Here is a 57,671-nt window from a genome sequence, read left to right as displayed (position 1 = left end):
TATCAGATTTTTTCTTTATAGAATAAAGATTAAACTTATAAGAGCCTGTAGAATCTGCCATCTCGATGATTAATCCGGGTAAATTTCGAAAAATATAAGGTCCGGCCTGAATGGGGACATCTTGAGTATACCATGCTTCCCAGGTTCTTCCTTTATATTTTAAAATTGCTTTTCTACACAGGTAAGTGCTTATTTTTTTAGTCTCTGGTTTAAGTTCCCAGTTTAGATTTACCAATTCTTTTATTTTGTATGTATCTCTGAAAAAGAAATAATATTTAAAACTTATGTTTTCTTCATCGTTAATTACTAAAAAGCTGTTATCTCCTATCGCAGATCCTTTAAATCCTGTACTTCTAAGTGAATCTACCTGATATTGTTTTTCAGTCATAAATTTAGATTTTCCACCCTGAACAAAAAGCAGCATGCTTTTATTTGTTGTTTCGGAGCTTAAAGAGTCTTCTTTATAAGTAAGTTGGTAATCAATCCGGAAATTCTGGGCAAAAAAATTAGAGGATAGAAAAATGAGGACTAGGTTTATTAAAATTTTATAATTCATAATAAATATGGATTTATCATTTAATTGAATTCTGCTGCGTAGGGATTATAATTGCAGTTTACTTTATATCCGATGTTAGCTTTCTCCGGAATATAGGTCGTTGTACAACAATATCTGAATTCACAGACATTACAAGGCTCAATCTCATCTCTTTTAATATTCCATAATTTCGATAATTTTTTTACAGTACTGGTTTTTATTTCTTCAAAATTATCCAAAATATTTCCGTAGCTGTTTTTATCTGAAAAATTATGTTTTATATTTCCGTTTCCATCAATAAATATAGTCTTGAATAATGCTAAATTATAATTTTTTGCCACATTATACGCATTAATACTTATGGCAATATCGTACAGATTAAATCGGGTTAAAAATAATTTAGAATCATCACTGGTGATATAATTTTTAATAATATCATTACTTTTTACAGATCGTTTTCTTGGAGAATTAAATAACGTAATAGAAGTAATCCGTTTATTATCATACACTTTTTTATTTATTTTTTGGTTGGGGAAAGAAAGTGATAAATTAATAACCCTAGAATATTTCAGGGCTGATAATATCCCCAGTAGCTGCTCCATACAGCTTTCACTATCTATATGAAGATGTAGTCTTCTGATACCCAATTGCTGAATATTTTTCGCAAACATATCCATATTATCATAAATATGCTGTGATAAAACAACCGTTGCAAAAAGGATTTCTGAGGTGTCCTCATTGATACTGATTTTAGATAGCTCTGGGAAAGATGGGCTGCTGGAATAAAAAATAAATTCTTTTTTTTCTAAAAAAATCAGATATTCTTTGGCTATTTTATTGGATTTATATTCTTCCAAAACATCGCCGACTTTTCTCCCTCTGATATCTTCAACAAAATCTATTAAAGTATTGGGTATGAATTCTATAGTTTCTCTTTGGATATCATATATTGTACTTCTTTCAAAACCTCTTACCAATATACAACAGGAAAAGAAGTTGACATATTTGTCTTTATTGCTCTGTATATAAATTGATCCCATCTTTGTATATTCTTAAACAGTGTATTTCCGATTGATGAATGGATGTTGTGACTTGTCTGCTCAGATTATTCCTTCTTGCCTTTTTAGTATCTGGAAAAGGAAAAATATGTGAAAAAACAATAGGAAATAATTCCTTATTATGCTTTAATTCTTGTATTAAACTTTTTTTCATGTGTTCATGGTTTTTAGACAATGAGCGACTTCGTAATGAAGATTATAATTACATGGCAAAGATGTCATTCTGAACTGGCCGGAAGGATTTACTTCCAAAAAATAATATTCGCCGTCATCAGCTTTTATCATGTCTACAGAACCCGTATTCAATCCTATTTTTTTCATCAGAGCAGATATTTTTTTATCCACAGCATCCGGGAGAGTATAAGATACATATCTGTTAGGACTCTCGTAGTTGACTTGTCTGTAATCTGTTTTTGTCTGGGCATCATTTTGAGAAAATATAGCCATACTGTAATTCTTTCCGTTCAGGTGGAAGATCCTAAGCTCATATTCTTTGTTGATCATTTCCTGAAATAAACTCGGAAAGAAGTTTTTATAGCTTTTAATTCTTTTCTCGCTCAATTGAGTAGTGAAAAAAAAGAACGCTTTATCATCAATACCGATGACCGATCCTTCATTTATAGATTTAGTAATATACGGCTGGTCATAGTTTAAGTTATCCGAATTGTTAGTTATATACGTTTTAGGAATTTTAATGCCTGTCTCATGAGCAGCCATTAAAGTTCCTATTTTAGTCATGGATTCCAGTTTCTGATAATGATTAAGCCATTTTTTATCTTTTAAAAATTCAAAAAATATATTTAATGTAGAAATATATTCTGATTCTAAGTAATTTAATAATTCTATATTTTTTTCAGTCTTTATATTTTCTTTATACCTGTTAAAAAATCCGAATTTCCTAAACCAAACACATTTGATTTCTGACATATCCACTTTTCCAAAAAAATGATTTTCTACAATCAATTTAGGATGTGGCTGTAATTCAACATACATTTTGGTTTTTCCAGTAAATAAATCCAGGTCGTTAATTCTTATATACTTTTCGCCAAGAATTGACAAGTGTTCCATTACCCAATTCGTATCATCATCTTTGGGGGTAGATAAAATTAAAATCATGCTATAATAATTTGAAAAAATTATTTGGAAGTAAGTGATAGAGATTGAAATTTGCCTATTCTAAAGGCTTCTTTCTCTATGGAATTACAAAAAAAGACAAAAAAAGTCACCTCAATACAATTGAGGTGACCATTTTTAGCTTGTAATTACTTACGATCCCAAGATGAGTCATCAGCTGTACCTCCATTATAAATAAGGGTAATACAGTTGCCCATTTCAGCATCTAACACCAATTGATTTTGTTGATTTTGTAATCCTGCATAAACAGTTTTTAAATCACCTAATTTTTTACCTTTTAAGGATTCTAGTGACTTTTTAGAATTTTGATTTTCTTTTTTCATGGTTAAAATGTTAAAGATTAGATTTCAAAAGTATAGAAAAAAAATAATGTTAACTCTAATAATTTGTGGTTTTTTTATTATGTTAAATCCTTTATACAAAGGGTTTTATAGCGTAATTCAATATTGTGTGAGTATTTTTCACCACACAAACAAGTAGTTTTAGACACCAAATAGTGTTCTATTATAGATAGTTAGCACATGAATTTTATCATGTAATAATGTTCATTTTTATAGATTAATTTTATAGTAATGGAAGCTAAAAACTAGGAAAAAAAATTTATGAAACAGTAATTTTTTTTCATTTTGTTGTCTTTTGTATAGTAAATACCTAAAATTTTGAATGTATAATTGTACATATTGGAAAATTTCAGACAGTTATCAGCGAATATGGAATACTATTATTGAAAGAAATAATAAAAAACCAGTTTAAAAAAACTAAAAAATGGGTTTTAAGACAGACATGAAATAATCTGGATTGATACCTTTTCATATTAATTGAAGAACAGAAAAGTTATGAAGTTGTCTCCCATGAAGGAAGCTCTCGTGATGTTATATTAACCGCTTAAATCTTAAAAGTTATAAATAGAAAGGTTCTCTTTAAGATTCAGCTCAAATTTTTCTGATGGAATTATGCAATACACGATGATTAAAATTAAATAGGTTATTTATTTAATTTTTAAAATAAAAAAGAGACTGTCTAATAAGACAGCCTCATAATTTTTTACATGTAATGCTTACTGACTAGCAAGTAGAACCACACTCAAGTAATTTGATGTGGATTACACCATTAACAACACATTGTGTCTGGCATAAAGCGTTAGTTACAACAGTGCTTACACCTCCTAATACGCCACCAACTGTAGATCCTACGCCAGTAACTACGCCACCAACGATAGTACCTACTCCGCCTACTACTCCACCTACAACACCTCCTAGTCCACCTAGAAGTCCGCCGATTGGATCTAGTAATCCGTTACCTGAAATAGCTTTTAATTCGTTTCTGTCTAATTTTTTTAAGTTTTTCATAACTATAATTTTATATGATTATTACATCACGAATATATGAATAATAATATTACAATTGCAAATTATTTTCAATAAATTAAGTATATGTTTTTATTATTTAATATTTCATTAATATATATGTATTTTAATAAAAATATGGTTTTCACTTATATGTGATTGATTTACTAAATGTTAAAAATAATAACTCAATTTGTGAAATTTAGAGTTATTATTTCGGTACTAAATTTCGTTTATTAATGATTATTATTTAACTTATGCAAAGCCTTCTATATTTGTTTAGAAATCACGCTTTCGCACAATAAAATTGAATATTTGGGTATGAAAATTTCCTCGTTTTAGTAAAAATGGACAGGAGACCAGTCAAATTTCCTTATATCTTATAGTAAAACCTACTCCGGTGGTTGGTGGCGCATTCAAATTTTGTATTTTTGCTTACATATTTTTATCAATGTCAATTTTTTCAAATAATATACGCTTCTTAAGAGCCAAGAGAAAGCTCTCCCAACAAAATGTAGCCGATGAACTGATGATCTCCAGAGTCCGGTATTCAAAATATGAGAACGGAATATCTGAACCTCCTATCGAACTGCTTGTAAAAATCTCCAAATACTTTCATGTAAGCATTGATCTTATGCTGTCAGTAGATATTCAGAAATATCCTATGGATGATATGCTGAAACTTCCGGATAACAGAATTGTTCTTCCGGTAGCGGTAGATGCGCAAGGAAATGATACAATAGAAATTATTCCTCAAAAAGCTTCTATGGGATATCTGGAAGGTTACAGTGATGTAGATTATATTGAAAGTCTTCAGCGTATTGCTCTTCCCTTTCTTACCAACGGAAAATACAGAGCATTCCCGGCAGATGGAGATTCTATGCCTCCATTTAGAAATGGTTCCTATATTGTAGGAAAATATGTAGAAGGAATCAATGATTTGAAACAAGGGAAAACCTATGTTTTCGTTACGTTGAATGATGGTATTACCTATAAACGTTTTAAGGAAAGAAAAGAAAATGCAATCTGTGTAAGTGCTGACAATTCTTTTTATGAGCCTTATGAGATTCCGTTTGAAGAAGTTGTAGAAATCTGGCAGTATGCTTCAGGAATATTTCCGGAGGATTTTGAGCCTGGAGACTATGAAAGCTACAATTTTAAAGAAATGTTCCGTGAGCTGAGACAGGACATCAGGGATCTTGATAAAAAGGTTTCCGGTCGCCGCCGTAAACAGCCTTAATATTCAATTATCCTTATTATATAGTATACTCCTGATTTTATAAACCGGGAGTATACTATATATGATTTTGTTATTCTTGAGTTATAGTTCGTCTGCGAGCTCAATCCATACCGGAGCATGATCGCTGCTTTTTTCCCATCCACGTACATGGCTGTCTACTCCACCAGACTGCAGCCGTTTCTGGAGATAAGGACTCAGTAAAATATGGTCCAGCCTCATGCCTGCATTCCTGTCGTAAGCTTTATATAAGTAATCCCAGAAGGTATATTTTTTTCTTCAGGATAAAGGCTTCGTATTGAATCAAGCCATCCTTTCTTCTGAAGCATCTTTACCATTGCGGGTGAGGATCACTTCGTGCCCTTCTTTTAATAATTTGTGCTCTATCGTTTTTAGAATCAGTTCGTCGTCTTCAGCGATTAGAATCAACATAGTTTTATTTTTTTATTGTATTAAATTGTTAATTAATTGTAATCCTATTGTTATTTCTTGGATAATTTCTTTTTCCATGGAGATAAAATCCATGTCTGGCTCTGCTTTATTTTCCCAACTGGCCGTATTTTTTGTAAGCTGTAACAATCCTGCTGTTCCTGCTGTTCCTTTGAGCTTGTGAAGGATCAATTTCAGGTTGGTACTGTCTTTTTCAGCTGCGCTTTTTTTAATATCTTCTTCAGCTTGGGTAAGTTGCTGTATGACGATACCCAAAAATACTTTTCTGAAATCATCATCATCATCATCGCCTATTTGTTCATTCAAAAGATTAATGTCCAGATATTTTGTCTGATCCAGAGCATCCTCAGAAACCGTATGATTTTTATTCATGATGTATTTCTTCAGCATTTCCAGCAGATCGGCCTGTCTTAAAGGTTTCGGCAGGAAGTCATTCATCCCGGAATTCATACATTTTTCTTTTTCACCCAATACATTTCCGGCGGTGACTCCAATAATCGGAACATCGGCATAACCAGGAAGTAAACGGATTTGTTTTGTAGCTTCAATACCATCCATTACCGGCATCTGAACATCCATTAAAATAATATTGAATGCTTTTTCTTTGCATTGTTCCCAAGCCTGAAGACCATCTGTAGCTTCTGTGAGCTCTGCATCGGGAATTAATGAACGTACCATTTTGTGGTTCAGGACCATATTTACAGGGTTGTCATCTACCAGTAAAACCTGAGGAGCCTGCATCAATATTGAAGCTTCTGTTTCCGGCTGTGGAATTTGGCTGGTTTCTTTTTCTGTGTATTTTACAGCCTGTTTCAATGTTTTATACAGTTCTTCAGATTTGATAGGTTTCAGCAGGAAGTATGAATTGTTTTCCTGGCGGAAAGAATTGATGACATCATGCTCTTCAGAAGAGGTATGAAGGATAACCAGAGGTGAAAGTTCATTTTGTTTGTTAAACATTTCCTTGATTTTTTCTATCGTTTCCAGCCCTGAAATGATCGGCATATGGTAATCCATAAGAATTACATCGAAACGCTCTCCTGCAAGAAGTATCTGAAGGGCTTCCATACCATTGGCAGCAAGCTTTGAATCTATATTTTTATAGGCAAGCATATGCTGAAGAATCACTCTGTTGGCTTCGTTATCGTCAACAATAAGAACTTTTTTTATTTTCAGGTCTTCATCTTCAGGTCGTTCTGTCATTTCACAAGGAATCTTAATGTCAAAATAGAAAACAGAACCTTTATCAACTTCGCTCATCAGTGACAGGCTGCTTCCCATATATTTCAGAATATTGTTTGAAATGGTTAGTCCAAGTCCTGTTCCTCCATAACGTTTGCTGATAGAGCTGTTTTCCTGTGTGAAGGCATCAAAAATAAACTGCTGTTTCTCTTTAGGAATACCAATTCCGGTGTCCCGCACTGAAAATCTTAATGTAATATCTTTATGGTCAATCTTCAGTTTTTCTACTTTAAGTTCTATTTCTCCCTGTGCTGTAAACTTGACAGCGTTTCCAAGAAGGTTGATCAGAATCTGCTTCAGCCTGGATTCGTCCACCCAGATTGTTTCAGGAAGTCCCTGTTCTATATTCAACAGTAATTCTATATTTTTTTTCTGCGATTGATAGAGGATCACGTTGATCACCTGGCTTACAATGTCATACACATTAGATTTTTCAATGGAAAGATCCAATTTTCCGGATTCTATTTTAGAGAAATCAAGAATGTCGTTGATGATGTTTAACAGGTTTTCTCCGGATTCATTAATATAATTTAGGTATTGAGTCTGTATCTCATTCAATGGAGTTTTTAGCAGAAGATCAGAGAAGCCGATGACACCATTCAGCGGAGTCCTGATTTCATGGCTCATATTAGCCAAAAATTCTGATTTTGCTTTATTGGCAATATCAGCCATTTTTTTTGCATTTTTAAGCTCTTTATTGATTCTTACCGATGCTGTAATATTTTGAGCAGAAACAATGATCCCACCTATTATATTAGTGGAAAGATACCATGGGGTAACTTCTATATTGTAATGCTGAATGACTTCTTTATCAGGGATTTCTATGGCCATGTCTTCATTTTTATAGGCAATTCCTGCCAAGGCATTCTGATAAATTTTTATTCTGTCATCCGGAACATTAGGAGAAATTTTGAACATATTTTCTCCTATCAGTCTGATGTCATTCATCTGGAATTCTTCTTTCCAGCTGCTGCTTACCGAAAGATAATTAAGTTCTTTGTCAAACATAGCCACTGTTGCAGGAACATAGGCGACAAATGACTGCAGCATCGCCTCTTTTTTGGCCAGTTCAAGGTAGATGTTTTTGAAATTATCAATATCCTGGATGATCCCATATACTCTGATACAGGTCTCTTCTTCAAACTCAGGTATTCCTTTTACCCTTACCCAGATCGTCACACCGTCATTCCGGACAAGCTGTAATTCTTCATCGTAAGGAACACCTTCTTTTACAGCTCTTTCGAATAAGAATTTTAATTTTTCCCGGCTGTCTTCGCTATAGAAGCCTAGTGCATTTTCCAGATCAGGCTGGAATGTTTTGTCTATTTTATGTATTTCTTTGGTAGATTGTGACCAAAATACAGTATTCTTTTTAAGATTCACTTCCCATCCTCCCACCTGGGCTACAGCACTTGTCTGTTCCAGCATTTTTTTGGTATGAACAAGATCTTTTTCCAATGTCATTCTTTCGGTAACATTCAGTGCGGTACTTACTACATAAGGTTTTCCTTCTTTGTTGATTTCCACCAGATTGTGGTACATCCAGATCACTTCTTCACCTCCTTTGGTTTTCAGAATCATGGTTCCGAAATCTTCCTGGTTGTTGTTGATTCTTTCCAGATACTGTTCCAGTAAGGGCCAGTTTTTTTCAGGAACAAGATCTTTCAGGTTGAGTCCTTCTACTTCTTCTGCGGAATACTGCAGGGTTTCTCTTCCTTTTTCGTTTACGGCAGTAATATTCCCTTCCATATCATGCATACTCATCAGGCCTATTGCATTTTCGAAGAAGCTTCTGAAACGGCGTTCAGAACTTTCAAGTTTGAGTTTCTCTTCGATACGCTGGGTAATATTGATTCCAAAACAGAAAATTTCAGAATGATCCTGATTCAGTTTAAGATACCATTCTGTAATAATAGTCTGTGTATCATCTATGTTTGTAGAAGTGGTAAATGTTACTTCTTCATCTGTAGTGGGCAGGTTTTTGGTAAGTAATTGCAGTTGGGAGTTGTGGCTGCCTAAAATATTGAGGAAATTCTGGTCGATAACCTGAGACTTCTCCAATTGAAATACGCTTTCAAAAGCCGGATTGACATCTTTTATAGAGAAATTTTTATCCAAAACACAGATCAGGTTATTAGAAATACTGAAGGTCTGTTGAAAATATTCAGCCTGAATATTTTTCCTCTTCCCCATCAGAACTTTTGTGATGGCCTCTCCTATTTTTTTCAGGGTTGAAATTTGATCATTTGTAATCGTTTTAGGTTTATAATCGATAACGCAGATGGTTCCTAATACGAAACCTTCATCATCAATCAAGGGTACTCCTGCATAGAACCTGATTCCTCCCGCCAGAATTATTGCGTTTTCCGAAGACCTTTCGTCTAATAAAGTATCATTGATAATTACAACATCCCCGCTTGCAATAGAATACTGGCATACCGTATTTTTCCGGTCTACAAAATCGAGGGCAAGCCCTACACAGCTTTGAATGGTCTGGGTTTCGCTTTCCATCATTGCAATAAGCCCTGCGGGACAGTCGGTCACCAGGCATGCCGTCTCTGCAAAAATGTCTAACTGGGGATCTTTTTCAAGGTTTAAAAGATCAAAAAACTCCAGTTTCCTCATTCGGGCTTCTTCATTCCCAGGAATTGGATACTTCTTCATATGTTATTTCAATGATTAGAGATTTTTCTTTTTTGATTATTAAAAAATGATAATCAGAACCTTAAAGTTTATATTTTAAACATTTTTAGGTGCTTTAAATTATTATTTTAATAAGTAAACCAAAATACGAAATTATTCGTATTCCATTGTAGTCAATTTGACAATAAAGGTATATATCTATTTATTTCAAATGAATTGGAGTATATTCTGGATTTTAAAAGAAGTAATAGGTATTATGAAAATAAAAAGTACCACATCTAATGATAGGGTACTTATATTTGAAACCGTTAAATAAATTGAACTACTCAATTATTGTTGGTTTCTTTTAAATTGAACTGTATTTATATTGTATTTGAGTGTTTTATGAATTAACTGTGATATTTTGCTTTGAAACGGCAAATGCAACGGCAGCATCTACATGAATCTGGATGGTATCAAATACCGGAACAGCAACATCTTCCTGCTTGATCAGCAGTGGAATTTCTGTACATCCTAAAATAATTCCCTCTGCCCCACGGTCTATAAGCTCCTGAATAATCTTCAGATAATTTTTTTTAGTTTCAGGATTAATAATTCCTCTGCTCAATTCATTTCTTAAAATATCCTCAATATAATCTCTGTCTTCACTTTTCTCTGGAATAAGAGGTTCCAGACCGCCTTCTATCAGCTTATCTTTATAAAAATCAAGTTCCATCGTATAGCTTGTCCCCAATAAACCGATTTTTTTTAATCCTTTCTGTTTAACAGCATTGGCTGTAGCAGTTGTAATATGAATAAGCGGCAACCCTATTCGTTCTTCAATCTTGTCAGCAACAATATGGGCTGTGTTGGCACAAAGTACAATAGCTTCTGCTCCTGATTTTTTTAAATTTTCGGCAGCATTGTACAGAAGTTCAAAGGTAGAACCCCAGTCATACTCTGCATTAAATTGCTGAAAATGATTAAAGTTAACGGAGTAAATAATGCATTCCGCAAAATTCAATCCGCCCAGTTGCTGATTAATTCCTTCATTCAGAAGACGGTAGTAATCCAAAGTTGAAGCCCAGCTGATGCCTCCTACCAATCCTAATTTTTTCATATTCTTCTTATTTTTTTGTTCAGTAAAAGTAGATATCTTTGTCGTATTGTAACAGATACAAAAAATGAATATATTAGTATAACAGATGAAAGATTTTCAATACATAGCATTGGCGGATAAGTTTGAACTTTCTATTAATAATGGAACATATCCTATTGGAGCCAAACTTCCTTCATTACGCAGTATCCGGCAACAGTTTAATATAAGTGTTGGGACTATTTTGAAAGCTTTCACTCTATTGGAAGATAAGGGTTTGGTGGCAGGAAAAGAAAGGTCAGGATTTGTGGTGCTCCGTACCTCAGTTTCTTCGGTAAGTCTGCCAAAGCAGGCTGAAAACAATACACTTGCTCAAAAAATAGCGATCGGAAAAGTGTTGCAGGAAGTTTCATTTCCAGATTCGGAAAACAAATTATATGTTTCATTTTTTAACGCTGTTTTACATCCAGATTATCTGCCTTTTAATGCTTTGCGGAGAAGTTTGCAGCAGGCTTCCAGAGATTTAACAGGCCAGCATTTACAGTATGAACCTGCTGCTGGAAATAGTGAGTTGAGAACCGAAATTGCCCGAAGATCTTTTCTTTGGCAGGGTAATCTTGCGGCTGATGATGTGGTGATCACCAATGGTGCGTTGGAAGCAGTCAGTCTATGTCTGCGTGCTGTAGCAAAAACGGGTGATACCGTACTTGTACAATCCCCCATCTACCATGGTATATTGCAGACAATAGAAAGCCTTGATCTCAAAGTCATTGAATTCTCCGGCTGTCCTTTGACCGGAATCCATATTCAGGAATTAGAAGAAATCTGCAGCAAGCAAAAAATTGCTGCATGTCTGTTAATTTCAAATTTTAATAATCCAAATGGTATTACTTTAAATGATGAGAAAAAATCAGCAATAGCCGCTTTTGCGGAAAGAATGCAGGTTCCGGTCATAGAAGATGATATTTATGGAGATTTGCATTTCCAGGCACAGCGCCCAACAACTATAAAAAGCTATGATGAACATGGTTGGGTGATGCTTTGCTCCTCTTTTTCCAAATCGGCTGCACCCGGTTACAGAATCGGCTGGTGTGCTGCAGGACGGTTTACAGAACAGGTGGCCAAATTGAAAGCAGTTACTAATGTTGCTACAGCAAGTATTGTACAGTCCTCTATGCTACAGTTGCTTAAAACAGGGGCTTATGATCGTCATTTGCGTAAGCTTCGGCCTGAACTGCATAGACTGATGTTGTTGACGATTCAGACGATAGAAAAATATTTTCCAACCGATATCCGGATGAGCCGGCCTGAAGGAGGTTTGGTTTTGTGGATAGAGCTGCCTGCCCATATTGATGCATTTGAACTTCAGAAAAAAGCTATTAACCAGTTTGTAAATTTTGCTCCCGGACCGCTGTTTTCCAATAATGGAGAGTATAGAAACTATATCCGGATCAGCTGCAACAATGTTTGGAATGATAAAGTAGAAAATGCCCTGAAAAGATTAGGTGATATTATAAAAAGTATGTAAATAAATCATTACTGACAAGATCTGATAATAAATCACAAAAAAACAAGGCGGACACAATCAATCCGCCTTGCACTCTCCCAAATAATTAAATATGAAAAAATATGAATGTCTATATCAAACAGGCTTTCAGCATCAGACCATGCAGATCTGTATTTTTAATAAAAGGCTGTAGAAATTCATTTCCGGGACCATAGGCTGCCACTTCCACATAATCTCCGGAATGATCCATGCTGATCCATCCCACAGAATTCCTGCTTTTCTGAATTTCCGAATACAGCTTGAAAGGCAGTTTTTTATAATTATAGAGCCCTTCTTCCTCTTTCTCCAACCCGTTGTAAAAACTCAGAAGATGTTTGGCTTCATCATCGTTCAGAATGATTTTGTTGCTTTCATAGATCCAATCTTTAATATCTTTTGCAGAATCATCTTTCTGAATTTTGTTCAGAATATATTCGTTGGTGTACTGATAATCTGAAATGCTGTTAAAGTTCTTAGTGGCATCTGTTCCGTAAATGGTTCCGGGATTGGCATTTCCATGATCTGTAGTGATAATGACTAATGTATTTCCGTCTTTTTCGGCAAAATCCATTACAGTTTTTACCGCTTCATCAAATGCCAGCTGATCGTGAATGAGCGCTGCGACATCATTGGCATGGGCTGACCAGTCTACTTTTCCGGCTTCCACCTGAAGAACAAAACCGTTGGAATGATCTTTCATCTGATCAATAGCAGTCTTTGCCATTTCAGCAAGAGTTGGTGTATTGTTGAATTCCTGAAGATTTGCTCTGTCAATGCTGTAAGGCAATGCTCCTGTACTGAATATGCCTAATAATTTCTCTCCTTTTTTGATTTCTTTCAGATCGTTTTGTGTTTTTAGAATCCTGTATCCTTTTTTGCTGTATAGGGAATAAAGATCTTTTTTGTCTTCTCTTTTTACTGGATTGAAAAATTCGTCTCCACCTCCTAACAGTACATCCAGTTCCAGCTCGGCATACATTTCAGCGATTTGGGGTTCTGCATTTCTTTTTGAAGAATTTATACAAAATCCTGCAGGAGTGGCATGCGTAATGGTAACAGTTGTCACACAGCCTGCTTTCTTCCCTGCTTTTTTATATTGCTGCCATATGGGAAGATGTTTTTCACCATTGGCTCCTATGTTCAGGGTCCCGTTTTTAACTCTTATTCCACCTCCAAAGGCTGAACTTGCGGCAGCGGAATCTGTAACAATAGAACTTGCTGAAGCAGTATCCATCAAAGCACGGCTCACTTTTTTGTCGTGATACAGATTGAGCCAGTTACTCCCCTTTCCCAAAATATTCCGGGAATACAGGTCTGCCATGGAAAGTGTTCCGAGACTCATCCCATCACTTACCATAAAGATGATGTTCTTTGCTTTTCCTGCCTGGGGATTTTCAATCGTTTTCCCGAAGCTCCAGAGATCAGACGGTGATAAGGTCAATAATCCTGAAAGTAATGCTGAACCTTTTAGAAATTTTCTTCTGTCCATATTGTTTTGAAATAATGTGGTAAGTTATTCTATTTAGTTTATTATCGACACTAAGTTGCATTAATTAAAGGTTAATTTTAAATGTTCTTTGGAAAAGGATCTTCGAAAGGTATTTTTTGTTCAAGCAATTTTTTTTCCTGCTCATTAATAAGGCATTGCTGAAGGTCAGATACCATCTGATCTTTATCCAGGTTCTGCCCGATGAATACAAGCTCATTGATTCTGTCGCCCCAGTTTTTGTCCCATCTACTTTCTATAAATTCCTGATTTTCTATAAATGAGGAATATTGTACCCGTTGGTTCATAGGCATACTGCCCCACCAGACTCCCGCCTTTTCAAGTCGGAAAGAGCCGCCAGCCTGAGAAAAGTTCAATGCATCACCTGGTCTTGAGGCCAGCCAGAACAGTCCTTTTGCCCGTATTGTTCCTTCAGGATAATGATAATTCAGATATTCCCAGAGTCTTACAGGATGAAACGGTTTTTTATCTCTGAACACCATTGAGCTTATTCCATATTCTTCGGTTTCAGGAGTATGATGCTCAGATTGTAACTCTTTTTGCCAGCCCGCTGAAGATTGTGCTTTATCAAAGTCAAAAAGCTGAGTATTTAAAATCTGCTTAGGTTCAACTTTTCCAAATTCTGAATGCAGGATAACCGCATCAGGGTTTAATTTATTTATGGCAGCCTTTAAAAAACCAAGTGTTTCAGCATCTATAAGATCTGTTTTATTTAAAATAATAACGTTCGCAAACTCAATCTGATCGGTAAGAAGATTGACAATTGTTCTGTAATCTCCTTCCATATCAGTGAGATCACGATCCATAAGCAATTCATTGGAGCCGAAATCTTTCATAAAATTGAAGCAATCCACCACAGTTACCATCGTATCTACATAGCTGAAGCGGGAAAGGTCTATTCCACTCTCTTCATCAATATAGGTAAAGGTCTGGGCAACCGGAATAGGCTCACCGATTCCCGTACTTTCTATCAATAAGTAATCAAACCGATTTTCGTGAGCAAGACGTTCTACTTCTACCATCAGGTCTTCGCGGAGTGTACAGCAGATACAACCGTTGCTCATTTCTACCAATCTTTCTTCTGTTCTTGAAAGGGTATTTTGATTTTCAACAAGGCGGGCGTCAATATTAACTTCACTCATATCATTCACAATGACAGCTACTTTCAAGCCTTGTTTATTGTGCAGAATATGATTCAGCAATGTGGTTTTTCCAGCTCCCAAAAAGCCGCTGAGTACCGTTACAGGAAGTTTCTTCGTCATGTATTTTAATGTTTATGATTTTTAAAATTGATGATATGGCCAGTGATTAATCCCGCAGTTCCAAGATAGATCAGAGGAACATGAATATCAAATATCAGATCTGTGAGTACAGAAATAAAAATGAGGGAGACAGATATCCAGAATAAAATTTTCAACCATCGGTTGGTTATTTTTTTAGTAATTCTGAACACGACAACGGCACCAATACAAAGGAAAGCTAAATCGATATAGGGATTATGGGATATGCCCAAAGGGACAATCAGTAATAATGGAAAGACTATACAATGAATCAGGCATAAAACAGCAGCGGAGATTCCTACAGCATCAAGAATTTTTGACTTCATAATAGTATGGATTAATTTTCTTATTGTAACTTTGTTGCAAAAGTATAGATAAAAATTTAAATAACGCAACTTTGTTGCATTAAAATATGAAACAGGTCAGAAATACCCATGCCAAAACGGAAATTTTAAATCTTATCAATGACTCAGATATCGCTCTTACCCATTCTGATATTCAGAAAAAACTGGGAGATCTATGCAATAGAGTGACGATTTACAGAGTTTTGGAAAGGCTTGAAAATGAAGGCGCTATCCACAAGATCGTCAATATTGACGGCGTGGTGAATTTTGCAAAGTGCAGTGGAAAATGTACTCATGAACAGCATTTTCACAATCATGTTCACTTCAACTGCAAAGAATGTCATTCTGTAACGTGTATTGAAAACGCGATTCCAGAAATCAGTTTGCCGGAACATTTTATCGCACAGGAATATAATTTTATTATCAGTGGGATCTGTCCGAAATGTGCTGATGCTTAGTTAATATATAATAAACAGGCAGATTCGCTAGTCTGCAAATCTGCCTATGCTTTTATCACAATGAAATCTCTGCTATAAAGAAGAGATATAGACTTCTATTTTGGTACCATCATAATTGAAAGTGCCGTCAGCATTTTTTTTGCCTAATACCCATTTCATATCTACAGGTACAGACCATGCAGAACCTAATGAGAATCCGTTAACAGATCTAATTTCATTTCCTTTTCCTGTTGTAACAGCTGAATGAAAGAAAGTTTTATCAATAAGCCTGTAAAAACCAATCGCTTTTCCTGCGGGAATAGGTGTATATCCGTCCCACTTTTCTCCTAAAGGATAGTTGAATACAGTTAACCATTTTTGTCCGGCTGATTCTGCCAGCTGAGCAGGACTTATGGAGGCACCACGCATATATAAAGCATAGGCTACCACATCATGACATACTCCACTGTTGTATTTCGAAATATTCTCTGCTCCTGAGAGAATAGCATGAGCAACGGGTGCTCTTTCGGATAGGGATAGCTGAGCCTTCCTGGCTCCTTCCGGTGTAATAAATGACATATAATATTTTGTTTGGTAGGGTAAAGATACAGCTTTAAATTTAATCACTCTTGTTGGAGAATAAATGTGGTTTGAAGAATGAAGAAACCGTTTTTAAGTTTTGGCTAAAGCCGATAAATTTCATGTTTAAATTATTAAAACGGGCTAAAGCCCGTTCCTATTGAATGCTTATGAGATTGATGTTCATATCAATAGAAGTGGGCTTTAGCCCGCTTATTTTATTGGTAATGATCAATAGGTTTTAGCCAAAACTTACTACTTTTTTGAGACTTATGACTAAAAATAATTTAACAATAGTACATATATTCGTAGCTGAACAGTTTCCCGTCTTTAAAAGTAAAAATATGGAGCCCTGCATCACCATCCTGAATGTGGTATTCATGTGGGGAAGAAATCCAGCGTGCAGAAAGCATATCGCCAAAACGGGTCACAAAATTTCTTTCATCATAATTGGAATCCATACGTTCATTTCCTAAAACCAAAGCTTCACCATTACTGAAAGACATTTTGTAGATACTTCCGGAAACTTTTCCTTTATATTCTTCAAAAGCAATAATGATATTGGGTGTTTTATAAAAATATTGAGGATCCCAGCCGCATTCAGGTGTATTGGGAATATCTTTAACCTTTTGCATCTCCAGTTGTTTCATCTGTGCATCTGTGATTTTTCCATCAAAAAGGGCTGTTTCTTTCCATATAAAATGCAGATTCAAAGCTTTCAGTTTTTTTTCATAGGCTTTTGTTTCTGGTTTTTTCGCGAATTGATCTGCCAGAAGGAGTTCAAAATCGATATCTATCTTTGGATTTTCTATGCCAGTATTAGATTCTTTCCAATATTGTAACGCTTGTTTAAGGTTTTTATCTTCGATCCATGCTATTTCACGTAATCTTCCAACCTGGGCCAGCTCTTTTTCCCTGTCTTTGCCTTTTGCAGCCAGATAATCTTTCAGAACTTTGTCGTAGGTAAGTTCAGTACCCAGATATTTCATTTGAATATATTCGGGATTTTCGTGAAAATGATCACCAATGTAGATCCAGCCGTCCTGATATAGAGGCACATAATCTATACACACCAGTTCATTTAAAGAAGCTCTCCGGATGGCGATGCTTTCTGTGGTAGGAGCTTTTCGTACACGCAGTTCCGATACCTGTACATAAAAATGTGGACATTGGTGTCCTTGCGACCCCCGATCGAAATACTGGGCTGGTTCTCCGGCAGATTTTTTTCCACGCATACTTTTTTGTAAAGGCTGACGGTCTATAAAACCAATATCACCATTGCTTACCTGTACTTTATATTGTGTCTTGGTAGAATCCAGAAGGTAAACGGGTGCCTCTGTAGAAAATATTCCCAAAAGATCTTTATTATTTCCATTTTCACGAAAGAGATGTCCCCATTCGGATGTATAAACCGGGTGCTGGCCAGGACTTTGAGCCATGGTATTGTAAAAGCAACAGTGAATGATGCTGGCTCCTAATAGTATCTTTTTCAACATATAATAATTTGTAAAAGGTGTAAATCCTAAGTTTTTACAGGTGGATTGGTTATTGTTATTGAGTTATTTCCTCCAAAAATACTGAAAAATGAAGGGTTGTCCTATACTTATTGTTATTCAGAATGGGTATAAATTCCATCCTATTCACCTACTTCCATTGGGTAACGTAAATAAAAATACTATTTTTATCGGCCAAAAAAAGTAAAGACTAATTTATGCCGACTGATGCTTCTCATAAGCTGATTCCGATGACCACTTTCGTGCTGGAATATTATTCACACGAAGGATATGCTGATCTTCAGATTTTGAATCTGATGAATAATTATGCCAATTTTTTAAAGAAGCGTTTGACTCTTGGAATGTTCGTTCCTTTAGATCGTGAAGGAAATATCCTGAAAGAGCCTAAAAATTATGATACATGGAAATCTCTTGATCATAATGACGGAAAAAGAACTGATATTGCTGGATTTGAAGAATATGGCGAATACCAGAAAGCGGAACATAACTGTATGTTTGAAGGCTTCAAAGTAGATTATAACGGATATTCAAAAGTGCGTATCATAGCTTCTTACGACCCTTCTATAGAATTGTCTTTCAATAAAAATGATCTTCTTCCTTCAGGATTCAATGATGTAGAATCACTTACGGTATTTGATGATATCTTTTTAACTTCCAGTGCATTAAGAGCCATTGGGATAAAGCGGTAAATTATAGTTTTAAATAATATAATGAAAAACCTTTATCAACTCTGATAAAGGTTTTTTGTTTGCCCTGACTTATCTAAAATATTATTGATTTTTTACTATGTTTTCAAGCTCAATAATAAAATCTCTCTGTGCAGTATTGACCCGTTGCTGTGCTTCTTCTGAAGGAAACCATTCCCATTGATCTACTTCGGGAATTTCTATTATTTTGCCGGATTTGGGTGGCCATTCTAATGAAAAGGTGTTGCTGTAAAGATCTGAAGTATCAATATCTTCTTCCAAAGCCCATGCATACACTATTTTCCCTCCTTTTTGCTTAATGGGAGATAATTCAATAAAGTTTCCTTCCACTGTTTTTCCTGTTTCTTCTTTAAATTCCGTTAATGCACGCTCCAATGGATTTTCACCTGGAAGCATCTCTCCTTTGGGAATAGACCATGCTCCTAAATCTTTATTCTTCCAGAAAAATCCGCCGGGATGAACCAGAAAGTAATACAGACTGTCTTTTTCTTTTTTAAAGAGCAAAATCCCGGCACTAACTTTCATAATCTTAAAGGTTTGATTATTAAAGATATGAAAAAAATAAGATTAATGGAACGGAAAAAAGTCCTTAAAAATGGTGGAATGAAACTGTAAATTACTTTACCATAGATTTCTTTTTAAACTCAGAAGGAGACATTTCTTTATACCCTTTAAAGATTTTATTGAAATGGCTGGCATCATTAAAACCCAATTTATCTGCAATCTCACTGATATTATAATGACTTTGCAGCAAAAGTTTTTCTGCAGTTTTCATTTTATGCTGCATTATATGCTGTTGTATAGAAAACCCTGTTTGTTTTTTAATATAAATGCTGATATAATTAGGAGAAAGTATAAACTCTTTGGCCAGATTTTCAATTTTCATTTTATCTGCATCCAAAGCATTAACGTTTATATAATACAAGATCCTTTCAATTCTGCTTAAGTTTTGGGTAATCCAGTTTTTAGCTGTGATATTGCTCATCGTATTCTGAATCAGAATCGTAATAATGGCAGAAAAAAGATCTGAACTTATCTCTTTGTTATAAGTATTTGCATGGCTGAATTCATACAAAAGAATTCTGGCTAGCTGCAACAGATGTTCCCTATCTGTTTTACATTGGATCACCGATTCGTATACAAAAGAATGATCTTCCATCATAAGTTGAACCAGCTTTTTCAACTCATTTTTTTTATTGGAGAGCAGATTTTCCCATATATATTGTTCTGTAAATTTTATATAAATGAACCGTGTTTTACTGGTAATGGAAAACTCATGGCCATCGCTGGGCCTTAAGAGAAATACATCTCCTTTTTTGTAAGGAAAAGTAATATTGTTGAGATGGTGAAACCCCTTTCCTTTTTCTATGATAATCAGTTCATAAAAGTTATGATTATGATATTCAACGTCCCAGGTTTCTTTTTCGATGCTGAAAACATTAAAAGAATTGAAATTAACGATTCGTTTCATGAAAGAATGGATTTTTACAAATTTACCATTAATTTTTACAATACATTATGATTCATTATTGGTCAATTTTGCCTTATTAAATACATTCAAAAATGAAATATATAAAACAATCAGTATTGTTGCTTGCTTCAACAATTGTTCTGATGTCTTTTTCTGATCATGACAAGAATAAAAGGACAAAAAAAGATCAACCTGAAACACAGGCTTCAACCAAAAAATACTGGCCAAATGGAGCTCAGCTGGTGATTTCCGTTTCTATGCAGTTTGAAACAGGCGGGCAGCCTGAAGGCGCTGAAAGTCCGTTCAGTGGGACTCCTCTTCCTAAAGGGCAACCAGACCTTCCGGCGGAAAGCTGGTATCGTTATGGAGGAAATGAAGGAATTTACAGAATGCTGGATCTATGGAAAAAGTATGACATTAAAGTAACATCTCATGTAGTGGGAACAGCAGCAGAAAAATATCCGGAAGTGGCTAAAGCCATTGCAAACGGAGGCCATGAAATTGCCGCTCATGGGATTGCATGGGATAATCAATGGAATAAAAATTATGCTGACGAGCTGAATTTTGTAAAACAAGGTGTAGATGTTGTTGAAAAGATTACAGGTCAGAAAGCTGTAGGTTATAATGCTAATTGGCTGCGAAGAGGTCCGAATACGCTTAAAGTTCTACAGGAACTGGGATTTTTGTATCACATAGATGACCTGAGCCATGATGAACCTTTCATTACCAAAGTAAAAGGGAAAAATTTTGTAGTCATTCCTTACACACTACGTAATAATGATATTGTCAATATTGAAGGAAAACACTGGAGCCCTGATCAGTTTTTGAACCAATTGAAATTTGAATTCGACCGTCTATATGAAGAAGGTGCTTCCAAAAGAAGAATGATGAGCATTAGCTTTCACGACAGAATCGGTGGAACTCCTGCAATGGTGCATGTCATGGAAGAATTTATAAAATATACCAAAGAAAAACAAGGTGTAGTCTTTATGAGAAAAGATGATATTGCCAAAATGGTGATGAATGATCCCAATACTCCCGTTGATAACAGCGAAGAAAAATATAATAAGTAAGAAAACCATGGGACGAGTGTAATGAACTTTCCCTATTTGAAAAACAAAAAATATTACTATGAATACAAAAACAGCCTACTTTTTCCTTCGGGTGTCGATGGGAATTAATCTTTTGGGACATGGTTTGGTCCGCCTGGTGAAACTAGAGAATTTTGCATCAGGAATGATGAAAGGTTTTGAAACAAGCTGGCTTCCGCAGCCTTTGGTACAGATTTTTGGAGTATCACTCCCCTTTTTAGAATTTATAATCGGATTGCTGCTGATGATTGGTTTTAAAACCCGTATCGCTACTATTGCCGGAGCATCGCTGATGATCTTGCTGCTTTTTGGAAGCAGTACGGTTGAAAACTGGGAAGCAATGGGTATTCAGATGATCTATGCAGGGCTGTTCTACATTCTGATCAGCAGAATTGAGGATAATTATCTGGCTTTGGACAGAAAATAATAGAAGCAAAGATTGAGGATTTGAACCCCCTCAATCTTTCCATCGTTTATTTAAAAATCAGGCGTCTGCTTCTCCTTTAGAATTCAGAAAACGGTTTAATTAACATTTTTTTGATGTGTTTAAAATGAAAAACCAAGTATAAATATTTTACTATATTTGTTTTCATTCTAATGGATTTATGGGGAAAAGAAATGGATTATGGCAGTATCTACAAGTATTAAATATATTTGTAATATTGCTCCATCTGGTGATCCTGAAAACAGAAAATACTAACTTTCTTTCCACAGAAACAAAATACCATTACAGTCAGGAAAAGACTTCTCATAAAAAATGCAATAAGCTTGATCTTGCAGATAACAACAGAACTCCGATAAAATGTAACAGTAATTATTGTTCAGGTTTTTCTCTGTTTTTTACTGCTTCTTTACATTCTTTTACCTTTGAAAAATTTATGGATCAGGAAATAAGCAACGGCTATTTCTTATATGATGATCCACCTTATTCTTCATTTTTTAATTCTATCTGGATTCCTCCTAAAATAACAGGATAAATTTCAGCTATCGTGAAATAATACGATCTGGAGATTTACATAAGAAATCTTGTTATCTAATCAAATAATCACATGACCAACTCCTGTTCATGGTGCTGTCATGTTGATTTAATCAATAAATGAATTAAAAAATAATGAAAATAATACTATCAAAACTCGATAAGAATACAGTCAATATATATGCAATCTGTAGAATACTTATTGGACTCTTCTTTTTTATAGCGGGCTTTAATAAACTTTTCCATCCTATTTTTCAGGGATATATGTTGAACACTATAAGCTCTATTGGATTCCCATTTCCACAGTTTACGGCGAATTTTACGGCTTTCTGTGAATGTGTATTCGGGCTATTTCTAATGCTGGGTTTCTGGACGAGAATAAGCTCTGTGTTTTTAATCATCATTATTCTGGTTGCATTATTTACGCATGATCTCAGTTCAATTCCTAAGGAATTAGTTCCTGTAAAACCTGAAACAGGAATTTATGAAGTAGATCCTTTTACATGGCTGAGCTATTTTCTTTATCTGCCTCAGACATTGTATCTTTTGTTTTTGCTCCTGTTTTTGTTCCAGGGGTGTACAGGTTTCGGACTTGATGCTTTCAGGAAAACAAAATCAGGAAATAGTTAGTGATTTTAAGCAGCTCTCTTTTTGGGAGCTGTTTTTTTGTTGGAAAATCGCAAAGACGCAAGATTTTTCTAAATTTTATGTATGATTTTTAAGGCGCAAGAAAATCCAAGATTTCCAGCAAGAGATGTTTTCTAAATTTTCTCGCAGATAAAAAGCAAACTATGCTGTATTCAATTTTATCGAAGATAAAATCCTTGCGTCTTATAGCAGCCTTTTTTATATTATTTTGCGTCTTTGCGTTTATAAAAATATTTAGGAAAAAGCATTTAAAAATAAAAAACGCAAAGTTTTAATGGTTTCAGATTTTCACTAAAAATGAGTAATGATAGTATCAAAAGACTGTATCATTGATCTTCCCCTATGAAGCCTCAAAATAAAGTAAAACATTAAAATCTTTGCGTTTAATAGATCATCCTTTTCTTTTTAATTTTATACTTATTTTCTTATGATAAGACTGATTTTGTTATCGTAATAAGGCTCATTGTAATAACGACCATTCCCAGGACGATAAACATTTTCTTTGTTGGAAGTTTTGAAGTCAGCATTGCAGAAAACGGAGCGGTGAAAACACCACCCAGCAAAAGCCCCAAAACAATATTCCAGTGATGGATACCTATTGTGAAAATGAATGTAATGGCACTGGTAATAGTTAGTAAAAACTTGGCAACAGTAGAACTTCCCACTACATAACGGGGAATCCTTCCCTCTTTGATCAATGTTCCGGTTACCAATGGTCCCCAACCGCCTCCTGCAAAGGAATCAATAAAGCCACCTACCAATCCTAATATTCTCAGATTCGTTCTTCGTTTGGTTTTACCTTGCCCTGATTTTTTACCTTTAAATGCATTTCTTAAGATATTAATTCCAAGATATAAAGTATAGCAGGCAATAATAGGTTTTACAATATGAGCATAATGTTCGCCATAATGAGACAGGGTTAATGCTCCGATAACAGAACCTACAATAGCCAGCGGGAATAGTACCCACACCATTTTCTTATTGACATTTCCCAGTTTATAATGACTGAAACTTCCGGCGGCAGTAGTAAAAGATTCCGCAGAATGAATACTTGCACTCACAACAGGCGGCGGAACATTAAGCAGTAAAAGTATTGTGGTACATATGACTCCATAGCCCATCCCCATTGATCCGGCGACAATTTCTGCCATGAAGCCTGCAAACAGCATCCAGTAAAAGATATGACCGTCTTTATTCAGAAAGTACTGAATATCACCGGAAAGATTGAACTGGTACACCACAAGTCCGAATAACCCAAAAAGAAGTAGAATTCCAATAATTGCAAGGTAAATATTAGCTTTTCTCTGAGCGATTTTGGTAATATTGATCAGCTTTTCAATTTCCATATCCGGTTTTGAAGAAGCTTTTCCGTCAGAAAGATATTCTGTGGTGATTTTGTTAAGTTCTTTCACTTTATAATTGAAGTCTCCGGTGAGTTGATTACGGATATGCTGCATATTATTTAAGACATGATCCATTTCGTCAGGAATAACTTCGGTAAAGGTTTCCCTTAATCTCTTGGCAATAGTAGGAGATTTTCCGTTGGTGGAAATAGCAATCTTAAGACTTCCTTTTTTAACAATAGAACCTAAATAAAAGTCACACAGGTCCGGTTTATCTGCAATATTCACCAAAACATTTTTTTGCTGGGCTTTTTCTCTGATTTCTCCTGCCAGTTCAATATCATTTACTGCAATAATCGCAAGATCTACATCATTAAAATCATGCTCGTCGTAAGCTCTTTCATGAATAATCAGATTAGAAAACTCATTTTCCAAGATCCTGACTTCAGGAATAATTTCCTTGGCCACCAGTTTGATGGACGTTTCCGGAGAATTTCCAAGTACCGATTCCAGTTTTTCAAGGGCAACCTTACCACCGCCAATGATCAGCAGTGACAGGTTTTCAAGTTTTAAAAATATGGGATATAATGAATTGCTCATCCTGATTACAGTTTTAAGTCATAAGTAAAAGCGAGATAATATAGTCCTCCGATTTCAGGACCCGCTGCATATTGCAAATAACGGCGGTTCAGTAAATTGGTTGCCCCAATTTTTACATTTGCACGGATTTCCGGAAGCTTCCATGTAGCCTGAGCATCAATGGTATAATACGCAGGAATTGCTCCAGACGCTAAAGGACTCTCCCACATAAAACCGCTCTGCCATCTTGCAACAAGCGTAAACCCGATATTTTTGACAATCTCCCTGTTTCCGAGACTTACATTTACCATCCATTTCGGAGTGTTGAATGCGGTGATAAACAAATCTGAGGTATTATTGGAAGCAAGATCATTATAAGAAACATTGGTGTTCACATTATAATTTCCTGTAATATTATATCGGATTCCCAGAGAGGTTCCATAACTTTTGTAGGTACTGTTGCTATTGGTATATACTCTGTATCTGTCCTGTTTACTTCTGTCAAGCATCGCAAGAACGGCAGCATTGCTTCCTATCTGGCTGTTTTTAGGTACTGCGACTTCTACCTGTCCCAGGAATCCTTCATAAATGTTGTAATAAAAATCCCAGTCCAGCACCAGTTTATTGTTGAAAAAAGTAGATTTGTACCCTATTTCAAACGAATTGATCTTTTCCGGCTGTAATTTTTGAAGATTGGCTACGGTTAAAAGCTGTTTATTATCCTGAGCTGCCTGAGCCTGAGTTTTTCCGGCATCTACATCTGCATTCACTGCTGAAGTGAATTTATCAATGGAAGCTAATGTATAAGAGTTTTCCAGATAGCCTAATCCGTCATTTACTTTTGAAAGTCCGCCTACTCTTCTTACATTTCCGTTGTTTACGAAAGAAAGTGCTTCAAAAAGGGAGGGAAAACGATATCCATTCTGAAAAGAAGCTCTGAAATTATGCTCTTTAACCGGAGAATACACCACACTGATTCTCGGATTTAATTTGGCTTCAAATTCCGGGTTTCTGTCGATACGTAAGGCTGCATTAATTTTTAATTTATCATTAAAGAAAAGCTTTGTAATCTGAGCAAAAGCTCCATATTTCTGATAAATAACATCTTTCCCGAAGGTACCGTTGGCTAAAGGAATATTTCTTTCACTTACAGGACGATCGAAATCAACAAAATTGTTTCCATCCGGAGTAATGCTATAGAGGCGATAATCTATACCAGCAAGAAGGTTGAATATTTTTACAAATCTGCTGAAATCATAGGTAAGTTCACCCTGATAAAAGCGGGATTTCTGTTCAAGTTTGGCACCTCCTGTTGCCGGAGCTCCTGCAATTCCTGCATTGGCAGAATCCCAGTTGTTGATTCCGATAATGATGTTTTTTAACTGTTCAAAGGCTGCGGTTCCGGGTACTGCTCTATTTTTATCTGCCTCCTGGCGGGCGATAATAAATGCATCATTAAGATTGGCTCCTGCATTTAAGTTATTCTGAAGAGCTGTCTGGAATATGTTTTTCCAATTGGTATTAGAAAGATTTGTCAAATCTAGATTGTCTGCCAAAGGCTTCAGGTTATAAGAATCACCAGTGTTTTCTATAGACACATACGCTCTGAAGGTCAGTTCTTTTCCTGTAAGCTCTATTTTATGATTCTGAACGGTGGCATTCTGCAACCGGATTTTATTTCCCCTTTGAAAAGTGCCGTCCAGCAAACCATACCGATAGACATAAGAAGTTCTCCACTGATCTCCGAAACGGTAATATAATCCTGCATCGAACTTGATATTTTTCACGTCAGGACTCACAAGATCTTTCTCCAGATATCCTGTTCTGGAAACGTTGAATGTGGTAGGTTTTCCATTATAATCCACTTTTACGGCGACACGGTTGTTTCTTTCATCACCATACTTATTCCATAGGTCTTCAGCCGGATTATTAGCCAATGCAAAATTAGGATTAGCAGTGATTAATGATCCTGGGTTCTGATCTGTAAGATTGTTGGAAATCCAGTCTGTTCCGCTGAAATAGGAAGCATTCACCTTCACTGCAAAGTTTTTATTGATCACTTTTGCAAAGCGGATGGCACTTTCTCCCAGGGAACTTATTTTATGATTGACATTGTCTACATGATTCACCCCGCCACGGAAATAAAGGCTTATTCCTTCAGACGTAAATGGATCTTTGGTTTGTAAACTTGCCAGTCCGTTGATGGCATTCATTCCGTACAATGCTGAAGCGGCTCCAGGAGTGACTTCCATAGATTGAATATCCAGTTCCGTAGGTCCTATTGCATTTCCTAAGGGAACACCCAGTGTTGCAGACTGTACATCTACACCGTCTACCAACTGCATAAAACGGAAATTATTCGGTGAATTGAACCCTCTGGAATTAGGGATTTTTAAAGTGAGACTGGATGTTAAAAGCTGTAACCCTTTTACATTTTCAAGTGTTTCATAGAATGAAGCTGCCGGACTTTCCCTGATGGTTTTAATATCAATTTTTTCAATCGCGATCGGTGATCTTAATATCTTTTCCGGAACTCTGGAGGCGGAGATCACTACATCATCAATAATCGTATTTTGAGGATTCAGTCCTATCGTAATTTTGTTGGAAGGAGAAAGAATCTCAACAGTTTGACTGGAAAAACCGTCTTTCTGAACAACTACCCTGAACGGAATAGTAACTCTTGTTCTGATTTTAAAGTTACCCTGCTGATCCGTTAATGCGATATCTTGTGTGTTTTCGATCTGTATTTTTACAGAATCAAGCGCCTTATGTGTACCTGTATTTTTGATGCTTCCGCTAAGCTCTATAAGCTGCTGCTGCGCTTCCGCCAGGTTAAAAAATAGAAATGTGAATGCGATAATGCCTGCTTTAGGTAGAATTTTCCCCTGTTTTTTGTTTTTCATTTTTTCTTCATTTTTTAGATTGAGAATGAAGCTGTCTGAATTTTAATTTAACCACAAATCGAAGATTCGACGAAGTCAAAAGACACAAAAGTTTTTAAACACTTAAGTTTTTGATTAAAAGGTTTGATACTGTCGGATATTACATTAAAGGCTTGGCATTCCCCTCCTTTGGAGGGGTGTCAAATCTTTGATTTGACGGGGTGGTTTAAGCCATTAATATTATTGCTGAGATTGCTTCACCTTCGGTTCGCAATGACAGTCTGTTAGACTTCCATGATTCAAAAACTTCAAACAGCTTTGATTGTATTGTTATTCAAGAATCAACAACACATGCACATTCGTCTACCTAAATGAAGAGGTTTAGTTTTTTTGTTTTTTTTCAGATCATCATGAAAAGTAGTCATATAATTAATTTAAGGTATGTAAGTAACGGTATGAAAAATCACCAAATGTTTCCTCTGTAAGTCTTTTCTGCACATAAATCCCGAAAAGCTCATCCAATGTGGTAAGAATCTCTTCTTCACCTATATTTTCTTTAAATTTTGTATTTAGTCGCATTCCTAAGCGGTCTCCTCCGATGTGAAGATTGTATTTTCCATAGGCTGTTCCTACAAATCCTATTTCTGCATTCGGAGATCTTCCGCATCCATTAGGACAGCCGGTCATACGGATCGTGATATCTTCTTCTAAAAGACCATATTTTTCAAGGATAGGTTCTATTTTGGTGACCAAAGAAGGAAGGTAACGCTGAGCTTCCGCTAAAGCAAGTGAACAGGTATTCAAAGCGACACAGGCAACAGAATTTTTACGTAAGGCACTTGCTCCATTGGTATATTCTGAAATTCCATGTTCTTTTAAAATAACTTCAATTTCAGCTTTATCTTTTTCATCAATATCAGCCAGAATAAGGTTTTGGTTGCAGGTAAAACGGAAATTGGCTTTACCAGTCTGTGCTACTTTTAATAACCCTGATTTTAAAGGATATTCAGCTGTATTAAGGATTCTTCCATGCTCTACAAATACGGTATAAAACCATTTTCCTTCATGGTTCTGAATCCAGCCGTAGCGGTCTTTTCTCTGTTCAAACTTAAATTCACGGGCCGGTTCAAAACTGAATCCTGTTCTTTTTTCTACTTCAGCTCTGTACTCATCGATACCCAATTTATCAATCGTATATTTTAATCTTGATAATTTTCGGTCGCTTCTGTTACCAAAGTCTCTTTGAACCGTAATGATTTCGTAGACGGCTTTTAATACTTTTTCTTCGGTATCGACAAATCCAAGAATGGATGCGAGACGGGCGTACGTGGCCTCATTTCCATGAGTGGCTCCCAGTCCGCCTCCAGCCGCAATATTGTAACCTACAATTTTATTATTTTCAATGATAGCGATCAATGCAATATCATTGATGAATACGTCCACATCATTATTGGGGGGAACGGCAATTCCTATTTTCAGTTTTCTTGGAAGATATCTGTCCTGATATAATGGATCTTCCTCCGCTTTTCGGTCTATCAGAAGTTCATCATCAATCCAGATATCATAATAGGATTGGGTTTTTGGAAGACACATTTCACTGATTTTGCCAGCCAGTTCATAAGCTTCTTTGTGCAAAGGGGATTCTGAAGGATTGGCTGTACAGGTTACATTTCTGTTGACATCTCCACAAGCCGCAATAGAATCCAGATGCTGCAGATTGAAGCTTTGAATGGTAGGTCTTAAATGAGATTTTAAAATACCATGCAGCTGAATGGTTTGTCTTGTCGTTACTTTAATGGTTCCTGTGGAATGATCTTCAGCCGTATCATTCAATCCTACCCATTGTTCCGGAGTTAAAAAGCCACCGGGAAGTCTCAATCTGATCATATAAGAATACAGCCATTCCAGTTTTTTGGAGACACGCTCTTCCCTTCGGTCTCTGTCGTCCTGTTGGTACATTCCATGAAATTTGATCAGTGTCTGATCATCTTCCCTTATGGCTCCGGTAATAGTATCAGCAAGGCTCTCTTTTAAAGATCCTCTGAGCCCGTTACTGCTGGTTTTAATCCTTTCTACCGGTGAAAGGTTTTCTTTATCGTTGTTCATAACTGTTTCCTTTAATTTTTACTTCTTTTTAATAAACATCTTTAGCATATCTGCCGCTAAGCTCCATATCTTCCAGGTAAAGTACAGCATCATCTTTGCTGCGTTTTCCTTCATTCTGAATAATGTTCAGAAGTGTTTGTTCTACATCACGAGCCATCGGTTCTTTGGCTCCGCATACATATACTGAAGCACCGCCTTCAAGCCAGTAGAATATTTCCTGAGATTTTTGCTCCAGCCTGTGCTGAACGTATACTTTTTCATTGGTATCTCTGGAAAAAGCAAGATCTAAATGAGTTAAGCTGCCTGTTTTAATAAAATCCTGAAGTTCCGCCTGGTAAAGGAAATCTGAAACGAAATTCCTGTCCCCGAAAAACAGCCAGTTTCTTCCTTCTGCACCTGTAGCATCACGTTCCCAAAGGAATGATCTGAAAGGTGCGATACCTGTTCCCGGCCCTATCATGATGATGTCTTTGTCAGCTTCCGGAAGTTTGAAATGACCAGCATCCTGAATATAAAACTCTACCTCTTCTCCTTCTTTGAATTCACTCAGAAAACCACTGCATAATCCGTTCTGTTTCTGATGGTCAATAAAGAACTCTGATCTGGCAACGGTAATATGAATTTCCGTATCACCATGAGCTTCCAAAGAGGAAGAAATGGAATACAGACGGGGTGCCTGAGCAGTTAATATCTGAATGATTTCTTCAAATTCATCTGCATTTTTTACCGGATAAATTCTAAGGAGATCAAGAAGACTGAGTCTAACTTCCGGAATGGAATGTCCCGTTATTTTCGCATATTGAGCAACTACGGATTTAAGTAAATAGCTAATATTAAGATGCTTGTGTAGTAATTCTTCAACAGAAGCTTTAATCTTTGATGTTTCTATCTGTTTTTGAGGATCAATTCCTGTCAGCGTAATAATTTCATCCACAACAGATTTTGAATTGAAAGGGATAATACCCAAAGCAGCGCCGGGTTGATAGGCAAGCGCTTCTTCTGTTTCAATTTCGATATGATAGGTTTCTTTTTCAGAAGTAATATCGTTCAGATTGATGATCGTTGAAGCTTTTCCCTGATATTTCTTTCTTCCGGTAGAAATCTTTGGAGCTGAAATATTTTTAGTACTCTGATCAGTATTTTTATTGACCGTTTCAAATACATGTTCTATCCAGTGAGAGGCTTCCTGCTCGTAATCAATATCACATTTTTTTAACGGAATAATACGCTGTGCTCCCAATATTTCAAAACGTGAATCTACATCTTCACCGGTTTGGCAGAACAAAGGATAACTGCTGTCTCCCAATGCCAGCACTCCATATTTAAGTCCGCTAAGATTAATTTCATTTTCATGGATATGATCATAGAATTTTTTAGCAAGAGCTGGCGGTTCCCCCTCTCCCTGAGTGCTGATCACGATGAAAAAGAACTCTTCTTTAGCCAGATCTTTAGGTTTGTATTGAGAAAGGTCAGCCAGTTTAACCTGAAGTCCTTTTTTCTTAACGATACCTGCCAATGCTGTAGCCAGTTTTTTGCTGTTTCCGGTTTCTGTTCCGTAAGCCAGGGTTATTTTTTTTACGGTATTCTGTGCAATAGCAGTTGTTTGCTGTGGTGGCAGTACAGCCGTCAATGAAGTTCCTCCGGCAATACCCGCAAGATATCCGCTTGCCCAGATGGCTTCGTCTCTGGTAAGGTCTCCGGAAATTTGTTTTAATACATTTAATTTAGTTTCAGACAGCATATTCAAAGAAATTTTGAGTGGTAGGGATTAGACTTCCGTTTTCTACAGATTTAAAATAAAGACCTTCCTGTTCAGCATTTTCAAGCCACGAAAATTCTTCATGCAGATTGACAATTTTACCGACAACAACCAAAGAAGGTGATGCAAAGGCTTTATCTCCGAATTTTTCGTTAAAATCTTCAAATGATGAAGTGTACACTTTTTGGTAAGGCGTTGTAGCCTGCTCAATGACTGCAATTTTTTTATCACCTGAAATCTCAAGCTGCTTCAGCTTTTCTACAAGAGGGGTAAGATTTCCTTTAGACATATAGAAAACAAGGGTATCATTGGTCAAAGCAAGTTCTTTCCAGTATTCTTCAGTCACGATCTCTGATTTATAATAGGTCAGAAAACGTACTGATGTGGAATATCCTCTCGCTGTTAAAGGCATCCCTGCAAAGGCTGCTGCTCCTAAAGCTGCTGTAATTCCGGGAATAATTTCGTAAGGAATATGATTTTCTTTTAAAGCCTGCAGTTCATCCAGAATATTGGAGAATATGGAAACATCTCCTCCTTTCAGTCTTACAATGGTTTTATTCAGAAGAGCATATTCCACCATCAATGTATTGATATGGGACTGAGGGGTGGATGCATTTTTGCTACATTCTTTGCCTACATAGATGACCTCTGTATTTTCATTGACGTATGTCTCCAGAATCTCAGGACTTACAAGGCGGTCACATAAAATGATGTCTGCTTCTGCAATTGCTTTTACTGCTTTTACAGTAATCAGTTCAGGGTTGCCGGGCCCTGCACCGATAAGGTAAACCTTTGGTGATTTTATATTTGTTTTCATTGAAGTAATTGTTAGTTAAGGATTTAGAAGAGTCCTTCTACAGACAGATACCTTTCTCCGGTATCGTAATTAATTGTCAGGATTTTAGCGTTAGGTTGTATTTCCGGTAAATGTTTTGCGATAGCTGCTAAAGCGGCTCCCGTGGAAACTCCTACAAAAAGGCCTTCTTTTTTAGCTGCATTCAGAGCATATTCATAAGCTTCTTCCTTGCCAACTTTGATGACCCCGTCCAAAAGGGTAATATCCAGAATGGAAGGAACAAATCCTGCTCCTAGTCCCTGCAGTGGGTGCGGCGCCGGGCTTCCTCCACTTAAAACAGGAGATAATTCCGGTTCTACGGCAAAAACTTTTACGTTTGGATATTTTTCTTTTACTGCTTTTGCAATTCCGGTGATGTGTCCTCCGGTTCCTACTCCGGTAATGATGTAATCCAGACCGTCTGGGAAGTCTTTTAAAATTTCCTGAGCGGTTGTTTCCACATGTACTTTTACGTTGGCAGGATTGTCAAACTGTTTCGGAATCCATGAATTGGGTGTTTCTTCGGCAAGTTCATTGGCTTTTTCGATAGCGCCTTTCATTCCTTTTTCTCTTGGAGTAAGGACAAATTCGGCACCGTAAGCTTCCATAATTTTACGGCGTTCTATGCTCATGCTGTCAGGCATTACAAGAATCAGCTTGTATCCTTTTACGGCAGCTACCAGAGCCAGTCCTATTCCTGTATTTCCACTGGTAGGTTCTATAATGGTGCTGTCTTTATTTAATAATCCTTTTGCTTCAGCAGCTTCAATCATTGCCAGAGCAATTCTGTCTTTAATGCTTCCGCCGGGGTTGCTTTTTTCAAGTTTAATCCAGATTTCATGATCTGAATTGAATAGTGTATTAATTTTCACGACGGGAGTATTTCCAATCGTTTCTAATGCGTTCTGAAATCTCATATCAATTTACTTTTTTTGTTTTTTTAAATCACAAAGGTTAATGATTCCGGTAATGAAGTATTATCCTTTATTTTTATTTCACTTTTGTGGTAGACCAGAGAGTTGGCGGGAACATCCTGTGTAATCCATACATTTCCTCCTATGATGCTTTCTCTTCCTATGGTAGTTTCACCTCCCAAAATGGTTGCCCCCGAATAGATAATCACATCATCTTCAATATTGGGATGCCTTTTCTGATGGGCTTTTTCTTTGGAAACATTCAAGGCTCCTAGAGTAACTCCCTGATAGATTTTGACATTATTCCCAATAATTGTTGTTTCTCCGATCACAATTCCTGTTCCGTGATCAATGAAAAAAGACTTTCCAATGGTTGCTCCCGGATGAATATCAATTCCGGTTTTACTGTGGGCATATTCTGAAATGACACGCGGTAAAATTTTCACGTTCTGACTCCACAACTGGTGCGAAATACGGTAGACATACGTGGCGAAAAAGCCGGGATATGCCAGATATACTTCTTCCAGAGAGTCAGCGGCAGGATCAAACTCTACAATAGATTTTGCATCCAGTACCAACTGATCATAAAGGCCAGGCAGCGCTTCAAAAAACTGATCAACCTGTTTTTCAGTACTGTCCTGATGTTCCGTTACCGTATTGATCTGTTCAGAAAGTGTGTTCTGCAGCGCTTCAAAATTTCTTTTAAGCTGTTCTTCAGTATTATCATTCTGAGGAAGGAAGAGTGTTTCATACAAATCCTTAACCCATCTTTTTGTCTTTATTTTGTCGAAGAATCCATGAATGTTATTTTGTTTGGTCTGATGAATTCTTTGCATTAAGTAATCGGAAATTGCCATTTTTTCTATTGAATTATACAGGCTGCTACCGTTGAATTGGACGTTTCATCCACCAAGATGGCAGAGCCCGTTGTTTTATTAAAGGTAAAGCTATCATAGACCAAAGGCTGTGCCGTTCGCAGGGTAACTTTTACAATTTCGTTCAGTTTAATTTCGCTGTCTGCCTGTTCCTGAATCAAGGTGTTGACATTGATTTTGTAATCTACTTCTTTCACAACTGCTTTTACCAGTCTGCTGTTCTGCTGTAACAGATATTTATTCCCCGGCTGCAATGGTTTCTGATCTAGCCAGCATAAAAGCACTTCAAGATCTTTTTCAACTGTCGGAATCTGTTCTTCTGTGGCAAAAATATCTCCTCTGCTTATATCTAAATCATGGGCAAGGTGGATCACGGCAGGCTGGCCTTCAAAAGCTTCTTCTTTTTCAATGCCATTGATCTCAATCTTAGTGATTTCGGTTGTCAGATCAGCCGGAAGAATATGAATTTTGTCTCCTTTTGAGAATTTTCCACTTAATATTTGTCCGGCATATCCTCTGTAATCATGCAGTTCTTCAGTCTGAGGACGAATGACATACTGAACCTGAAAACGGCTTCCATTATTTTCTTCTTCATTCAGGGTTACTTCTTCAAGATATTCCAAAAGAGAATTTCCTTTGTACCAATCTGTTCTGGTAGATGTTGACACTATATTGTCTCCTTTCAGTGCTGAGATTGGGAAATAGGTGACATCGTTTAATCCAAGATTTTCTGCAATTTTTGAATATTCTGATTTAATGTTTTCAAAAACCTCTTCGGAATAATCCACCATATCCATTTTGTTAATAGCTACAGCGACTTTCTTTAATTGTAATAAAGAAGCGATGATAGAATGTCTTCTGGTTTGTTCAATCACTCCTTTTCTTGCATCGATCAGAATGACCATCAGATCAGAGTTGGATGCTCCGGTGATCATATTACGGGTATATTGTACATGGCCCGGCGCATCAGCGATGATAAATTTTCTTTTTGCGGTTGAAAAATAGCGGTAGGCAACATCAATGGTGATTCCCTGTTCTCTTTCTGCACGCAGACCATCCGTTAAAAGGGCAAGGTCTACCCCGTCTTCATTTTTATTTTTAGAATGTTTTTCCAGAACTTCCAACTGATCCTGTAAAATACTTTTGCTATCGTAAAGCAATCTGCCGATAAGGGTACTTTTTCCGTCATCTACGCTTCCTGCTGTTATAAATCTTAATATATCCATCCGATTTTAATTATAAATAATGAGTAATTGATAATGAGTAATTTTATTGTTAGTAAAGGTTGTCTGTCCTATTACTTATTACTCATCGCTGATTGCTTATCTAGAAGTAGCCTCCTTTTTTTCGGTCTTCCATTGCTGCTTCTGTTACACGGTCGTCAATTCTGGTTTCTCCGCGTTCTGAAATTCTGGTGGCTACTATTTCTTCTATGACTGAATCAATGGTAACTGCATTGGATTCTACAGCCGCAGTGCAGGTCATATCTCCCACGGTACGGTAGCGTATTTTTTTGGTGGTGACAATATCTTCCGGTTCCAGGAAAACGTGTGTAGAGTTGGCAAGCCACTGGCCATTAAAATCTACCACTTCCCTTTCATGCGAGAAATAAATGGAAGGCAATGCTATTTTCTCTCTTCGGATATAGTTCCAGATATCGAGCTCTGTCCAGTTGCTGATAGGGAAAACTCTTACATTTTCTCCTTTGTGGATTTTCCCGTTAAAGATATTCCACAACTCAGGACGTTGAAGTTTAGGATCCCACTGCCCGAATTCATCACGTACAGAAAATATTCTTTCCTTGGCGCGGGCTTTTTCTTCATCTCTGCGAGCTCCTCCGATACAGGCATCAAATTCAAATTCTTCAACTGTATCAAGAAGTGTATAGGTTTGAAGCCAGTTTCTGCTTGGGAACTTACCTTTAGCCTCGGTTAGTTTTTTACTTTTTATAGTGTCTTCTACTTTTCTTACTGCAAGATTAACATCCAACTGCTTTACCAGCTGATCACGGAAATCCAATACTTCCGGAAAGTTGTGTCCTGTATCTACGTGCACAAATGTAAACGGGATTTTCCCATGGAAAAATGCTTTTCTTGCCAGGTGAGCCAGTACAATACTGTCTTTTCCCCCACTGAATAATAAGGACGGGCGTTCAAATTGGCCTGCTACTTCTCTTAATATGTAAATAGATTCGGCCTCTAACTGATCTAAATAATTTAACTGCTGTATTGACATTTTTTTATTTTTTTATTGATGAATATGCAGACCGCATTCTTTTTTGTTGGCATCTTCCCACCACCATCGGCCGGCTCTGAAATCTTCCCCTTCTTTAATTGCTCTGGTACAGGGTTCGCATCCTATGCTGACAAATCCTTTTTTATGAAGATGATTGTAGGGTAAGTGATGATCTTTTACATAGTCTGTCACTTGCTCTGAAGTCCAGTGAAGGATGGGATGATATTTAATGATTTTATTATCAGGATCCCACTCCAGCTGAGGCATATTCTGTCGGTTGGCAGAATGTTCTGATCTAAGCCCCGTTATCCATACTTCATAGCCTTCCAGTGCTTTTTTTAAAGGGTGAACTTTTCGGATGGTACAGCATGCTTTTCTCTTTTCTACGGATTGGTAGAATGAATCGGGGCCATTTTCTGTAACAAATTCTCTGAGTTCTTCTGTATCCGGATAATAGGCTTTGATGTTCTTTTTGAAGAAAGCCTTTGTGGAAGTCCAGGTTTCGTAGGTTTGTTCAAAAAGCCTTCCTGTATCCAGGGTAAATATTTCAATATTTAAATCTTTTATCAGATGAGTGATGATCTGATCTTCATAGCTGAAACTGGTTGAAAAGATCACCTTATCCGGAAATTTTTCAGTCAGTAATTGCAGCCCATTAGTTTGAAAAGAAGCTTCAGAAGCCTCTTTTACAAGATTTTCAAATTCATTTTTCAGACTGTTTTCCATTTTGAATTGAGATTTTAATCCTACAAATATATACAAAATTCTATAACTCCTATCAAAATAGTAGAATTTAGATAAAAAATTTTTATTTTTTGCTGATAAACTTAGTCAGAGTGGCTTCCATCATGCTTGTTCTCGTCTTTTCACGAACGATCATAAGTTCTTTTCTCAGGTAACAGACCGCTTCATCCACACAATCATCACAAGCTTCATAAAAGTTTAAAGAAACGCATGGCGTTAATGCAATAGGACCGTCAAAAATACGGTAAATGTCTGCTAATGAAACCTCATCGGGTGATTTTAATAGATAATAACCTCCTACTTTACCTTGTTTGCTGTTAACAAGTTTGGCTCTTTTAAGTTCAAGAAGAATTTGTTCCAGAAATTTTTTGGGGATGTTCTCATCTTGTGCAATAATGGAGGTTGACAGAAAGCCCTGGTTATAATTCCTTGCTAATCTGACCATTGCTTTGAGCGCATATTTGCAACGTTTCGACATCATAATTCCTGCAAGTTATGATAAATTATTATATAAATGAAATGTTTTCCGTGTATAGCTTAACCACAAAAGTCACAAAAGATAAAAAATGCTTAAGTTGATTTTAATTTATAGATAAGTTTACTTAAGCTTAAAAATCAAAAAAATTTTATTGATTTTTTCTTTCTGGACCTACCCTTTATATTAATAACCCTTATAGGTTTGTGAAACTTATAAGGGTTAAATTTTTATGATGAGATATTTGGGAAAGCCACCCGTCAAAAATTCTTTGAATTTTCGCCACCCCTCCAGTGGAGGGGAATTTACAGACCGTCTTTCTCAATATCAGGATCTGTTTATTATTTCTGTAAGATGAAATAAGCAAGTTCCCTATCTTCGCGTTTTAGGTTTTCAATTCTCTTAAAGTTGTTGTTCAGAAGGACTTTCTGAGATCCGATATTATCGAGATCGGTTACAGCAACGATATCTTTATTAAGTTTCAATGAAGAGCAGTAGTCGACAAGGGCTTTACAAACCTCAGTTCCAAGACCTTTTCCCCAATAATTTTCTCCTAAAGTATATCCTATTTCCAGCTGGTCAGGATTATCAAGGAAGATTCTGGCCAGACACATTCCTACAAAATCGTTATTATGAGTGTTAAATATTCCCCATCTGCTGAAGGGGCCTGTTTCATAATCTGCGAGTGCTTTGTCAAACATCTCTTTATATTCTTCAGGAGTTTTGTATGGCAGATAGCGGGTAACATTTTCATTTTCAAAAAGAGTGGAAAACAAAGGAAATTCTTCAGGTGTAAATTCACGGATGATGATGATGTCGTTTTTATAATGCATTGGAATTGTAATTACAGAATAAAAGTACACAAATAAACCAGAAACTGAACCTATATAATAAAAAATTGGGCTTACAATGAAGCCCAATCAACTGCATATGAATATTAAACTATTATTCATATTTCTGAGAAAAGTGTTTTGTTATTTAAAAAGTTTTAAACCAATCTGTAACTGCTTTGAAGTAATAATCAGGAGGTTGATGGTGTAGCAGACCACCGCCGCCAGAATATTGTCCATAGGTTAGCGTTTGATCTTATTTTTTAATGAATTTTTGGGAAGATTTTCCTAAAGTAGTTTCAATATCAATTAAATAAGTTCCGCTTAGAAAGTGTTTAACATCAACCTTATCACCAATAACTTTAGCATTCATTTTTCTTCCAAACATATCATAAACAGAAATTGATTTGATTTTCCCTTTTGTTTTAATATTCAATACATCAGAAACTGGATTTGGATAGATAGAAGTTTCTGAGTTTGCTGTATCGACATCTGCTGTGGATAATGATAATGCACAAGGGGTTGTAATACTGCCATTTGGTTGTGTATTGTATCTAAACTCAGTTACAGAATAACCTGAACCATTGGCCCCAACAGTCAGTTTGAAATAGCCGTTAATATTGTAGCCCTCGAATTGGTTTCTAAAACCAACATAAGCGGTTTGGCCAGACCAGTTAGTGTATGTAGGAGTATACACGTCAAGTTGTCCGGGAGTACCAGTTGGGTAACCTATATTATTTGCATTAGTTATAGTAGTGCAAGCCGGAATTAAACTGATATTTCTTGTTCCTGTCTGGCAAACTAATCCTTTCCAATAGGTTTCCAATTTTAATTGATTGGCTCCATAGTACCAGGCGCCATACCCTGCATCATCACTAAGCTCCGGGTTAATGATAAAATATTTCCAAGTTGCCCCGGAGTTGGTGGTTACTGTTGTAGCTGTTGGATTGGCATAACTTTCCAGAGGAGTTCCTGTAACTATTTTATAGGGATCTTTGTAAGAAAAAGTTAATGCCAAAGCTGTAGTTGATCCTAATGAAGTTGCGCTTCCTGTTATAGCCGGATTTAGGAACGTAATTGATGAATTCAGGACCTGACTTTTAGGATGACTGGTTGCCGCACCGTTTATGGTAAGTGTAGCAGTAGTAGGGCTTGTAACTACTATAGCTGCTGTTAGTCCTGCTGGTAATGAAGAAGTGAAATGTGTTCCTGCAGTAAGAGTTGTTCCATTTGGTACGGCAAATGTTGCTCCGTTTAGCGTAATCGTTGATGTAGGGGCAGATGCTACTGTTCCATCTAATGACACGGCTCCATTATTGTTTAAGTTCTCTGTAAATGTACTGTTGCTAAGGGTTAATCTAGGAGGAGTACTGGCAACTCCGGTTGCGGCTAAGTTGGCAGGCTGCCATAAATTCATTCGCGAAGGATGGTTTAATGCTGCCAGCATTCTGCTAACTTGTCCATTGGTAAACATTTTATAACAACCGGAGGAACCATTGTATCCCATATAGTTTTCAACGTTTACTTTTTGTCCAAGGCAATTGTTTCCAGCTGTACATCCTAATCCGGAAGAAGTATTTTCTACAGGGGTGTCAGCAACTCCATCACCATCATTACTAGGATTTGCAGTTGAACATGGAACGTTAAACGTATGTTGAAGATTTAACCAATGCCCGAATTCGTGAGTAAATGTATCAGAAAACTCGTTTGAAGCCGCTGTTCCTGCAGCATTAAATATATAACGTCCATTATAAACAACTCTGGCTGTATTTACTGAAGTCATGTATGAATCCGGATACCACGCAACTCCTGATTGATATAAATCTTTATTAGAATACAGATCATTTTGTATATACACATTCATATACTTTGCATTATCCCATGCATCTGTGCCAATTTCTGCATCATATCCACCTCCGTTGCCATATCCACCTTTGAAAGGGTGAAATACCACTCCGCTTGTTGCTTTTCCGGTTGGATCGATTTTCGCTAATCGAAATTCAATACTTAATGCTCCTCTGATAGATTGGAAATCAGGATCCACAGTATTTGAATCAGTGTTGATTCCATTGAAATTTAAGTTGATTTGTTGCAGTAAGTCAACTACTTTTTGGTAATTTACTTTTACATTACTCTGAGATTCTCCATACACATGAAAAACTACAGGGATGATGTACGTTGGATTGCTGATCCTATTATTCAATGAATTTTTGTCTGAACCCATTTTTTTTACGAAATCTTGGGTGTATTTCTCAAAATTTTCATATTCAGCCTTAGATTTAGGGTGCAGTTCAAAATGTTTTTTCATCATTTCATCTGCTTTACACTCATGAGGTCTGTTTTCCTGAGCAAAACCTACTATTGGAAATAGGGAAACAAGTACTAGTAATTTAAATTTTTTCATAAATTTTGGATTTGTTTGTTAATAAATTATTTGGGTTTAATTTTGTGTGTTTTGTGATGTTTTTTTAACTAAATCTTTCAGGGTTGAATATCTTTATCTCAACCGTTGGCTTTTGGTCATTGGCAAGTTCTGATACTGTTTTTCCGAAAATCGGTCCTAAACTTAACCCCATCATACCGCCGCCGCCTGCGATAATCAGGTTTTTCAATTGGGAAGATTGTCCCAGATAAGGCAGCCCATCCGGTGCGCAGGGTCTGTAACCAAACCAGATTTCAGATTCTTTTTTATAATGCATCTGAAAGTCAGGTAAATATTGAGGAATAGACCGGACGATACCTTCTACTCTTTTTATGTTAATTTTATCATGGTGGGAAGCCAGTTCCATCGTTCCACCGAAACGGATCTGCCCATTCATAGGAGTGACAGCTACTCTTGCTTCCAGTAATAAAGCAGCATGATTCATGGTATTAACCGGATTTTCAGGGGTATGCATGAAAGAATATCCTTTTCCGGGCATTAATGGAATTTTGATTCCTGCCTTCTGAGCCAGTTCAGGGAGAAATGAACCTCCGGTCATGACGAAACGGTCTGCTGTAAACTTTTTATCATTGGCAATTATGGCTTTAATCATATTTCCTGATTTTTCAAACCCGGTTACTTTGTGATGAGTATGAAAAGTGACACCATTATTTTTAAGATAAGAGATCATTTGTTTCATCAGTTTCATCGGATTCATATGGCCGTCACATTTGTAATTGATCCCTCCTATGACATCCATCCGGATATTAGGCTCAAGTTCCTGAATCCCTTTTTTATCCAAAATATCAACAGATAATCCCAGACTGATCGCTTTATGGGCAAGTTCTGTTTCTTCTTCCCTTACTTTTTCGGTTTTGTAAAGCATCAGAATACCATTTTGATTAAGCTCAAAATCAAATTCATCCTTTGAGGCAATCTCGTTGTAGAGGATGCTGCTCGCCAGATTAAGGTCTCTGATGGCTGTTGCTGAGCGGTCCACATGCTTTTGATTGGAGTGTTTTAAGAATTTTATCCCCCAGGAAAACAGGTCAGAATTCAATGAAGGCTTTACATAAAACGGACTTTTGCTATCAAACATCCAGCGGATTCCTTGTGCCACAACACCCGGTGCCGCTAACGGTGTAAAGTGGCTGGGCACAATCATTCCTGCATTGCCATAAGAACAATTGTTGGAAAGATCGTTCTGTTCCAGAATTTCTACACTCCAGCCTTTCTCTAAAAGGTAATAGGCGGAGCTTAAACCTGCTATTCCTGCACCTATAATGAGTGCTTTTCCTTTATTTTGTGTCATATGTTTGTTTACATAACCTGAAATCCCTGCCAATAAGGATCTTCATCATCAATAATAATATGATTATAACCGGTGATTCTTGCCCAGCCTTCTACTGAAGGGATAATTGCCGGTTTTCCGTCAACAATATCCGTTCCTTCAATTCTCCCGATAAACTGGGATCCGATATAGCTTTCATGGATAAACTCTTCTCCTTCTTTTAATTTTCCTTTAGCATACCATTGAGCCATTCTTGCAGAGGTACCTGTTCCACATGGTGAACGGTCCAAAGCGTTCTCTCCTACTAATACAGCATTTCGCCCGCTTGCTTCAGGATCTGTAGGATTGCCTGTCCATTGAATATGGCTTAATCCGGTAATGTGTTCATTTTCAGGATGAATAAATTGATATTTGTCATTGAGTAATTTTCTGATGATTTTTCCATAATGAATAAGCTGGCTGGCTGTAAAATCGGAAATATCTCTGAAATTTTCCTGAGGATCTATAATCGCATAGAAGTTGCCTCCATAAGCTACATCCGCTTTTATTACTCCGAGATCCGGACAATCAACTTCAAGATTTTCAGCATACAGAAAGGATTTTACGTTGGTTAGTTTTACAGAGGTTACTTTTTTGCCTTCCTGTACATAATCAATGAGAATCAGTCCGGCTGGTGTTTCAAGGCGCAGCTTGCCGGGGATTTTAGGAAAAATCAAACCTTCTTCTATAGCAATGGTTACTGTACCTATCGTTCCGTGTCCGCACATGGGAAGACATCCGCTGGTTTCAATATATAAAACTCCGATATCGTTTTCTTCGTCAATAGGCGGATACAAAATACTTCCACTCATCATATCATGACCACGGGGTTCAAACATAAGCCCTTTCCGGATCCAGTCGTATTCTTCCATAAAATGAAGCCGGCGCTCCATCATGGATTTCCCTTTTAAAATAGGGCCTCCTCCTGCTACAAGACGTACAGGGCAGCCGCAGGTGTGTGAATCTATACAAAAAAATGTTCTGTTCATGTGGTTTGTAATTTTAATGATTCTGAATTGACTTCTCCATCTATTATTCTGCTGATTCGCAACGGATTTTCATTCCTCAATTCTTCGGGTAAAAATTCATCCGGCCAGTTTTGGAAAGAAATAGGACGGATAAACCTCCTGACAGCATCCGGACCTACGGAGGTAAAACGGGAATCAGTAGTGGAAGGAAAAGGACCTCCATGCTGCATGGCATAAACAACTTCCACCCCCGTAGGCATTCCGTTGAATAGTAACCTTCCGCATTTATCCTTCAAAAGATTGATTAGTACAAGATGATTCCGGGCATCTTCATCGGTAGCTGCTATGGTAATTGTTAACTGCCCTTTCAGTTGTTTAGCGATTTCCGTCATCTCTTCCTGAGTTTCGCAAGTTACAATGATACCAAAAGGCCCGAATACCTCTTCACTTAGCACAGGATTTTTCATGAAGTTTTTGGCGTTGGTTTCTATCACGATAGCATGTCCGTAACCCTCATTAATTTCTGTATCTGCTGTTGCAATAATATGTACTTCAGGCTGTTCTGCTGCAAAAGTTTTATGTTTTTCAAAACTTTCATAAATTCCTTTGTGAAGCATCTTTGCGGGAACGGCTGTCTGAATTTCATTTTTCAGGGTAATGATAAAACGGTCCAGAGATTCTCCTTTAAGAGCAATACATACTCCCGGATTGGTACAGAATTGTCCCACTCCTAATGTTAAGGATAAAAGATATTCTTTAGCGAACACTTCTGCTCTGTTTTCAAGCAAATCCGGCAGGGCAAATATTGGATTGATGCTGCCCATTTCTGCAAAAACGGGAATAGGATCTTCACGGCGATTTGCCATATCGAACAACGCTTTTCCTCCGGCAAATGAACCGGTAAATGCAACAGCTCTGATCTCTTTATGCTGAACCAAATAAGCCCCAATATCATGGGATGTTCCGGTAATATGGCTAAAGATTCCTTCAGGCCAGCCCCATTCTTTCACAGCAGCTGTTATAGCATCAGCCATGAGTTGAGAGGTCTTAGGATGAGCCGGATGAGCTTTTACAATAACAGGACAACCTGCTCCAATAGCACTTGCTGTATCACCGCCCACTGTAGAAAAAGCAAACGGGAAATTACTGGCTCCAAAAACAACTACAGGTCCTATACCCACATTATATTTTCGGATGTCTCCCTTTTGTTTGTCAGATTGTGCAAGATCAATTCTTGGTTCTGTATATATTCCGGTGGCTACTGCTTTGGCATAACTTCTCCATTGTCCTGTTGTTCTTGCTTTTTCACCAGTAAGTCTGGCTAAAGGCAGCGATGTTTCAGTATGGGCTGTTGTCAAAAGTTCTTCTCCCAGTGCTTCAATTTGATCGGCAACAGTGTTCATGAAGGCAGCCCGTTCTTTTACAGTGGTATTCTTCAGGAACTGATAGGCTTCAGCTGCCAACTGAATTCTTTTATCAATATCTTGTGTTGATGTTTCTTTAAGCATAATTGTTTTTCTGGTGTTAATTGAGTACCGGACGATTAGCTCTGCCTTCTTCAATGATTTTTTTAACTTTTTCAGCTTCCTCTCCATGAAGTTCCAGACGTGGTGCTCTTACATATGGACTGCTTATTCCTTCTGCTGTAGCAGCCAGTTTGATATACTGAATAAGTTTAGGATGAATGTCCAGCTCAAGTAATGGCATAAACCATCTGTAGATTGCTACAGCTTTATCGTATTCATTTGCTTTCACGTAATTGTACATGGCCATGGTTTCATTAGGGAAAGCATCTACAAGACCTGCTACAAGACCATCTGCACCAAGCATTAGGGTTTCAAGGCAAATAGTATCTACCCCTCCAAGAATTTTGATCCTTTTTCCAAAGCGGTTGATCATTCTGGTTACATTCGCAAGATCTCTTGTAGATTCTTTAACAGCCTGAATGGTTGGATATTCAATGAGTTCCTCAAACATTTCAAGGGTTACATAAATTCCGTAGTCAACCGGATTGTTATAGATAAGGATTGGAAGGTCCGTAGCGGAGGCCACTGCTTTAAAATATTCTACTACTTCACGGCTGTCTGCTTTATAGCGCATAGGTGGAAGCAGCATGAGACCGTCAGCTCCTGATTCTTTAGCTTTTTGAGCGAAGTGTACTGCATTTTTGGTAGTATTTTCAGCAAGATTAAGAATGACAGGAATTCTTCCCTGCGTGATCTTCTTTGCGTATTTCAGCAGCTCAAACTTTTCTTCTGTTTCTAACGCGCTGGCTTCACCTAATGTTCCTGCAAGGATAATTCCGTGAACGCCTGCTTTGATCTGGGCTTCTGTATTGAGAGCAAACATTTCAAAGTCTATCTCACCTTCTTTGGTAAAAGGAGTTAATACAGCAGGATAAATACCTTCCCAGTTTAGTTTTGTACTCATATCAAATAATATTTATTCAAAACTAGGTGAATTTCAAAACGGTAAATGTTAATATTTTAATAGATACTAACCATATTTTAACAGGCTGTTTTTTATTGTTCTATAGTAGCCTCTTTATAATGCTTTAGGTATTCTTTAGGTGAATATTTCATAATAGATTTGAAAACCCGGTTAAAATTGGTAAGGCTGTTGAATCCACTGTTAAAAGCCACGGAAGAAATGCTGTACATACTGCTGGAGGTCAATAGTCTGCAGGCTCTCTGTACACGGAGTTCATTAAGATATTGAATGTAAGTGATTCTGGTTCGTTTTTTAAAGGATCTACAAAATGCCTGAGGAGTCATGCAGGCTTCCTGGGCAATACTGTCAAGGGTAAGTTTAGTTTGAGCAAAATTCTTCTTAATAAAGGTTTGAGCATCTATAATTCTTTGATCATAGTCTGAAATGTGATCTGGCAGATTTTTTTCCGAAGATAAAGGAATATGCAGATGCCTGTTTTGCATAAGATGGTTCAAAATCCTTATAAAATCTATAATCTGTTCTACGCCTTCTGTTTTTTGTAAGGCAGCAATGTTTTCCCCGATATTTACTTTTAACTTAGAAGCGACCTGGAAGCCGACTTCTGAATGGGCAATAAAATTTTTAAGTTCTCCAAATTCCGGTAAATCGAAAAAGGCTGCGATCTTTTTATACGGATCAAAAAATATGGAGATGGAATGAACCTTTTGTTTTTCATCTTTATCAAAATTACCTCGGAAGACGTGTGATTGATTGGCGCCCAGGTAGAAAATATCGCCAGCTTCAAAATTAAAGAGATTTTGTTCTATGGCCAGTGTTCCGTGTCCTTTAAGAATCCACATGATCTGGGTTTCTGTATGGCGGTGAAAGTAAGGATAAAAATTGGGCATTATATCTTCCTGGATGCGGATACTTTTGTTGGTGTCAGCAGGGACTGAAAACTGAAGACTCTTCATAGAACCAATATTTTGATATAAAAGGTTAAAATATGACCGAATTTAAGCAAAATATGAACACTGGATATCATATTAAAATCCAAACTTTACATTATTCTTTATTTTAGTAAATAAAGAGCGGTCAATAGTACAAAATCGTAACTTTAAAGCTTTAAATTAAAAAGTATTCATAATATGTTTTCAACACAAACCTATCAAGATAGAAGAGCAGTGTTACAAAGTAATGTAGCGAACGGAATTTTATTGTTTTTGGGAAATATAGAGAATCCTGTGAATTTTGAACACAATCCTTATTATTTCCGTCAGGACAGTACCTATTTATATTATTTTGGAATTCAGGAACCCCGTATTGCGGCCATTATTGATATTGATGAGAATAAGACCATTATTTTCGGAGATGAATTAAGTATAGATGACATCGTATGGATGGGCAGACAGGAAACCCTGAAAGAAAAAAGCCTGAAATCCGGAGTACAGGAAACTTTGCCGTATGCAGAGCTTTCTCAATATATTCTAAAAGCACAGACTTCCGGCAGAAAGGTACATTATCTTCCTCCGTATCAGTCTTCCAATAAAATTTTAATTGCCGATCTTCTTGGTATTAAAATAGCAGCATTACAGCCTTCTGCAGAGATGATTAAAGCAATTGTGAAGCAACGTTCTATAAAAGAGTCTCAGGAAATAGTTCAGATAGAACAGGCAGTAAATGTATCCAATGAAATGCATTTACTGGCAATGCAGATTGCAAAACCGGGCATTAAAGAATATGAAATTGCGAATGCCATTCAATATCTGGCTGCCAATAAAGAATGTCAGATGTCTTATCCTCCGATCGTAACCATAAACGGAGGAATTCTGCATAATCACTACCGTCTTAATACTTTGAAAGAGGGAGATCTTTTCCTTAATGATTCCGGAGCGGAAACGGCAATGGGATATGCGGGCGACCTTACCAGAACTTTTCCGGTGAGCAAAACTTTTAGTACAAAACAAAAGGAAATGTATGAAGTGGTTCTGAATGCTTTTAATAATGCCCAACAGCTTTTGAAGCCAGGAGTAAGATTCAAGGACATTCATCTGAAAGCCTCGCAGCATCTGGTAGAAGGTCTTATAGATCTTGGATTGATGAAAGGAAATCCTGAAGAAGCGGTAAAAAACCATGCCCATACTCTATTTTTCCAATGTGGCTTGGGACATATGATGGGACTTGACGTACATGATATGGAAGATCTTGGAGAGCAGTATATTGGCTATACCGAAGAAGAACCCAAAGACACCAAAACATTCGGTCTTAAATCTTTACGTTTAGGAAAAGCCCTGGAGTCCGGATTTGTAGTAACAGTTGAGCCCGGTATTTATATGATTCCGGAACTGATTGATATCTGGCAGGCTGAAAATAAAAATGCAGATTTTATTAATTATGATACAGTGAATGAATACCGAAACTTCGGAGGAATCCGTGTGGAAGATGATTTCCTGATTACAGATGACGGATACAGGCTTCTTGGGAACGGACTGATCAAAACCGTTGAAGAAATTGAAAATTACAGAGCTGAACATTGAGCTTAATCTAAATACTATCTATGAAGAATATAAAAAAACTAACGGTCATTGCATTCTACTTCCTATGTCTGTCGCCATTGGCTGCACAAAAGACACAGTGGACTCCGGATGGCAATGCTTATTATTCATTTACAAAAAAAGGGGTTGAAATTGTTGATGTACTGCATCCCGGAAAAGATCAGACTCTTTTAAACAGCAATGAACTTGTTCCTGCGGGAAGTTCTGAAGCACTGCAGGTACAAAGTTTCCAGGTATCTCCGGATGACAAAAGTTTATTACTCTTTGCCAATACCCGAAAAGTATGGAGAGACAATACCCGTGGAGATTATTGGATCTTCAATAAAAATACTAAAAAGCTTACCCAGCTTGGAAAAGGCCTGCCGTCTTCATCATTGATGTTTGCCAAATATTCTCCGGATGGTAAAAAAGTAGCGTATGTGTCTAAGCATAATATTTATGTTGAAGATCTTTCAAACAATCAGCTTACCAAGATCACTACAGATGGTACAGACGGAATGATCAACGGCACTTTTGACTGGGTATATGAAGAGGAATTTGGAACTCAGGATGGTTTCAGATGGTCACCTGACGGCAGCAAAATTGCTTACTGGAAGCTGGATGCACGAAGTACTAAAAACTTCCTGATGATCAATAATACAGACAGTCTGTATTCATTTACAGTTCCTGTAGAATATCCGAAAGTGGGCGAAAATCCTTCAGGGTGCAGCATCTGGTTTTATGATCTTGCTTCTAAATCTTCAAAGAAAGCAGATATCACAGGAGATGAAATACAAAACTATATTCCGAGAATGGAATGGGTATTGGATTCCAAATCTGTTATTCTGCAACAATTGAACAGAAAACAGAATCAAAGTAAAATCATTGTGGCAGATGCCAATTCCGGCAGCAGTAAGACTATTCACACAGAAACAGATGCCGCATGGATTGATATCAAATCCCGTTGGAACGATAATGACCCAAGTGGCTGGGACTGGATAGAGAATGGAAAAGAATTCCTGTGGCTTTCTGAAAAAGACGGATGGAGACATATTTATAAAATAGATATGAGCGGTAAGGAAACATTGATTACCAAAGATGCCTTCGATGTGATAAAACCTGAGTTTTTTGATGTTCAGAACAAGCAGATCTACTTTTCAGCGTCACCCAATAATGCGACTCAGAAATATCTGTACAAAGTAAATATGAAAGGAGGAAAAGCACAAAAAGTAACTCCTGAAACTTATACCGGTTCCAATAAATACACGATATCACCCAATGGAAAGATCGCGATATTTACCAATAATAGTGTCAATGCCATTTCCATGGGTTCTGTAATATCACTTCCGGAACATAAAGAACTGGTTGCTGCCAAAAGAACAGCCAAAGCAGATCCTGCAAGACCTAAAGCAGAGTTTTTCCAGGTTGCCACACAGGATGGGATTACATTGGACGGATGGGTGGTAAAGCCTAAAAATTTTGATCCTAATAAAAAATACCCAATTGTTTTCATGGTCTATGGAGAACCGGCAACACAGACGGTAACAGACAGTTTCTATACAGGATGGAATGATTTATATGTGGGAGATATGGCGGAAGATGGTTATCTGTATGTTTCCCTTGAAAACCGCGGAACACCTGCTCCAAGAGGACGTGAATGGAGAAAATCGATCTACCGTAAAATAGGACAGCTTAATATCCGTGATCAGGCAATGGGAGCTAAAGCGTTATTCGCTAAATGGCCTTATGCAGATACTTCAAGAGTTGCCGTATGGGGATGGAGCGGCGGAGGTTCTTCTACCCTGAATCTTCTGGGACAATATCCTGATATTTACCAGACCGGGATTGCTATTGCTCCGGTGGCTAATCAGTTGTTCTATGACAATATCTATCAGGAAAGATATATGGGGCTTCCACAGGAGAACAGAGAAGATTTTGTGAATGGATCCCCACTGGCTTATGCTAAAAATCTGAAAGGAAATCTTTTACTGGTGCACGGAACAGGCGATGATAACGTACATTACCAGAATACGGAAGTATACATCAACGAATTGATAAAACACAACAAACAGTTTCAGCTGATGTCTTATCCTAACCGAACACACTCTATTGATGAAGGGGAAGGAACATCATTACACCTTGCAACTTTGTTTACAAAATATTTAAAAGAACACTGTCCTCCGGGAGGAAGATAAAAAAGAAAAAACCAGATATCAAATTATCTGGTTTTTCTTTTAAATAGGGGTAATGAATATTGATCCTGCTTATTATAAACTGTAAGACAGCCCTACATTTCCTATTCCTTTATATCCAAAACCTGCTTCAGCACTTACTCCCAATCTGCCTCCTAATCTAATTCCGAGTCCTGTAAGTTGATAATTAAAATGTGAGATACTTTGTAAAGGATTCCTACTCTTTTCCAATGTTAATCCTAATCCCACTCCGGAATACATGCGGAATTTTGGCTTGGATATATAGTTGTAGTTACTTTTTACGGCAAAAGTATAATTGTGTGATTTTTCTGATGATGTATCGGAATATTCTCTCGTTACCTGTTGATATACAAGGTCTGTCCCAATAATCCATTTATCCTTTATTGCATAGTTATATTCAACAACAAAAGCTCCGGAATTTCCTGTCTCATAAGGGCCATAACCGAATGTAAATACACTGGTGAAAGCATTAAGAAAATCTGTGGTCGTTCCAAGTCCATAGGCAATCCTTATTTCTGAGCCTCCCTTACTTTGGGCCTTAATCATGGTACTGCCAACAATTAATAATCCCAAGCAAGTAGTTTTACATAAAGCTGCAAATAATTTTTTCTTTTTCATTTTGCAAAATTAAAGCTAATAATGCAGCAGTAAGGCTTTATTGCATTAGAATACAATTAGAACTCACTTAAAATATGGTTAAAGATATCACTTCTTTTGAAAGGGCATAGATAAATGTTGGGTTCGTTTTATCTTCTTTTAAATACAATGGTCCAGGTTATATGAAAGGGTTCTCCTTTGTATTTGTCTGTCTCTTTCATGACAATCTTCATTGTTGTTTTATCCAGCTGGGCGATTTCAAATTTTCGCTCATAATTACCCCCGTCAAATAAAGATAAGATTTTGTCGTCAGGATCTAATGAATACGAAAAATAAAGCTGTCCGCTATCAATAATGGAGCCGTCAGCATTAAACTGCATGAGGTCTTTGCTGTTTAATTTGTAATTCTTTACCGTTCGGTTTCCATTAGCTTCAATCCCTTCACTTTCTGAGAGTACAGGCTGCCATTTCCCGACAATCATTTTTTGATAAGATTGCTGATAAGGAATATTGAATGACAATGCTGTCAGACAAAAAGTAAACAGAAACAGCGTTAGATTAAAAGGTTTCATCATCATTTTATTTTTGGATTTGAATGAATATCAATAATTCATTTTCAAATGTAATAACAATCTATTTAACTCTATGAAAATTATTTTTATATCCTTATTTTTAACCTGTTAAATTTATAAAACCTATTCATTTGAAACTACCACTCTCCTATTATTCAAACCAAGATGTTCTTTTTCTTGCTCAGAATCTTCTGGGAAAAGTTCTTTTTACAGAGATTAATGGTGAAGTAACAGCCGGAATTATTGTAGAAACAGAGGCCTATTTCGGAGTACTGGATAAAGCTTCCCATGCGTATGGCGGCAGACGGACAGACCGCACTGAAATATTGTACAGTCATGGTGGTGTTTCTTATGTTTATTTATGTTACGGAATTCATCATCTGTTTAATATTGTAACTTCTGTAAAAGATGAGCCTCATGCGGTGTTAATCAGAGCTGTTGAGCCCCTGATAGGAAAAGATGTCATGGAGCTCAGACGAAATATGTCTGTCGATAAAGCGGCTATTTCTTCCGGCCCCGGATCTGCAGCCAAAGCTTTAGGTATTGATAAATCTTTTAATAAAAAAGAGCTGGATGGAAATGAAATATGGATTGAAGATCACGGAATTCAATATCCCTCTGATGATATTATAAAATCTCCCCGTATAGGCGTTGCTTATGCACAGGAAGACGCCCTTTTACCCTGGCGGTTTTTTGTGAAGAACAACAAATATGTAAGCAAACCTAATAAAACATAAGATTTGATCTATTAAAAAACAACTGCTTTAACAGCAAAAGAAATCCCGACAAAAAATGTCGGGATTTTTATAAAATGGAATCTGAAAATCCAATTACTGTATAAAAGTTACATCACCTTTATAGTTTTCGCTGCCGCTACAATTGGTCAGCTTAAGATTCCATGAATATACTCCCGGAATATTAACATAAGGTCCCGGATTACCGTTTGCATCAGGAGTGTATCTTCCATCCCATCTGATCTGGCCATTATAAAAACCGAGACAGGTTGTTTCGTATTTGTAGTAAACACGTGTTCCCCAGCGGTCATACACACTAAGTTCATATGAATAGGCATTGTATGCTGGTATGGCATATTGGTTCATCAGAGTGTTATAAATAACAAACGGATTGGTCACAGACATGCCCGTAGGTTTGAATAAGCCCGGAAAAGCACCTGTAAAAACCGGAGGAGTGATGGTTGCCGTATTCGTTCCGCAAGCACTTGTGACAGTTACGGTGGAAGCTGTATTTCCCGTCACAGCAGAAGTGTCACTTGTACTGCCTGTATTCCAGGAATACTTAATGCTGTTTGTGGCCTGCTGCATATGAAAACCGTAATCCGGACCTACTTCAGCTTCATTACCGCAAAGTTTGATCCACGGGTCAAATTTCACAGTGCCTGATCCAGTACAATTATTATAGCTTACACACCCAAACGCACCTCTGACATTCTGAATAAGAGTAACATATACCCACTGTGAATTTTTACAGCCATTATATTCAAATACAATCCTGTACTTGGTACACTTGGTAGGAGTCACAGTGATATCGTTAGCGGGAACAAATGGTCCGCCAATAGGTCCGGTAAATGATACGTTTCCGTTACCTATAAAATTACCCGCTTCATCATACCATTTGTAACTGGTGGCTGCACCATTACCTGGAGCAGTAACACTGGCTCTCAATTTAATGCTTGAACCGCAGCAGATCACCTTATTGCTCGTCTGTATGAGAGGATATTCTATTTTAATAATTTTGGAGATCACTACCCAGCCGCTGGTACAGTTACGGACCTGGAGGGTAACTTTGTAATAATGCCCACTTTGCAAATTAATCCCGCTGGACCGCAGACTGTAAGTGCCTACAGGCCCATTACGAATGACTGCAAATGGCGGGCTTCCGATGAGGTTCCCCATGGCATCACATTCCTGGGCAAACCATACATATTGAGATTCATTAGTGGTACGGCTTCCGCTGAAAAGAATGGGATCATCAATATTACATACTGTAGAAGGTCCTACAAGCTCTGGTACAGGAGGCACTGGCTTGCAAAGGGCATCAATATAGGCATAACCAAAGTGACCACTATCTCTGCAGTCTGCGGTGGCAAAATAAATGGTAAGCTGCTGACCGACATCCTGAGAAGGAATAGGAAGACATAAAGTTTGCCATTCTTTCCATGAAAGAGGTTCACCATTAAAGCTTGTCGTTTGAAGGAATGGATCAGCTACGTTGCTGCCATTAATTTTGACAGGACCAATGACCAGATTACCAGGTGCTGTACTGCTGGCAAGGTCATTGGTTCTGCTGACCCAATAGCTGAAAAAGCCATTGATCACAGGATCGCTATGGGCTCCCTGTAAAACCAAAGCATACATAAATGATAGAGAGCTTCCTGCTGTGAAAGTATAAGACATGATCTCTGCTCCGTTCATAGCGGTAGAATTTCCTAATCTGAAAGCATTGTTCCCTTCTCCCACCATAGGTAAAGAAGCTCCTAATATCGGGTCATTGCCTATTCCCGTCACGGTATGCTGGGTAGGAGAAAGACTTGGGGTAAAGGTTGATAAATTTAATGTACCTGTTGTGTTGCTTCCAACATAGGTCTGCCAGTTGCTGAAATTACCCATTTCCGCATCACCGTTGGGACATTGGGCATTAATGCATGTCATAGTCCATAACATGCAGGCTAAAAGTAAAATTAGTTTTTTCATAATTGTCTGCATTTTTATTGAACAATGATTTTTTGAGTAACAGGCGCCTGCCCCTGAGCATTGAACTGTATCAGATAGTTGCCGGCTGGAAGATTGATGTTGTGCTGCATCGTATGTCTTCCACTCTTGATCTGCTTATCCCTGAATACAGTATCTGCAGTGCGGCCATTGATATCTATGATCTGAAGACTGGCCTGGCTCTCTTTTTCCACCTGATAAGTAATATTGATCACATTTTTGGCTGGGTTGGGAGCAACAAGCAGAGGAAATGTGACTAGAGATTTTCCTTTGTTTACAACTTTATATTCAGACTTTAAAAATCCTACAGTACGGTCAATATAATATACTGAAGCAATGGTATTTCCTGAAGCATCACGGAAAAGATAGTAGGCATTATCATAATAGTAATCAATGTCTGCATTCTTTAAGGTATATTGATCGATGATTTCATCAACCCTGACGTTCTCGTGCTTTTGTCCGTCAAAAACAACATTCTGGCTGTCATAATGACGAACCTGAGGATTGTGACCAGAAGGAACTTTTGCACCCTCATTTAGAAAAAGCTCTGCAGAGAAATAGTCCTGCCCTATCAATACCTCTCTGATTTCTTTTGACCGAAGTTCAATAGGAATAGTGTTCGAAGATCTTCGCTGCATGTCACTGGAAAAGCTGTTCCTTTCTTTACCATACAAAGAGATAACCTTGTCAGCCGGATAAGGCTTTTCATTCACAGGCTCACTAGTTCTGGACTGTGCGCTGAATTGAGATGAGAATGCTGTAATAAGGACTGAACAGAGTAAAACCCTGTTCACTTTTTTAAAACATCGCTGTGGTATGCCTGAGCATAAATTTCCTGTTGCTGAATCCAATAAAGCAAAATGTCTTTTAATGAATTCGTACTCTTTTGTTTTCATAGTACTATTTAATGGTTTGAGTTTTAAATGTATCAAACAATCAAATATCTGGGGAGAATGAATAATTAACTGGGAGAATTAAATTAGTAAATGTGTTGTTTTCTCCCTTAAGTGTGATTTTCTTAAATAGAGATTAAAATAATAGGGTACAAAAAATTGAGGTGCGGTTTTGCCACTCCTTTATACTTTTGAAATTGTCTATGATGGGTTCTGATTATTTAACAGCCTGGTAAAAACTGCTGTAAGAGGAAACAAGATCGGCAAGAGAAAATCCCCGGTTCAAACCACTGGTATTAGGCAAAACCCATACCTTGGCTCCACAGAAATCTTCTGCCTGCAGTCCCCACAGAATTTCTTTCTTTTTAGAAAAAGCTTTGTAAGCTGCTTTACCCAGAAAAGCCACATATTGAGGTTGGTATTCTGTTATTTTTGCTTTAAATGTATCCAAAGCATTGTCAAACTCTTCTTTTGAAAGTTCGTCAGCACGGGAAGTTGCTCTTGCAACAGCAGTTGTAAGTCCCAATCCGAAATTTAGAATAGAAATATCATTCACCGCTTCAATTTCATAAGGAGTAAAACCTGACTGGTGAAGAACCTTCCAAAAACGGTTACTTTTCCCCGAAAAATGATGTCCGTCATCTGATGATTTTAAACCGGGATTAATTCCACAAAAAATAACGTCGAGATGAACTTTAATGATATCTGTTAGCATAATTGAGATGAATAGGTCTATAGAAAACAAAAGATTTTGGCCTTCTCTTTTCACGGCATAAAGATATCAATATTAGAGATATATTCAGACTTACATTTTATTATGGAATATTGAACGGTTCACAGTCTGTATCATACGTTCTATCTTTGTGTTTTGCGGTATCGCACAGTTTATTGTATTGAATATGAATGGATAATCGTAATTTTACAGTAGTAATTTGATGAAGTCTTTTATTGTGAAGAACTCCTTTTTAAGGACATTCTTTCAATAACAGATAACATCATTAAAAATAAATAGTATGAACTGGATTGCATTAATTATCGCAGGAATTTTTGAAATTGGATGGCCTTTGGGACTTAAATTATCTCAACAACCGGAAAATAATAAATGGAGCTGGATCATATTTTCAATCGTATGTATGTCCGTTAGTGGTGGATTTCTTTGGTACGCTCAGAAAAGTATCCCTATTGGAACAGCCTATGCAGTATGGACCGGAATTGGTGCCGTAGGAACTTTAATGGTGGGGATTCTGTTTTTTCAGGACTCTGCAAGTGTTTTAAGATTGCTTTCTGCATTACTGATTGTTGTAGGAATAGTTGGCCTCAAAATGTTTTAAAATAAAAATATTTTTGCTGAAAATTGAAAATGGCTTAAGATTATCATGATTCCTTAAGCCATTTTTAGCTTTTCTTTTTCTCATTATTCTTAAGAGTTTTGTTTCTGTGTTCAATACCCCAATCCAGCATTACATCCAGCACTTTCCGGAATGCATAGCCTGATTCTGTTAGTTCATACTGTACAGTAACAGGAATTGTATCATGTACGGTTCTGGTAACAATTCCATTGGCTTCCAAATCTCTCAGTTCTTTTGAGAGCATTGACAGGGTGGTTTAAACACTTCCCTTCTAAAGCTCCAACAACGACTTATACGTTCTTCCCACAGGAAGATTTTTCCCGTTAATCTGGATTATATTGGCCGACTTAACTTCTATTTTGCCCTTTGAAATGATATACGACTTATGAATACGGGCAAACATTTTGGGATCCAAAATTTCTTCTATTTTACTGATGGGCATTTTAAAGGTGAACGTCTCAGTTTTTGTATGAATATGAATGTATTCTCTTAAGCTCTCGATATAGAAAATTTCCTGCAAAATGATTTTAATCTGCTTTTTCCCGCTATTGATGAAGATATAATCACGTTCAGACATCTCCAGTAAGGCATCCTCCGCCTCCATTAAATATTTGAATTTCTCAACGGCAGTCAGAAAACGATCATACGGAATAGGTTTCATCAGATAATCCGCAATATCAAGTTCATAGCCTTCTACGGCATACTGATGATATGCCGTGGTAACAATTACGAAAGGCGGATTTTTTATTTTCCTTAGGAAATCAAAACCTTTTACAACGGGAAGATGGAGATCCAAAAACATCAGATCTACCTCATAAATACTTAAAAGGCTGCTGGCATATACGGCATCAGAACATTTTCCTACAAGATTCAGTTCCTGATCTCTGGAGATAAAACTCTCCAGAATTTCTGCGGCAATGGGTTCGTCTTCTACAATAATGCAGTTGTATTTTTTAGAGGCTGGGTGTGTCATGGAAATCTATGGTTAATGTTACACTATAACGGTCGGTTTGATCTTCTACAGAAAGAATATGTTGAGGATAAAGCAGTTCAAGCTGTCTCCGGATATTTTTCTGACCTATTTTTGTGGAATGCGTATGAAGGCTTTCTTCTTTGGAATTTTCTATGAAATAAATAAGAATTCCGTTTTTCAACCGGATATTGATGGTAATAAATGTCTCTCCTAAACTTTCAGAAACTCCATGTTTGAAAGCATTTTCTACAAACTGTATCAAGA

General features: G+C 37.1%; 54 protein-coding genes (2 of these 54 cut by a window edge). 12 read left to right on the top strand and 42 right to left on the bottom strand.

The features are described 5' to 3' along the window. The 5 genes from AC57AW_RS14390 to AC57AW_RS14370 form a co-directional block, all read right to left on the bottom strand. Nucleotides 1–556: the 5' portion of a GLPGLI family protein gene (locus AC57AW_RS14390; protein WP_496352443.1), read on the bottom strand. The gene continues 251 nt to the left of window position 1, outside the view; only the first 556 of its 807 coding nucleotides appear in the window; the start codon lies at nt 554–556; its stop codon lies off the left edge, out of view. A gap of 20 nt (nt 557–576) precedes the next feature. Continuing rightward, a complete protein-coding gene (locus AC57AW_RS14385; RefSeq protein ID WP_496352442.1) occupies nt 577–1,575 on the bottom strand; it encodes a hypothetical protein in 999 nt (332 codons plus the stop codon). Between the two features lie 168 nt (nt 1,576–1,743). Then, nucleotides 1,744–2,709, bottom strand: a complete 966-nt coding sequence (gwsG, locus tag AC57AW_RS14380) for a grasp-with-spasm system ATP-grasp peptide maturase (protein WP_496352441.1) — start codon at nt 2,707–2,709, stop codon at nt 1,744–1,746. 146 nt (nt 2,710–2,855) lie between these two features. Then, nucleotides 2,856–3,050: a hypothetical protein gene (locus AC57AW_RS14375; RefSeq protein WP_223600701.1), complete on the bottom strand. Its 195-nt coding sequence runs from the start codon at nt 3,048–3,050 to the stop codon at nt 2,856–2,858. Nucleotides 3,051–3,791: 741 nt separating this feature from the next. Beyond that, complete coding sequence (locus tag AC57AW_RS14370) at nt 3,792–4,076, bottom strand: bacteriocin-like protein (protein WP_496352440.1); 285 nt, start codon at nt 4,074–4,076, stop codon at nt 3,792–3,794. 448 nt (nt 4,077–4,524) lie between these two features. Here AC57AW_RS14370 and AC57AW_RS14365 point away from each other — a divergent pair, with 448 nt between their 5' ends. Then, nucleotides 4,525–5,313 carry an XRE family transcriptional regulator gene (locus AC57AW_RS14365; RefSeq protein WP_496352439.1) on the top strand — a complete coding sequence of 263 codons (789 nt, stop codon included), beginning with the start codon at nt 4,525–4,527 and terminating at the stop codon, nt 5,311–5,313. An 81-nt stretch (nt 5,314–5,394) separates the two neighbouring features. Here the strand turns inward: AC57AW_RS14365 and AC57AW_RS14360 are convergent, their stop codons facing one another. From AC57AW_RS14360 to AC57AW_RS14345, 4 genes are all read right to left on the bottom strand, one after another. Further along, the gene (locus AC57AW_RS14360) at nt 5,395–5,532 is read right to left on the bottom strand and encodes a hypothetical protein (RefSeq protein WP_496352438.1); all 138 of its coding nucleotides are present in this window, start codon (nt 5,530–5,532) and stop codon (nt 5,395–5,397) included. An 81-nt stretch (nt 5,533–5,613) separates the two neighbouring features. Continuing rightward, entirely contained in the window at nt 5,614–5,742 is a 129-nt protein-coding gene (locus AC57AW_RS14355) for a hypothetical protein (protein ID WP_496352437.1), read from the bottom strand. A 12-nt stretch (nt 5,743–5,754) separates the two neighbouring features. Continuing rightward, nucleotides 5,755–9,666, bottom strand: a complete 3,912-nt coding sequence (locus tag AC57AW_RS14350; protein ID WP_496352436.1) for a response regulator — start codon at nt 9,664–9,666, stop codon at nt 5,755–5,757. A 361-nt stretch (nt 9,667–10,027) separates the two neighbouring features. After that, nucleotides 10,028–10,744 carry an aspartate/glutamate racemase family protein gene (locus AC57AW_RS14345; RefSeq protein WP_496352435.1) on the bottom strand — a complete coding sequence of 239 codons (717 nt, stop codon included), beginning with the start codon at nt 10,742–10,744 and terminating at the stop codon, nt 10,028–10,030. 85 nt (nt 10,745–10,829) lie between these two features. Between AC57AW_RS14345 and AC57AW_RS14340 the strand changes: the two genes are divergently transcribed. Continuing rightward, complete coding sequence (locus AC57AW_RS14340; RefSeq protein ID WP_496352434.1) at nt 10,830–12,248, top strand: aminotransferase-like domain-containing protein; 1,419 nt, start codon at nt 10,830–10,832, stop codon at nt 12,246–12,248. A 109-nt stretch (nt 12,249–12,357) separates the two neighbouring features. On the opposite strand, the gene AC57AW_RS14335 is transcribed toward AC57AW_RS14340, so the two are convergent. From AC57AW_RS14335 to AC57AW_RS14325, 3 genes are all read right to left on the bottom strand, one after another. After that, nucleotides 12,358–13,755, bottom strand: a complete 1,398-nt coding sequence (locus AC57AW_RS14335) for an alkaline phosphatase (RefSeq protein ID WP_496352433.1) — start codon at nt 13,753–13,755, stop codon at nt 12,358–12,360. Nucleotides 13,756–13,832: 77 nt separating this feature from the next. Then, nucleotides 13,833–15,035: a GTP-binding protein gene (locus AC57AW_RS14330; RefSeq protein WP_496352432.1), complete on the bottom strand. Its 1,203-nt coding sequence runs from the start codon at nt 15,033–15,035 to the stop codon at nt 13,833–13,835. 5 nt (nt 15,036–15,040) lie between these two features. After that, a complete protein-coding gene (locus tag AC57AW_RS14325; RefSeq protein WP_496352431.1) occupies nt 15,041–15,379 on the bottom strand; it encodes a MerC domain-containing protein in 339 nt (112 codons plus the stop codon). Nucleotides 15,380–15,465: 86 nt separating this feature from the next. Here AC57AW_RS14325 and AC57AW_RS14320 point away from each other — a divergent pair, with 86 nt between their 5' ends. Next, complete coding sequence (locus AC57AW_RS14320) at nt 15,466–15,855, top strand: Fur family transcriptional regulator (protein ID WP_223600682.1); 390 nt, start codon at nt 15,466–15,468, stop codon at nt 15,853–15,855. Between the two features lie 72 nt (nt 15,856–15,927). On the opposite strand, the gene AC57AW_RS14315 is transcribed toward AC57AW_RS14320, so the two are convergent. After that, nucleotides 15,928–16,413, bottom strand: coding sequence for a hypothetical protein (locus tag AC57AW_RS14315; RefSeq protein WP_496352430.1), 486 nt, complete (start codon nt 16,411–16,413; stop codon nt 15,928–15,930). A gap of 287 nt (nt 16,414–16,700) precedes the next feature. After that, nucleotides 16,701–17,909, bottom strand: coding sequence for an SH3 domain-containing protein (locus AC57AW_RS14310; protein WP_496352429.1), 1,209 nt, complete (start codon nt 17,907–17,909; stop codon nt 16,701–16,703). A gap of 215 nt (nt 17,910–18,124) precedes the next feature. Between AC57AW_RS14310 and AC57AW_RS14305 the strand changes: the two genes are divergently transcribed. Then, nucleotides 18,125–18,616 carry a hypothetical protein gene (locus tag AC57AW_RS14305; protein WP_318845751.1) on the top strand — a complete coding sequence of 164 codons (492 nt, stop codon included), beginning with the start codon at nt 18,125–18,127 and terminating at the stop codon, nt 18,614–18,616. Nucleotides 18,617–18,697: 81 nt separating this feature from the next. Here AC57AW_RS14305 and AC57AW_RS14300 read toward each other — a convergent pair whose 3' ends face one another. Continuing rightward, nucleotides 18,698–19,159 (bottom strand): NUDIX hydrolase, encoded by a 462-nt coding sequence (locus AC57AW_RS14300; RefSeq protein WP_496352428.1) that lies wholly within the window; start codon nt 19,157–19,159, stop codon nt 18,698–18,700. A 91-nt stretch (nt 19,160–19,250) separates the two neighbouring features. Next, a complete protein-coding gene (locus AC57AW_RS14295) occupies nt 19,251–20,105 on the bottom strand; it encodes an AraC family transcriptional regulator (protein WP_496352427.1) in 855 nt (284 codons plus the stop codon). Nucleotides 20,106–20,197: 92 nt separating this feature from the next. Here AC57AW_RS14295 and AC57AW_RS14290 point away from each other — a divergent pair, with 92 nt between their 5' ends. The 4 genes from AC57AW_RS14290 to AC57AW_RS14275 all read left to right on the top strand — a co-directional run bounded on the left by AC57AW_RS14290 (nt 20,198) and on the right by AC57AW_RS14275 (nt 22,802). Further along, a complete protein-coding gene (locus AC57AW_RS14290; RefSeq protein ID WP_496352426.1) occupies nt 20,198–21,178 on the top strand; it encodes a polysaccharide deacetylase family protein in 981 nt (326 codons plus the stop codon). A 58-nt stretch (nt 21,179–21,236) separates the two neighbouring features. Further along, nucleotides 21,237–21,623 carry a DoxX family protein gene (locus AC57AW_RS14285; protein WP_496352425.1) on the top strand — a complete coding sequence of 129 codons (387 nt, stop codon included), beginning with the start codon at nt 21,237–21,239 and terminating at the stop codon, nt 21,621–21,623. 178 nt (nt 21,624–21,801) lie between these two features. Beyond that, nucleotides 21,802–22,173 (top strand): hypothetical protein, encoded by a 372-nt coding sequence (locus AC57AW_RS14280; RefSeq protein WP_496352424.1) that lies wholly within the window; start codon nt 21,802–21,804, stop codon nt 22,171–22,173. 134 nt (nt 22,174–22,307) lie between these two features. Next, the gene (locus AC57AW_RS14275) at nt 22,308–22,802 is read left to right on the top strand and encodes a DoxX family protein (protein WP_496352423.1); all 495 of its coding nucleotides are present in this window, start codon (nt 22,308–22,310) and stop codon (nt 22,800–22,802) included. A gap of 443 nt (nt 22,803–23,245) precedes the next feature. On the opposite strand, the gene AC57AW_RS14270 is transcribed toward AC57AW_RS14275, so the two are convergent. From AC57AW_RS14270 to AC57AW_RS14185, 18 genes are all read right to left on the bottom strand, one after another. Further along, complete coding sequence (locus AC57AW_RS14270) at nt 23,246–24,763, bottom strand: TSUP family transporter (RefSeq protein ID WP_496352422.1); 1,518 nt, start codon at nt 24,761–24,763, stop codon at nt 23,246–23,248. A gap of 5 nt (nt 24,764–24,768) precedes the next feature. After that, nucleotides 24,769–27,645 carry a TonB-dependent receptor gene (locus tag AC57AW_RS14265; protein ID WP_496352421.1) on the bottom strand — a complete coding sequence of 959 codons (2,877 nt, stop codon included), beginning with the start codon at nt 27,643–27,645 and terminating at the stop codon, nt 24,769–24,771. Between the two features lie 408 nt (nt 27,646–28,053). After that, entirely contained in the window at nt 28,054–29,730 is a 1,677-nt protein-coding gene (locus tag AC57AW_RS14260) for an NADPH-dependent assimilatory sulfite reductase hemoprotein subunit (RefSeq protein ID WP_496352420.1), read from the bottom strand. A gap of 28 nt (nt 29,731–29,758) precedes the next feature. Next, entirely contained in the window at nt 29,759–31,471 is a 1,713-nt protein-coding gene (locus AC57AW_RS14255) for a diflavin oxidoreductase (protein WP_496352419.1), read from the bottom strand. Then, nucleotides 31,461–32,306, bottom strand: coding sequence for a uroporphyrinogen-III C-methyltransferase (cobA, locus tag AC57AW_RS14250; RefSeq protein WP_496352418.1), 846 nt, complete (start codon nt 32,304–32,306; stop codon nt 31,461–31,463). Before cobA ends, AC57AW_RS14255 begins: the two co-directional genes overlap by 11 nt. Nucleotides 32,307–32,329: 23 nt before the next feature. Next, nucleotides 32,330–33,241: a cysteine synthase A gene (cysK, locus tag AC57AW_RS14245; protein WP_496352417.1), complete on the bottom strand. Its 912-nt coding sequence runs from the start codon at nt 33,239–33,241 to the stop codon at nt 32,330–32,332. Between the two features lie 23 nt (nt 33,242–33,264). After that, on the bottom strand, nt 33,265–34,095 hold the full coding sequence (epsC, locus tag AC57AW_RS14240) for a serine O-acetyltransferase EpsC (protein ID WP_496352416.1): 831 nt from the start codon (nt 34,093–34,095) through the stop codon (nt 33,265–33,267). A gap of 5 nt (nt 34,096–34,100) precedes the next feature. Further along, entirely contained in the window at nt 34,101–35,339 is a 1,239-nt protein-coding gene (locus tag AC57AW_RS14235; RefSeq protein WP_496352415.1) for a sulfate adenylyltransferase subunit 1, read from the bottom strand. Between the two features lie 100 nt (nt 35,340–35,439). After that, nucleotides 35,440–36,348 (bottom strand): sulfate adenylyltransferase subunit CysD, encoded by a 909-nt coding sequence (gene cysD / locus AC57AW_RS14230; RefSeq protein WP_496352414.1) that lies wholly within the window; start codon nt 36,346–36,348, stop codon nt 35,440–35,442. Between the two features lie 12 nt (nt 36,349–36,360). Continuing rightward, the gene (locus AC57AW_RS14225) at nt 36,361–37,074 is read right to left on the bottom strand and encodes a phosphoadenylyl-sulfate reductase (RefSeq protein WP_496352413.1); all 714 of its coding nucleotides are present in this window, start codon (nt 37,072–37,074) and stop codon (nt 36,361–36,363) included. Nucleotides 37,075–37,156: 82 nt separating this feature from the next. Further along, on the bottom strand, nt 37,157–37,573 hold the full coding sequence (locus AC57AW_RS14220; protein ID WP_318845770.1) for an RrF2 family transcriptional regulator: 417 nt from the start codon (nt 37,571–37,573) through the stop codon (nt 37,157–37,159). 335 nt (nt 37,574–37,908) lie between these two features. Next, nucleotides 37,909–38,400: a GNAT family N-acetyltransferase gene (locus tag AC57AW_RS14215; RefSeq protein WP_496352412.1), complete on the bottom strand. Its 492-nt coding sequence runs from the start codon at nt 38,398–38,400 to the stop codon at nt 37,909–37,911. Nucleotides 38,401–38,653: 253 nt separating this feature from the next. Then, the gene (locus AC57AW_RS14210) at nt 38,654–40,801 is read right to left on the bottom strand and encodes a zinc-dependent metalloprotease (protein ID WP_496352411.1); all 2,148 of its coding nucleotides are present in this window, start codon (nt 40,799–40,801) and stop codon (nt 38,654–38,656) included. A gap of 64 nt (nt 40,802–40,865) precedes the next feature. Continuing rightward, complete coding sequence (locus AC57AW_RS14205) at nt 40,866–42,131, bottom strand: NAD(P)/FAD-dependent oxidoreductase (RefSeq protein WP_496352410.1); 1,266 nt, start codon at nt 42,129–42,131, stop codon at nt 40,866–40,868. An 8-nt stretch (nt 42,132–42,139) separates the two neighbouring features. Beyond that, nucleotides 42,140–43,138: a 4-hydroxyproline epimerase gene (locus AC57AW_RS14200; RefSeq protein WP_496352409.1), complete on the bottom strand. Its 999-nt coding sequence runs from the start codon at nt 43,136–43,138 to the stop codon at nt 42,140–42,142. After that, the gene (locus AC57AW_RS14195) at nt 43,135–44,625 is read right to left on the bottom strand and encodes an aldehyde dehydrogenase (NADP(+)) (RefSeq protein ID WP_496352408.1); all 1,491 of its coding nucleotides are present in this window, start codon (nt 44,623–44,625) and stop codon (nt 43,135–43,137) included. The genes AC57AW_RS14200 and AC57AW_RS14195 overlap by 4 nt, the downstream gene beginning before the upstream one ends. Nucleotides 44,626–44,641: 16 nt before the next feature. Next, a complete protein-coding gene (locus AC57AW_RS14190) occupies nt 44,642–45,547 on the bottom strand; it encodes a dihydrodipicolinate synthase family protein (protein WP_496352407.1) in 906 nt (301 codons plus the stop codon). Between the two features lie 92 nt (nt 45,548–45,639). Next, on the bottom strand, nt 45,640–46,521 hold the full coding sequence (locus tag AC57AW_RS14185) for a helix-turn-helix transcriptional regulator (protein ID WP_496352406.1): 882 nt from the start codon (nt 46,519–46,521) through the stop codon (nt 45,640–45,642). 174 nt (nt 46,522–46,695) lie between these two features. Here AC57AW_RS14185 and AC57AW_RS14180 point away from each other — a divergent pair, with 174 nt between their 5' ends. Then, nucleotides 46,696–48,084, top strand: a complete 1,389-nt coding sequence (locus AC57AW_RS14180; protein WP_496352405.1) for an aminopeptidase P family protein — start codon at nt 46,696–46,698, stop codon at nt 48,082–48,084. A 20-nt stretch (nt 48,085–48,104) separates the two neighbouring features. Beyond that, on the top strand, nt 48,105–50,276 hold the full coding sequence (locus tag AC57AW_RS14175; RefSeq protein WP_496352404.1) for a S9 family peptidase: 2,172 nt from the start codon (nt 48,105–48,107) through the stop codon (nt 50,274–50,276). A gap of 72 nt (nt 50,277–50,348) precedes the next feature. On the opposite strand, the gene AC57AW_RS14170 is transcribed toward AC57AW_RS14175, so the two are convergent. Both AC57AW_RS14170 and AC57AW_RS14165 read right to left on the bottom strand, forming a co-directional pair. Further along, a complete protein-coding gene (locus AC57AW_RS14170; RefSeq protein WP_496352403.1) occupies nt 50,349–50,912 on the bottom strand; it encodes a hypothetical protein in 564 nt (187 codons plus the stop codon). A 128-nt stretch (nt 50,913–51,040) separates the two neighbouring features. Beyond that, nucleotides 51,041–51,466 carry a hypothetical protein gene (locus tag AC57AW_RS14165; RefSeq protein ID WP_496352402.1) on the bottom strand — a complete coding sequence of 142 codons (426 nt, stop codon included), beginning with the start codon at nt 51,464–51,466 and terminating at the stop codon, nt 51,041–51,043. A gap of 128 nt (nt 51,467–51,594) precedes the next feature. Between AC57AW_RS14165 and AC57AW_RS14160 the strand changes: the two genes are divergently transcribed. Beyond that, nucleotides 51,595–52,200, top strand: a complete 606-nt coding sequence (locus tag AC57AW_RS14160; protein WP_496352401.1) for a DNA-3-methyladenine glycosylase — start codon at nt 51,595–51,597, stop codon at nt 52,198–52,200. 93 nt (nt 52,201–52,293) lie between these two features. Here AC57AW_RS14160 and AC57AW_RS14155 read toward each other — a convergent pair whose 3' ends face one another. The 3 genes from AC57AW_RS14155 to mug all read right to left on the bottom strand — a co-directional run bounded on the left by AC57AW_RS14155 (nt 52,294) and on the right by mug (nt 55,800). Continuing rightward, nucleotides 52,294–54,174 carry a T9SS type B sorting domain-containing protein gene (locus AC57AW_RS14155; protein WP_496352400.1) on the bottom strand — a complete coding sequence of 627 codons (1,881 nt, stop codon included), beginning with the start codon at nt 54,172–54,174 and terminating at the stop codon, nt 52,294–52,296. Between the two features lie 14 nt (nt 54,175–54,188). Continuing rightward, nucleotides 54,189–55,088: a T9SS type A sorting domain-containing protein gene (locus AC57AW_RS14150; protein ID WP_496352399.1), complete on the bottom strand. Its 900-nt coding sequence runs from the start codon at nt 55,086–55,088 to the stop codon at nt 54,189–54,191. Between the two features lie 214 nt (nt 55,089–55,302). Then, a complete protein-coding gene (mug, locus tag AC57AW_RS14145) occupies nt 55,303–55,800 on the bottom strand; it encodes a G/U mismatch-specific DNA glycosylase (protein ID WP_496352398.1) in 498 nt (165 codons plus the stop codon). Nucleotides 55,801–56,098: 298 nt separating this feature from the next. Here mug and AC57AW_RS14140 point away from each other — a divergent pair, with 298 nt between their 5' ends. Next, the gene (locus AC57AW_RS14140; RefSeq protein WP_318845786.1) at nt 56,099–56,416 is read left to right on the top strand and encodes a DMT family transporter; all 318 of its coding nucleotides are present in this window, start codon (nt 56,099–56,101) and stop codon (nt 56,414–56,416) included. 64 nt (nt 56,417–56,480) lie between these two features. Here AC57AW_RS14140 and AC57AW_RS14135 read toward each other — a convergent pair whose 3' ends face one another. The 3 genes in view from AC57AW_RS14135 to AC57AW_RS14125 are tightly spaced (at most 27 nt apart) and all read right to left on the bottom strand, a layout consistent with a single transcriptional unit that may run on beyond the window. Then, the gene (locus tag AC57AW_RS14135; RefSeq protein ID WP_496352397.1) at nt 56,481–56,678 is read right to left on the bottom strand and encodes a winged helix-turn-helix transcriptional regulator; all 198 of its coding nucleotides are present in this window, start codon (nt 56,676–56,678) and stop codon (nt 56,481–56,483) included. 27 nt (nt 56,679–56,705) lie between these two features. After that, nucleotides 56,706–57,407: a LytR/AlgR family response regulator transcription factor gene (locus tag AC57AW_RS14130; RefSeq protein ID WP_496352396.1), complete on the bottom strand. Its 702-nt coding sequence runs from the start codon at nt 57,405–57,407 to the stop codon at nt 56,706–56,708. Then, a protein-coding gene (locus AC57AW_RS14125; protein WP_496352395.1) for a sensor histidine kinase crosses the window boundary here: on the bottom strand, nt 57,388–57,671 show its end. It continues 799 nt past the right edge of the window; the window shows 284 of its 1,083 coding nt (coding positions 800–1,083); its start codon lies off the right edge, out of view; the stop codon is at nt 57,388–57,390. Before AC57AW_RS14125 ends, AC57AW_RS14130 begins: the two co-directional genes overlap by 20 nt.

The organism is Chryseobacterium sp. BGA-UO-ETr-SB22 (assembly GCF_059567885.1).
Note: the sequence above shows the minus strand (reverse complement) of the source record. Positions and strands in the feature narration are given on the sequence as shown.

Bases quoted from the DNA above. Each gene is read 5' to 3' on its own strand.
- AC57AW_RS14385 (WP_496352442.1), bottom strand. From the start codon at position 1,575: ATGGGATCAATTTATATACAGAGCAATAAAGACAAATATGTCAACTTC.
- gwsG (WP_496352441.1), bottom strand. From the start codon at position 2,709: ATGATTTTAATTTTATCTACCCCCAAAGATGATGATACGAATTGGGTA.
- AC57AW_RS14375 (WP_223600701.1), bottom strand. From the start codon at position 3,050: ATGAAAAAAGAAAATCAAAATTCTAAAAAGTCACTAGAATCCTTAAAA.
- AC57AW_RS14370 (WP_496352440.1), bottom strand. From the start codon at position 4,076: ATGAAAAACTTAAAAAAATTAGACAGAAACGAATTAAAAGCTATTTCA.
- AC57AW_RS14365 (WP_496352439.1), top strand. From the start codon at position 4,525: ATGTCAATTTTTTCAAATAATATACGCTTCTTAAGAGCCAAGAGAAAG.
- AC57AW_RS14360 (WP_496352438.1), bottom strand. From the start codon at position 5,532: ATGAGGCTGGACCATATTTTACTGAGTCCTTATCTCCAGAAACGGCTG.
- AC57AW_RS14355 (WP_496352437.1), bottom strand. From the start codon at position 5,742: ATGTTGATTCTAATCGCTGAAGACGACGAACTGATTCTAAAAACGATA.
- AC57AW_RS14350 (WP_496352436.1), bottom strand. From the start codon at position 9,666: ATGAAGAAGTATCCAATTCCTGGGAATGAAGAAGCCCGAATGAGGAAA.
- AC57AW_RS14345 (WP_496352435.1), bottom strand. From the start codon at position 10,744: ATGAAAAAATTAGGATTGGTAGGAGGCATCAGCTGGGCTTCAACTTTG.
- AC57AW_RS14340 (WP_496352434.1), top strand. From the start codon at position 10,830: ATGAAAGATTTTCAATACATAGCATTGGCGGATAAGTTTGAACTTTCT.
- AC57AW_RS14335 (WP_496352433.1), bottom strand. From the start codon at position 13,755: ATGGACAGAAGAAAATTTCTAAAAGGTTCAGCATTACTTTCAGGATTA.
- AC57AW_RS14330 (WP_496352432.1), bottom strand. From the start codon at position 15,035: ATGACGAAGAAACTTCCTGTAACGGTACTCAGCGGCTTTTTGGGAGCT.
- AC57AW_RS14325 (WP_496352431.1), bottom strand. From the start codon at position 15,379: ATGAAGTCAAAAATTCTTGATGCTGTAGGAATCTCCGCTGCTGTTTTA.
- AC57AW_RS14320 (WP_223600682.1), top strand. From the start codon at position 15,466: ATGAAACAGGTCAGAAATACCCATGCCAAAACGGAAATTTTAAATCTT.
- AC57AW_RS14315 (WP_496352430.1), bottom strand. From the start codon at position 16,413: ATGTCATTTATTACACCGGAAGGAGCCAGGAAGGCTCAGCTATCCCTA.
- AC57AW_RS14310 (WP_496352429.1), bottom strand. From the start codon at position 17,909: ATGTTGAAAAAGATACTATTAGGAGCCAGCATCATTCACTGTTGCTTT.
- AC57AW_RS14305 (WP_318845751.1), top strand. From the start codon at position 18,125: ATGCCGACTGATGCTTCTCATAAGCTGATTCCGATGACCACTTTCGTG.
- AC57AW_RS14300 (WP_496352428.1), bottom strand. From the start codon at position 19,159: ATGAAAGTTAGTGCCGGGATTTTGCTCTTTAAAAAAGAAAAAGACAGT.
- AC57AW_RS14295 (WP_496352427.1), bottom strand. From the start codon at position 20,105: ATGAAACGAATCGTTAATTTCAATTCTTTTAATGTTTTCAGCATCGAA.
- AC57AW_RS14290 (WP_496352426.1), top strand. From the start codon at position 20,198: ATGAAATATATAAAACAATCAGTATTGTTGCTTGCTTCAACAATTGTT.
- AC57AW_RS14285 (WP_496352425.1), top strand. From the start codon at position 21,237: ATGAATACAAAAACAGCCTACTTTTTCCTTCGGGTGTCGATGGGAATT.
- AC57AW_RS14280 (WP_496352424.1), top strand. From the start codon at position 21,802: ATGGGGAAAAGAAATGGATTATGGCAGTATCTACAAGTATTAAATATA.
- AC57AW_RS14275 (WP_496352423.1), top strand. From the start codon at position 22,308: ATGAAAATAATACTATCAAAACTCGATAAGAATACAGTCAATATATAT.
- AC57AW_RS14270 (WP_496352422.1), bottom strand. From the start codon at position 24,763: ATGAGCAATTCATTATATCCCATATTTTTAAAACTTGAAAACCTGTCA.
- AC57AW_RS14265 (WP_496352421.1), bottom strand. From the start codon at position 27,645: ATGAAAAACAAAAAACAGGGGAAAATTCTACCTAAAGCAGGCATTATC.
- AC57AW_RS14260 (WP_496352420.1), bottom strand. From the start codon at position 29,730: ATGAACAACGATAAAGAAAACCTTTCACCGGTAGAAAGGATTAAAACC.
- AC57AW_RS14255 (WP_496352419.1), bottom strand. From the start codon at position 31,471: ATGCTGTCTGAAACTAAATTAAATGTATTAAAACAAATTTCCGGAGAC.
- cobA (WP_496352418.1), bottom strand. From the start codon at position 32,306: ATGAAAACAAATATAAAATCACCAAAGGTTTACCTTATCGGTGCAGGG.
- cysK (WP_496352417.1), bottom strand. From the start codon at position 33,241: ATGAGATTTCAGAACGCATTAGAAACGATTGGAAATACTCCCGTCGTG.
- epsC (WP_496352416.1), bottom strand. From the start codon at position 34,095: ATGGCAATTTCCGATTACTTAATGCAAAGAATTCATCAGACCAAACAA.
- AC57AW_RS14235 (WP_496352415.1), bottom strand. From the start codon at position 35,339: ATGGATATATTAAGATTTATAACAGCAGGAAGCGTAGATGACGGAAAA.
- cysD (WP_496352414.1), bottom strand. From the start codon at position 36,348: ATGTCAATACAGCAGTTAAATTATTTAGATCAGTTAGAGGCCGAATCT.
- AC57AW_RS14225 (WP_496352413.1), bottom strand. From the start codon at position 37,074: ATGGAAAACAGTCTGAAAAATGAATTTGAAAATCTTGTAAAAGAGGCT.
- AC57AW_RS14220 (WP_318845770.1), bottom strand. From the start codon at position 37,573: ATGATGTCGAAACGTTGCAAATATGCGCTCAAAGCAATGGTCAGATTA.
- AC57AW_RS14215 (WP_496352412.1), bottom strand. From the start codon at position 38,400: ATGCATTATAAAAACGACATCATCATCATCCGTGAATTTACACCTGAA.
- AC57AW_RS14210 (WP_496352411.1), bottom strand. From the start codon at position 40,801: ATGAAAAAATTTAAATTACTAGTACTTGTTTCCCTATTTCCAATAGTA.
- AC57AW_RS14205 (WP_496352410.1), bottom strand. From the start codon at position 42,131: ATGACACAAAATAAAGGAAAAGCACTCATTATAGGTGCAGGAATAGCA.
- AC57AW_RS14200 (WP_496352409.1), bottom strand. From the start codon at position 43,138: ATGAACAGAACATTTTTTTGTATAGATTCACACACCTGCGGCTGCCCT.
- AC57AW_RS14195 (WP_496352408.1), bottom strand. From the start codon at position 44,625: ATGCTTAAAGAAACATCAACACAAGATATTGATAAAAGAATTCAGTTG.
- AC57AW_RS14190 (WP_496352407.1), bottom strand. From the start codon at position 45,547: ATGAGTACAAAACTAAACTGGGAAGGTATTTATCCTGCTGTATTAACT.
- AC57AW_RS14185 (WP_496352406.1), bottom strand. From the start codon at position 46,521: ATGAAGAGTCTTCAGTTTTCAGTCCCTGCTGACACCAACAAAAGTATC.
- AC57AW_RS14180 (WP_496352405.1), top strand. From the start codon at position 46,696: ATGTTTTCAACACAAACCTATCAAGATAGAAGAGCAGTGTTACAAAGT.
- AC57AW_RS14175 (WP_496352404.1), top strand. From the start codon at position 48,105: ATGAAGAATATAAAAAAACTAACGGTCATTGCATTCTACTTCCTATGT.
- AC57AW_RS14170 (WP_496352403.1), bottom strand. From the start codon at position 50,912: ATGAAAAAGAAAAAATTATTTGCAGCTTTATGTAAAACTACTTGCTTG.
- AC57AW_RS14165 (WP_496352402.1), bottom strand. From the start codon at position 51,466: ATGATGAAACCTTTTAATCTAACGCTGTTTCTGTTTACTTTTTGTCTG.
- AC57AW_RS14155 (WP_496352400.1), bottom strand. From the start codon at position 54,174: ATGAAAAAACTAATTTTACTTTTAGCCTGCATGTTATGGACTATGACA.
- AC57AW_RS14150 (WP_496352399.1), bottom strand. From the start codon at position 55,088: ATGAAAACAAAAGAGTACGAATTCATTAAAAGACATTTTGCTTTATTG.
- mug (WP_496352398.1), bottom strand. From the start codon at position 55,800: ATGCTAACAGATATCATTAAAGTTCATCTCGACGTTATTTTTTGTGGA.
- AC57AW_RS14140 (WP_318845786.1), top strand. From the start codon at position 56,099: ATGAACTGGATTGCATTAATTATCGCAGGAATTTTTGAAATTGGATGG.
- AC57AW_RS14135 (WP_496352397.1), bottom strand. From the start codon at position 56,678: ATGCTCTCAAAAGAACTGAGAGATTTGGAAGCCAATGGAATTGTTACC.
- AC57AW_RS14130 (WP_496352396.1), bottom strand. From the start codon at position 57,407: ATGACACACCCAGCCTCTAAAAAATACAACTGCATTATTGTAGAAGAC.